Origin of the sequence: Streptosporangium sp. NPDC049078 (assembly GCF_040648855.1) — a bacterium.
Classification (GTDB): Bacteria; Actinomycetota; Actinomycetes; order Streptosporangiales; family Streptosporangiaceae; genus Streptosporangium.
In genome coordinates, this window is sequence record NZ_JBEZEL010000010.1 from 1 (window position 1) to 40,860 (window position 40,860).

The 40,860-nt window shown below is 71.2% G+C and carries 41 protein-coding genes and 1 pseudogene; 23 read left to right on the top strand and 19 right to left on the bottom strand.

The window, feature by feature from the left end:
- Positions 1-92 precede the first annotated feature (92 nt).
- Positions 93-608 (bottom strand): annotated as a pseudogene (locus AB0B90_RS17985) (transposase); the annotation flags it as partial.
- 324 nt (positions 609-932) lie between these two features.
- Between AB0B90_RS17985 and AB0B90_RS17990 the strand changes: the two are divergent.
- From AB0B90_RS17990 to crcB, 4 genes are all read left to right on the top strand, one after another.
- On the top strand, positions 933-2,567 hold the full coding sequence (locus AB0B90_RS17990; protein WP_362923493.1) for an acetyl-CoA acetyltransferase: 1,635 nt from the start codon (positions 933-935) through the stop codon (positions 2,565-2,567).
- Positions 2,568-2,862: 295 nt separating this feature from the next.
- Entirely contained in the window at positions 2,863-3,393 is a 531-nt protein-coding gene (locus tag AB0B90_RS17995) for a CrcB family protein (protein ID WP_362923495.1), read from the top strand.
- On the top strand, positions 3,390-3,731 hold the full coding sequence (locus AB0B90_RS18000; protein WP_362923497.1) for a DUF190 domain-containing protein: 342 nt from the start codon (positions 3,390-3,392) through the stop codon (positions 3,729-3,731). The genes AB0B90_RS17995 and AB0B90_RS18000 overlap by 4 nt, the downstream gene beginning before the upstream one ends.
- Positions 3,728-4,114, top strand: coding sequence for a fluoride efflux transporter CrcB (crcB, locus tag AB0B90_RS18005; protein ID WP_350949389.1), 387 nt, complete (start codon positions 3,728-3,730; stop codon positions 4,112-4,114). Before AB0B90_RS18000 ends, crcB begins: the two co-directional genes overlap by 4 nt.
- Before the next feature lie 66 nt (positions 4,115-4,180).
- On the opposite strand, the gene AB0B90_RS18010 is transcribed toward crcB, so the two are convergent.
- Both AB0B90_RS18010 and AB0B90_RS18015 read right to left on the bottom strand, forming a co-directional pair.
- On the bottom strand, positions 4,181-5,830 hold the full coding sequence (locus AB0B90_RS18010; RefSeq protein ID WP_362923499.1) for a bifunctional NAD(P)/FAD-dependent oxidoreductase/class I SAM-dependent methyltransferase: 1,650 nt from the start codon (positions 5,828-5,830) through the stop codon (positions 4,181-4,183).
- A gap of 189 nt (positions 5,831-6,019) precedes the next feature.
- Positions 6,020-6,847: a nitroreductase/quinone reductase family protein gene (locus tag AB0B90_RS18015; RefSeq protein ID WP_362923501.1), complete on the bottom strand. Its 828-nt coding sequence runs from the start codon at positions 6,845-6,847 to the stop codon at positions 6,020-6,022.
- A 772-nt stretch (positions 6,848-7,619) separates the two neighbouring features.
- Between AB0B90_RS18015 and AB0B90_RS18020 the strand changes: the two genes are divergently transcribed.
- The 3 genes from AB0B90_RS18020 to AB0B90_RS18030 are packed head-to-tail and all read left to right on the top strand — an operon-like array spanning position 7,620 to position 10,148.
- Entirely contained in the window at positions 7,620-8,144 is a 525-nt protein-coding gene (locus tag AB0B90_RS18020; RefSeq protein ID WP_362923503.1) for a PadR family transcriptional regulator, read from the top strand.
- The gene (locus tag AB0B90_RS18025; protein WP_362923505.1) at positions 8,137-8,799 is read left to right on the top strand and encodes an ABC transporter ATP-binding protein; all 663 of its coding nucleotides are present in this window, start codon (positions 8,137-8,139) and stop codon (positions 8,797-8,799) included. Before AB0B90_RS18020 ends, AB0B90_RS18025 begins: the two co-directional genes overlap by 8 nt.
- Positions 8,796-10,148 (top strand): FtsX-like permease family protein, encoded by a 1,353-nt coding sequence (locus AB0B90_RS18030; RefSeq protein ID WP_362923507.1) that lies wholly within the window; start codon positions 8,796-8,798, stop codon positions 10,146-10,148. Before AB0B90_RS18025 ends, AB0B90_RS18030 begins: the two co-directional genes overlap by 4 nt.
- Positions 10,149-10,251: 103 nt before the next feature.
- Here the strand turns inward: AB0B90_RS18030 and AB0B90_RS18035 are convergent, their stop codons facing one another.
- Entirely contained in the window at positions 10,252-10,797 is a 546-nt protein-coding gene (locus tag AB0B90_RS18035; protein WP_362923509.1) for a hypothetical protein, read from the bottom strand.
- Between the two features lie 205 nt (positions 10,798-11,002).
- Positions 11,003-11,287 carry a hypothetical protein gene (locus AB0B90_RS18040; RefSeq protein ID WP_362923511.1) on the bottom strand — a complete coding sequence of 95 codons (285 nt, stop codon included), beginning with the start codon at positions 11,285-11,287 and terminating at the stop codon, positions 11,003-11,005.
- A 274-nt stretch (positions 11,288-11,561) separates the two neighbouring features.
- Here AB0B90_RS18040 and AB0B90_RS18045 point away from each other — a divergent pair, with 274 nt between their 5' ends.
- Positions 11,562-12,278, top strand: a complete 717-nt coding sequence (locus AB0B90_RS18045) for a polyprenol monophosphomannose synthase (RefSeq protein WP_350949382.1) — start codon at positions 11,562-11,564, stop codon at positions 12,276-12,278.
- 292 nt (positions 12,279-12,570) lie between these two features.
- Here AB0B90_RS18045 and AB0B90_RS18050 read toward each other — a convergent pair whose 3' ends face one another.
- From AB0B90_RS18050 to AB0B90_RS18060, 3 genes are read right to left on the bottom strand one after another with little or no spacing between them, the layout of a single operon-like run.
- Positions 12,571-13,182 (bottom strand): class I SAM-dependent methyltransferase, encoded by a 612-nt coding sequence (locus tag AB0B90_RS18050; RefSeq protein ID WP_350949381.1) that lies wholly within the window; start codon positions 13,180-13,182, stop codon positions 12,571-12,573.
- Positions 13,183-13,234: 52 nt separating this feature from the next.
- Entirely contained in the window at positions 13,235-14,074 is an 840-nt protein-coding gene (locus tag AB0B90_RS18055; RefSeq protein ID WP_362923513.1) for a TIGR04282 family arsenosugar biosynthesis glycosyltransferase, read from the bottom strand.
- Positions 14,071-14,736, bottom strand: a complete 666-nt coding sequence (locus tag AB0B90_RS18060; protein ID WP_362923515.1) for a glycosyltransferase family 2 protein — start codon at positions 14,734-14,736, stop codon at positions 14,071-14,073. The genes AB0B90_RS18055 and AB0B90_RS18060 overlap by 4 nt, the downstream gene beginning before the upstream one ends.
- A 92-nt stretch (positions 14,737-14,828) precedes the next feature.
- Between AB0B90_RS18060 and AB0B90_RS18065 the strand changes: the two genes are divergently transcribed.
- A complete protein-coding gene (locus AB0B90_RS18065; RefSeq protein WP_362923517.1) occupies positions 14,829-16,217 on the top strand; it encodes a hypothetical protein in 1,389 nt (462 codons plus the stop codon).
- A gap of 106 nt (positions 16,218-16,323) precedes the next feature.
- Here AB0B90_RS18065 and AB0B90_RS18070 read toward each other — a convergent pair whose 3' ends face one another.
- The 4 genes from AB0B90_RS18070 to AB0B90_RS18085 form a co-directional block, all read right to left on the bottom strand.
- Entirely contained in the window at positions 16,324-17,322 is a 999-nt protein-coding gene (locus AB0B90_RS18070) for an NAD-dependent epimerase/dehydratase family protein (protein WP_350949377.1), read from the bottom strand.
- A gap of 9 nt (positions 17,323-17,331) precedes the next feature.
- Positions 17,332-17,919 (bottom strand): DinB family protein, encoded by a 588-nt coding sequence (locus AB0B90_RS18075; protein WP_362923519.1) that lies wholly within the window; start codon positions 17,917-17,919, stop codon positions 17,332-17,334.
- A gap of 159 nt (positions 17,920-18,078) precedes the next feature.
- Complete coding sequence (locus tag AB0B90_RS18080) at positions 18,079-18,954, bottom strand: hypothetical protein (protein ID WP_362923521.1); 876 nt, start codon at positions 18,952-18,954, stop codon at positions 18,079-18,081.
- Between the two features lie 114 nt (positions 18,955-19,068).
- Entirely contained in the window at positions 19,069-20,715 is a 1,647-nt protein-coding gene (locus AB0B90_RS18085; protein ID WP_362923523.1) for an ATP-binding cassette domain-containing protein, read from the bottom strand.
- A gap of 148 nt (positions 20,716-20,863) precedes the next feature.
- Here AB0B90_RS18085 and AB0B90_RS18090 point away from each other — a divergent pair, with 148 nt between their 5' ends.
- The 7 genes from AB0B90_RS18090 to AB0B90_RS18120 all read left to right on the top strand — a co-directional run bounded on the left by AB0B90_RS18090 (position 20,864) and on the right by AB0B90_RS18120 (position 26,596).
- Positions 20,864-21,574 carry a TetR/AcrR family transcriptional regulator gene (locus AB0B90_RS18090; protein ID WP_362923525.1) on the top strand — a complete coding sequence of 237 codons (711 nt, stop codon included), beginning with the start codon at positions 20,864-20,866 and terminating at the stop codon, positions 21,572-21,574.
- Positions 21,575-21,785: 211 nt separating this feature from the next.
- Positions 21,786-23,108: a hypothetical protein gene (locus AB0B90_RS18095; protein WP_350949872.1), complete on the top strand. Its 1,323-nt coding sequence runs from the start codon at positions 21,786-21,788 to the stop codon at positions 23,106-23,108.
- Between the two features lie 87 nt (positions 23,109-23,195).
- Positions 23,196-23,594 carry a hypothetical protein gene (locus AB0B90_RS18100; protein ID WP_350949873.1) on the top strand — a complete coding sequence of 133 codons (399 nt, stop codon included), beginning with the start codon at positions 23,196-23,198 and terminating at the stop codon, positions 23,592-23,594.
- 188 nt (positions 23,595-23,782) lie between these two features.
- Positions 23,783-24,166 (top strand): metalloregulator ArsR/SmtB family transcription factor, encoded by a 384-nt coding sequence (locus AB0B90_RS18105; RefSeq protein ID WP_350949874.1) that lies wholly within the window; start codon positions 23,783-23,785, stop codon positions 24,164-24,166.
- Positions 24,163-24,807 (top strand): SRPBCC family protein, encoded by a 645-nt coding sequence (locus AB0B90_RS18110; RefSeq protein ID WP_350949875.1) that lies wholly within the window; start codon positions 24,163-24,165, stop codon positions 24,805-24,807. The genes AB0B90_RS18105 and AB0B90_RS18110 overlap by 4 nt, the downstream gene beginning before the upstream one ends.
- A 318-nt stretch (positions 24,808-25,125) precedes the next feature.
- Positions 25,126-25,938 carry an aminoglycoside 3'-phosphotransferase gene (locus tag AB0B90_RS18115; protein WP_362923529.1) on the top strand — a complete coding sequence of 271 codons (813 nt, stop codon included), beginning with the start codon at positions 25,126-25,128 and terminating at the stop codon, positions 25,936-25,938.
- Positions 25,939-26,056: 118 nt separating this feature from the next.
- Positions 26,057-26,596, top strand: a complete 540-nt coding sequence (locus tag AB0B90_RS18120) for a dihydrofolate reductase family protein (RefSeq protein WP_350949877.1) — start codon at positions 26,057-26,059, stop codon at positions 26,594-26,596.
- A 233-nt stretch (positions 26,597-26,829) separates the two neighbouring features.
- Here AB0B90_RS18120 and AB0B90_RS18125 read toward each other — a convergent pair whose 3' ends face one another.
- Both AB0B90_RS18125 and AB0B90_RS18130 read right to left on the bottom strand, forming a co-directional pair.
- Entirely contained in the window at positions 26,830-27,615 is a 786-nt protein-coding gene (locus AB0B90_RS18125) for an SAM-dependent methyltransferase (protein WP_350949878.1), read from the bottom strand.
- The gene (locus AB0B90_RS18130) at positions 27,599-28,495 is read right to left on the bottom strand and encodes a helix-turn-helix transcriptional regulator (RefSeq protein ID WP_350949879.1); all 897 of its coding nucleotides are present in this window, start codon (positions 28,493-28,495) and stop codon (positions 27,599-27,601) included. The genes AB0B90_RS18125 and AB0B90_RS18130 overlap by 17 nt, the downstream gene beginning before the upstream one ends.
- A gap of 440 nt (positions 28,496-28,935) precedes the next feature.
- Between AB0B90_RS18130 and AB0B90_RS18135 the strand changes: the two genes are divergently transcribed.
- Both AB0B90_RS18135 and AB0B90_RS18140 read left to right on the top strand, forming a co-directional pair.
- On the top strand, positions 28,936-29,124 hold the full coding sequence (locus tag AB0B90_RS18135; RefSeq protein ID WP_350949880.1) for a hypothetical protein: 189 nt from the start codon (positions 28,936-28,938) through the stop codon (positions 29,122-29,124).
- A gap of 12 nt (positions 29,125-29,136) precedes the next feature.
- Positions 29,137-30,102, top strand: a complete 966-nt coding sequence (locus AB0B90_RS18140; RefSeq protein WP_362923532.1) for a universal stress protein — start codon at positions 29,137-29,139, stop codon at positions 30,100-30,102.
- 75 nt (positions 30,103-30,177) lie between these two features.
- On the opposite strand, the gene AB0B90_RS18145 is transcribed toward AB0B90_RS18140, so the two are convergent.
- Complete coding sequence (locus tag AB0B90_RS18145; RefSeq protein WP_350949882.1) at positions 30,178-30,534, bottom strand: spore germination protein GerW family protein; 357 nt, start codon at positions 30,532-30,534, stop codon at positions 30,178-30,180.
- Between the two features lie 305 nt (positions 30,535-30,839).
- Between AB0B90_RS18145 and AB0B90_RS18150 the strand changes: the two genes are divergently transcribed.
- The 4 genes from AB0B90_RS18150 to AB0B90_RS18165 all read left to right on the top strand — a co-directional run bounded on the left by AB0B90_RS18150 (position 30,840) and on the right by AB0B90_RS18165 (position 34,671).
- Positions 30,840-31,694 (top strand): universal stress protein, encoded by an 855-nt coding sequence (locus AB0B90_RS18150; RefSeq protein WP_350949883.1) that lies wholly within the window; start codon positions 30,840-30,842, stop codon positions 31,692-31,694.
- Between the two features lie 281 nt (positions 31,695-31,975).
- Positions 31,976-32,923 (top strand): TIGR03557 family F420-dependent LLM class oxidoreductase, encoded by a 948-nt coding sequence (locus tag AB0B90_RS18155; RefSeq protein ID WP_350949884.1) that lies wholly within the window; start codon positions 31,976-31,978, stop codon positions 32,921-32,923.
- Between the two features lie 21 nt (positions 32,924-32,944).
- Positions 32,945-34,126 (top strand): zinc-dependent alcohol dehydrogenase, encoded by a 1,182-nt coding sequence (locus AB0B90_RS18160; RefSeq protein WP_362905981.1) that lies wholly within the window; start codon positions 32,945-32,947, stop codon positions 34,124-34,126.
- A gap of 71 nt (positions 34,127-34,197) precedes the next feature.
- A complete protein-coding gene (locus AB0B90_RS18165; RefSeq protein WP_362905983.1) occupies positions 34,198-34,671 on the top strand; it encodes a hemerythrin domain-containing protein in 474 nt (157 codons plus the stop codon).
- 239 nt (positions 34,672-34,910) lie between these two features.
- On the opposite strand, the gene AB0B90_RS18170 is transcribed toward AB0B90_RS18165, so the two are convergent.
- The 4 genes from AB0B90_RS18170 to AB0B90_RS18185 form a co-directional block, all read right to left on the bottom strand.
- The gene (locus tag AB0B90_RS18170; protein WP_350949887.1) at positions 34,911-35,198 is read right to left on the bottom strand and encodes a Fe-S cluster assembly protein HesB; all 288 of its coding nucleotides are present in this window, start codon (positions 35,196-35,198) and stop codon (positions 34,911-34,913) included.
- 104 nt (positions 35,199-35,302) lie between these two features.
- Positions 35,303-36,670, bottom strand: a complete 1,368-nt coding sequence (locus tag AB0B90_RS18175) for an FAD-dependent oxidoreductase (RefSeq protein ID WP_350949888.1) — start codon at positions 36,668-36,670, stop codon at positions 35,303-35,305.
- A 160-nt stretch (positions 36,671-36,830) separates the two neighbouring features.
- Entirely contained in the window at positions 36,831-38,417 is a 1,587-nt protein-coding gene (locus AB0B90_RS18180) for a multicopper oxidase domain-containing protein (protein WP_362923535.1), read from the bottom strand.
- Positions 38,369-38,782, bottom strand: coding sequence for a hypothetical protein (locus tag AB0B90_RS18185; protein WP_362923537.1), 414 nt, complete (start codon positions 38,780-38,782; stop codon positions 38,369-38,371). The genes AB0B90_RS18180 and AB0B90_RS18185 overlap by 49 nt, the downstream gene beginning before the upstream one ends.
- A 570-nt stretch (positions 38,783-39,352) precedes the next feature.
- On the opposite strand from AB0B90_RS18185, the gene AB0B90_RS18190 reads away from it, so the two are divergent.
- Positions 39,353-40,726 carry an extracellular solute-binding protein gene (locus tag AB0B90_RS18190; RefSeq protein ID WP_362923539.1) on the top strand — a complete coding sequence of 458 codons (1,374 nt, stop codon included), beginning with the start codon at positions 39,353-39,355 and terminating at the stop codon, positions 40,724-40,726.
- The last annotated feature ends 134 nt before the right edge of the window (positions 40,727-40,860 follow it).

Sequence of the window (40,860 nt, forward strand, 5' to 3'; positions counted from 1 at the left end):
GGACTGATCTTGGACACTGATCAGAGGAGTCTCCCTACTTCCCCCTCTCCGGGGGAGACCCCCACTTGCGCAGAGCGACTTCGTGTCGCACCGAAGGAGGCGAAGTACCGGCCCGCCGCATCCTTGATCACCGTCACCGATGATGGTTCCGATGGCAAAGAACGCGACCAGGTAACCGGCACATCGCCGATCTTCGGCAGTCGTAGCTTCCCGCCCGCCGTGATGGCGAATCGGGCGTTCTTGGTGAAGCGGATCGCCTGGCGGTTGTCCTTGCGGGACCGGTACCGGGGCGGGCCGATCCTCGGCCCTTGGCGCCGACCAGACAGGGAGGCGAAGAAGTTGCGGTAGGCGGTGTTCAGATCGGTCAGCGCCTGCTGAAGAACCACGCTGGACACCTCGCCCAACCACGCCCGCTGCGGTGTCGCTTTTGCTGCGGTCAGACGCTTGGACAGCTCCGTATCGGAGACGTAGGCCAGACCCGCCTCACGGGCATCCTGGCGTGCGCGCAGCCCGTCGTTGAACACCACGCGGGCGCATCCAAACGCTCGAGCCAGCGTGATCTGCTGGTCCGGTGTCGGGGAGAGGCGGAAGTTGTAACGAAGCTGCACGGCACCAAAGGTGCCACAGGTTCATGGCAGAGCGTATGAGTGTTCGACAACTCCGAGGCAACCTGTGCCGCCGGATCGACACTGCGCACTTCACCGGCGAACCCACGATCGTGGAGCGGCCCGGGCAACCCCGCCCCGTCTGGTGTCCTGCGCCTTTGGTCACGTGATCACGACTCCAGTGGAGGGAGGAGATACGCTCCATCGTTTAAGGACGATATTTATCTATAAATCATGCCTGTTCGCATCGTCTTTCACAGGTGACCAAGGTGACCATCACTTCGGGGCGGTGACGGACCCTGTCGCCGAACCCGCTGGAGTGTGAAGATGACCTTCGAGGACCTCGACCCCCGCACGCCGGTGCTCGTGGGCGTCGGGCAGTCGTCGGAGCGGATCGGCGAGCGCGACTACCGGCGCCTGTCACCCGTCGAGCTCGCGGCGGCCGCCGTCCGCGAGGCCCTCGCCGACACCCGCGCGAACCCCGCGGACGTCGCCGCCGCCGTCGACACCGTGGCGGGGGTGCGCCAGTTCGAGATCTCCGCGCCCGGCGCCCTCGCACCGCTGGGCAGATCCACCAACTACCCTCGCTCCGTCGCGAACCGGGTGGGTGCGAACCCCGGCCGGGCGATCCTGGAGGTGGCCGGCGGGCAGGCGCCCCAGCGCCTGGTCAACGAGCTCGCCGCGACGATCGCGGCCGGTTCCTCGCGGGTGGCCCTCATCGTCGGATCCGAGGCGATCTCGACGGTCCTGCACCTGGCGGGGGCCGAGGACAGGCCCGATTTCGGCGAGACCGTCGAAGGTGATCTGGAGGACCGCGGCTACGGGCTCAAGGGACTCGTCTCCCGGTTCCTGGCCGCGCACGGGCTGGCGGGCGCGCCGAGTCAGTACGCGCTGTTCGACAACGCGCGCCGGGCCCGCCTCGGGCAGACGAGGCGGGAGTACGCGGCCGGGATGGGGGCGCTGTTCGCCCCGTTCACCAGGGTCGCCGCCGCCAACCCGCACGCCGCCGCGCCCGTCGAACGCGACGCCGGGGAACTGGTCACCCCGACCGAGGACAACCGGCTCATCGCCGAGCCCTACACCCGCTACCTCGTCGCGCGCGAGAAGGTCAACCAGGGGGCGGCCGTCCTGCTGATGTCCGTGGCCGACGCGAGACGTCTCGGCGTCCCCGCGCAGAGGTGGGTCTTCCTGCACGGCCACGCCGATCTGCGCGAGCGCGACCTGCTGGACCGGGCCGACCTCGGTGCGGGACCGGCCTCCGTGACGGCCGCCCGGCACGCCCTGGACCTGGCGGGCATCGGGGTGGACGACCTGCACGCCATCGACCTGTACAGCTGCTTTCCCATCGCCGTCTCCAACATCTGCGACGGCCTCGGCCTGGCCGCCGACGACCCGCGCGGGCTGACGGTCACCGGAGGACTCCCCTTCTTCGGCGGGGCGGGCAACAACTACTCGACGCACGCGATAGCCGAGATCGTCCAGAGGCTCCGCGCCAGGCCCGGCTCGTACGGCATGGTGGGGGCGAACGGCGGGATGCTGAGCAAGTACTCGGTCGGCGTCTACTCGACCGCTCCCACCGGGTGGCGCCAGGATCGCAGCGCCGAGCTTCAGGCCGAGATCGACGCCTGGCCCGCCGTCCCGCAGGCCGTCCGGGCCGACGGGCGGGGCACGATCGAGACCTACACCGTGAGGCACCGGCGTGACGGCACCCGCGTCGGCATCGTGATCGGGAGACTCGAGGCCGACGGCCGCCGCTTCCTGGCGAAGACCGCCGACGGTGACGAGAAGACGCTCGCCCTGCTCGGCGACGGCGAGCCCGTCGGGAGGCGTGTCCACGTCCGCTCCTTCGACGCGGGCAACCGGGTGAGCACGGATGCCGCCGTACTGGACCGGCTCATGACCGGTGGTGACGTCACGGCTCCGCGCGCCGGTCTTGGTGGCGCGACCGCGGAACGGGCGTGAGAAGCGCGATACCGCAGGGCAGCGGGCTCCGCACGCCACGAGATCCCGCCTCGCCCGCCCGGCGGTGTCGCGGCTCCCTCTCCGTGATTTTCCGCGACACAGGCCTCGGGGAGCGGCCGTACGGATGATCGCGGGGCGGCCGCGCTAGGCTGGGCACGAGGAGCCCGCCGATATCCGGCGGGCCTCGCGGCGGTGGGGCCCGCCGCTCCCAACCGCGGCACCCGCCGCCAACGGTCCCTACCCGTGACAGGCGGTGCCCGCGATGCCGGGCATCCCCCCGCGTGTAGGGAGAGGCATGCGTCCGGACCAGGTGAAATTCACGGTGGCGACCGAGCCCGTCGACCCCGGCATCGATCCCGACCTCGATCCACCCGGTGCGCGCGGGGGCGGCGAGTCGCGTCGCTCCCATCACGCCGTCCTGGCGGTGATCGCCGCCGGTGGCGCGATCGGCGCGGGTGCCCGCTACGGAGCCGCCCTGCTGTGGCCGGCCGCGGCCGGTTCCTTCCCCTGGACGACGCTCGGGGTCAACGCCGCCGGTTGCCTGCTGATCGGTGTTCTCATGGTCGTGCTCACCGAGGCGTGGACGGCGCCCACCTGGGCGCGGCCGTTCCTGGCCACCGGGGTGCTGGGCGGCTTCACCACCTTCTCCACCTACTGCCTGGACATCGAGCGCCTGGTCTCCGCCGGCCGGGTCGGCCCGGCGCTCGGCTACCTGGCGGCGACGGTCATCGCGGCCCTGGTCGCGGTGACGGCCGGCGCGTGGACCACCCGCGGGCTCCTGGCGAGGACGGCGAGAGCGACGAGGGCGAGGAGGGGAACGCGATGATTCCAGCCGGCCGGGCACTGAGGTTGACGATCTTCGTCGACGACACGGACACCTGGCGCCACCGACCCCTGTACACCGAGATCGTGCACCGGGCCCACGCCGCCGGGCTGGCGGGGGCGTCCGTCTTCCGCGGCATCGAGGGCTTCGGCGCCACCTCGATGGTGCACACCACCCGGCTGCTGTCGATGGCAGACCACCTGCCGGTGATCGTCACGATCGTCGACACCGAGGAACGGATCCGGGCCTTCCTGCCGAGGCTGGACGACCTCCTCACCGAAGGGCTGGCCACCCTGGACGAGGTCGAGGTCGTCCGCCCCGGGACCGGGGCGACGACGTGAGCGGGCCGCAGAACTGGCTCGCGGTGCTGCTCGGCGGTGCCGTCGGGGCGCCGCTGCGCTACCTGACGGACCGGGCCGTGCAGGCCCGCCACGACACGCTCTTCCCCTGGGGCACCTTCACCGTCAACGTGGTCGGCTCGCTGATCCTGGGAGCCCTGACCGGGGCCGCGCTGTCCGGCGCGGTGGGCCCCGGCGTGCAACTGCTGCTCGGCACCGGTTTCTGCGGGGCGCTGACCACGTACTCGACGTTCTCCTACGAGACGCTGCGGCTCGCCGAGACCGGCGCGGTCCTCTTCGCCGTGGTCAACGTCGTCGCCTCGGTCGCCGCCGGTCTCGGCGCGGTGTTCCTCGGTCTCACCCTCGCCCAGGCGATCGTCGCGTGACCCCGTTCCACGAGACACGGGAGACGCCCGGCCCTGGAATTCACCGTAAGGGGCAGGGGCCGCCGTTCAGCCTTTCAGGCGCCGGACCTTGAGGACGTTGTCCGTGCGGGTGGTGGGCTGTCCTTCGGGGTCGTTCTGGATCCGCTCGTGTTCCTCGCAGAGCAGCACCTCCCACTCTCCTTCCGGGAGCTCCAGGCTTTCCAGTACCTCCTGCGGGGTGGGGAGGTGCACGTCGGGATGGGGGTTGTGCTCCCAGGCGGGGAATCCCGCGTGCCCGACGATGAGGAGCGTCCCGCCGGGCGCGACCGCCGAGGCGGCGGTCCGCAGGATCCTTTCTCGCGGCATGTCGCCGGGGGAGTGCAGGAAGTGGGCGGAGACGAGATCGAAGACGCCCTGCGGGAAGGAGACCCCCAGGTCGTGCCGCTGCCAGTCGACAAGGCCGGTGACGTCCGCCGACGCGGCGTGCCGGGCGGCGCGCTCCAGTGCGACACCGGAGATGTCGGTGGCGGTGACGCGCCATCCTCGCCGCGCGAGCCAGATCGCGTCGGCGCCCTCGCCGCATCCCAGGTCCAGGGCACTGCCCGGCTCCACACCGGTGATCTCGCGGACCAGGACGACGTTGGGGTTCCCGCTCCAGATCCGGTCGCTCTCGCGGTAGCGGAGGTCCCAGAACTCCTCCTCGGGGACGGCACCCTCCCGCGTGTGCTCGTGCCGGCCGGAGTCGCGGCGGGCGGCGACGGCCCGGCGGGTCTCCTCGGCGATCAGGTCGGCGTTGATCGCGGCGGCGGCACGCCCGCCCGCCGCGGCGGCGCCGATCACCTGCTCGGTGAGCGCGGTGACGTTTCCCGCCACCCACACCCCGGGCAGTGCCGTCGCCCCGGACGGGTCGGCGGCGACGTAGCTGCCGAACACGTGCCCGCCCATCTCCTGGTCGGTCGTCTCCAGGCCCAGGCCGGTGAGAAGACCGGAGCGGGCGGTGAAGCGCGGGGTCACCACGAGAGCTTGAACGGGGACCACCCGGCCGTCGGCCAGGCGTACGCCGCTGAGCCGGTCGTCCGCCACCTCCAGCGCCGTCACCGGCCCGTCGACCACGGCGATGTCGCGGGCGGCGAGCTGCTCGTACTCCTCGGCGCCGAACTCGGGCGCGGTGTGCGAGAAGAAGGTCACGTCCCTGCTCCACTGCCGCCACAGCAGGGCCTGGTGAACCGCGAACGGCCCGGTGGCGAGGACGCCGATCGCCTGGTCGCGCACCTCCCAGCCGTGGCAGTACGGGCAGTGCAGGACCTCGCGCCCCCAGCGTTCCCGCAGGCCCGGCACCTCGGGCAGTTCGTCGACGAGGCCGGTGGTCACGAGCAGCCGGTCCGCCGCGACCGAGATCCCGCCGTCGACGGCGACGCGGAAACCTCCGGTGTCCAGGCGCTCGGCTGCCACGACGTCACCTTGCATGATCTCGCCGCCGTAGCGGGTCACCTCCGCGCGTCCCGCGGCCACCAGCTCCGAGGGGGGCATGCCGTCGCGCGTCAGGTAGGAGTGGACGTGGGAGGCCGGAGCGTTGCGCGGCCGGCCCGCGTCGATCACCAGCACCGAGCGCCGCGCACGGGCCAGGGTCAGCGCCCCGCTCAGCCCGGCGGCGCCACCGCCGACGACCACGACGTCGTAGCGCCGCTCCTCACCCGCGGGGGTGGACGTCACGGCCTGTTCCGCTTGTACGGTCATGTGTGTAGTACCTCCGTTCGCCGTGAATACTCCGCCTCCACCCCCGAATCCGGCAAACTTAGTTGCCGAACCGGCAAACAGAGGGGGCGGGCCCGAGGACGGCCGGACACGGGCGCACGACGCGTCCTCAGGCGCGTGACCCGCGCACCGGCCGACGGCGAACGTCACCGGTACGCGGGCGGCGGGGTGCTACGCGCCGAGGATCGGGAGCAGCTGCTCCTCCTCGTAGGCCAGGTGCCTTTCCAGCTCGTCCGTGAGCCGCTCGACCTCGGGGAGCACCGGCAGCGGATCCGCGCCCTCGGCGGAGATGACGTCCCGCAACTCCTCCACGAGAGCCGCGATCTTCTCGTGTTCCCGGCTCAGCCGCTCCAGGGTCGGGGCGAGCTCGGGGTGGCTCCCGGCGAGGAAGGGGAACAGTGCGATGTCCTCACCGGTGTGGTGGTTGTGCAGCCCCTGGCAGAGGGTGAGGCAGTTCACCCGCAGCTGGGCGCCGAGTCCGGGACCCGACTCGGTGACCTCCTTGCGGATCAGGGCGAGCTCTCGCCGGAACGCTTCGTGGACCATTCTGAGGGTCGCGCCCGCCGACGCCCCCTTCGGCGGCCCGCCGCCGACCTGCTGGAGGGCGACCACCGGGATGACACGCGTCGTCTTGGCCTGGTAGTCGGCCCATCCGGGATCGGCCTCGGCCGCGCGGGCGAAGACGCGGTCGCGTTCGGCGCCCTCCAGGACGACGGCCCGCGCCTGGTAGGTGAAGATGCCGTCCTCGACCGTGACGAGAGGGTCGGCCACCAGGTTGTGGAACCAGGCGGGGTGGTTCGGCGCGCCCCCGGCCGAGGCGATGACCAGGACCCGGGCGCCACCGTCGGGAAGGTAGCCGAGCGGGGTCGTGTGCCGGGCGCCGGACCGCGCCCCGACGGTGGTGAGCAGGAGCAGCCGGGCCCCCTCGAAGGGGCCGCCGACCCGCCCGCCGTTGGCGCGGAACTCCTCGATGATCTGCTGGTTGAATTCGTTGGGCATTCTTTGTTTTCTTCTCCGGAATCGATGGTCCCGCGACTGTTCGCGGGCATGACGAAGGACCGTCCGATGGGCAGGACGAAATCACCACGGGGCGACCGCGACCGTGGTGCGGGAAATCAGGAAGGCGCGCCGTGTGCCCGGCCCGGTCGGCGATTCATCGCCGGGGCCGGTTCACGAACGGCGCGAAACCCGCGGTGACCGGTGCCGCGAGAGCAGGTGGGCGTCACGCGGGACGTGGAAGCCACCGGACCATGGAAAACCGGTGGGAATCACACGCGCGGGCTACATGAGACGTGGAGACCGCGAAGGAGGGATCCAGGTCGCGTCCACGGAGAAACGTCGCGCTGAGAGCGCGGGAGGAAAAGGGGAGGGCCTCTGGCCCGCCCGGGGCTCACGCCTCGGCCGGGTGCCCTACTCGCTGTTGGCCCAAGGCCGACCCGGCAGTCACAAGGTCAACCGTAATGCCACAAACGCATCGGAGCAACGCCGCGTTTCCCGGTCACCGCGAGCGAGAACTCCCCGCGGGTACGGGAGGCCACCGGGAAACGCGGCGTGTACCTTCCGTGACCGGGTGCGCCTTCCGCGACCGGGGGCCGAGCACGCGCACGCCTTCCGCGTGACGCCGCAGGACCCGCCGACATGACGACCGGCGTCGCGGATTCACCTGTTACCGAGGTCTGTTCCAACGACGCCGGCGCTCGTCTTCCCCGGCGCAAGACGATCGGCCTTTGTCTATTCGCTCAGTGTATGTATTGAATGTATAGTCCCGATCATGTCTACAGGACACGTGATGCTCGGGCTGCTCGCGGAGCGGCCCAAGCACGGGTACGAACTCAAACGCGAGCACGACCAGCGCCTGCCGGGCGCCAGGCCGCTCGCGTACGGGCAGGTCTACGCGACATTGCAGCGCCTGCAGAGGGACGGCTTCGCCGAGGTGGCGGAGACCGTGCGGGAGAGCGGTCCCGAGCGCACGGTGTACGCGCTCACCGAGGAGGGGCTGGCAGAGCTGACCCGGTGGCTGGAGCAGGTGGAGACACCCGCGCCGCACGTTTCCAGCACGCTCGTCTCGCGCGTGGTGGTGGCGATCGTGGCCGGAGGCGCCGCCGACGGCTACCTGGTCAGGCAGCGCGCGGCCCACCTGGCGCGGATGCGCGAACTCACCGCGGAGCGGACCTCTGGGTCCCCCGCGCAGGCGCTCGCCGCCGACTACGCCCTTCAGCACCTCGACGCCGACCTGCGCTGGATCGAGACGGCCATGGAACGACTCGCGGATCTCAAGGAGGAGATCGATGCTTGAGGCACGTGCGTTACGCAAGACCTTCGGCAGGACCGTCGCACTGGACGGCGTGTCCCTGGAGATCGGCGACGGGGAGATCGTCGCGATCACCGGCCCGAGTGGCTCCGGCAAGTCGACCCTGCTGCACTGCCTGGCCGGGATCATCCGTCCCGAGTCGGGGGAGGTCCATTTCGACGGGCGGCGCGTCGACACCCTCGACGACGCCGACCGGACGACGCTGCGCAGGCAGAGCTTCGGTGTCGTCTTCCAGTCAGGCGGGCTCGTCCCCGAGCTGACCGCCGAGGAGAACGTGGCGCTGCCGCTGCTGTTCAACCGGCACGGACGCCAGGAGTCGCTGCTGGCCGCCCGGTCGCGGCTGGAGCGGCTGGAGGTGGCCGACTGCGCGGCTCGGCGCCCCGGCGAGCTGTCCGGCGGACAGCTGCAGCGGGTCGCCGTGGCCCGCGCCCTGGTCACCGGTCCACGGGTGGTCTTCGCCGACGAGCCGACCGGCGCGCTCGACTCGCTGGCCGGTGAACGGGTGATGGACGAGCTCGTCGGCACGGCACGCGCGGACGGCACCACCCTGGTGATCGTCACCCACGACAACCGGGTGGCCGCCTACGCCGACCGGGAGATCGTGCTGCGCGACGGCAGGACGGCCGGGGTGACCGTGTGATCACCGTGATGCGGATGCTCGCCAGGGGCGGGTCGCGGCGCGAGCGGGTGCGGGGGCGTCTCATGGTCGCGGGGGCGGCGCTCGCGACCTTCCTGCTGTGCGTGGCGGCGAACCTGCTGGCGTTCGGACTCGGCTTCTCGCGCCACCCCGAGGGGTTTCTCGTCGAGAGGCGGATCGAGTATCTCGGCTTCTTCTCCGGCAGGGAGGCGCGGCTCGTCACCGCGCTGACGCTGGCCCTGCTGGTCGTGCCCACCATGGCCTTCGTCCATCAGGTGAGCCGGCTGGCCACCGCGACGAGGGAGCGCAGGCTCGCCGCGCTCCGGCTGGCCGGGGCCACGCCGCGCGAGGTGCGCCTGCTCGGGGCGTACGAGAGCGGGTGGCGGACCCTGCTGGGCGGGGTGTCCGGCGTCGCGCTGTACCTGGTGGCGCACCTGGTGTCGGCGTGGTCACTGGAGGGTGCGGTGCCCCGTGTCCCACCGGCGCAGATCCTGGCGATCCTCGCGGTGGTGCTGCTCGCCGGGACGCTGTCCGGGCTGAGGGCGGGACGGCACGTGGTGACCTCCCCGCTGGGCGTGGTCCGGCGGACGCCCCCGGCCGGTCCCAGGGCGTCCGACCTGGCGCTGGCCGCGGCGGGTGCCGCGATGTTCGTCGCCGGACTCAAGAACAAGATCCCCTTCGTGCCGTACGGGGCGGCGCTGTCCATGGCCGCCGGCATGGTGCTCCTGCTGTTCGGCCTGGTCCTCGCCGCCTCGTGGTTGATCAGGGCCGCCGCCCGGCGGATCGGCGACCGCACCGGGTCGGCCGAGACCCTGCTGGCCGCCCGGATTGTCGGGGCCGACCCCCGGGGGTGGGCCCGCGCGCTGGCGGTGGTGGGGCTGACCGTGTTCTTCGGTTCCGCGGTCGGTGCCCAGCAGGGGCAGATCCTTCTCCGGGGCGGCATCAATCACTCCTGGGGTGTGGCCTATCTGCTCGTCGACCTCGCCCTGCTGATCGCGCTGGTCACCTCGGCCGCCGCCCTCGTGGTGCACCAGGCGGAGGACCTGCTGGATCACCGGCGCTCGTTCGCCGCCCTGGCCGCCTCGGGCGCGCCCGGCTTCGCGCTGGGCCGGGTCCTCACCCGGCAGGCGCTCATCGCGGCGCTGCCGGTGTGCGTCGTGGCCGCCGTCGCGGGGGTGGCAGTGGTCGTCCTGCCGCTGGCGGACATCTACCTGCCGGCGGCGCTCTCCGTCGCCGCCGCCCGGGCGATGCTCATGGTGGGGATCGGCGTGCTGGCCGCGGTGCTGGTGGCGCGGGCCGCCCGGCCGATCCTGCGCCGGACGCTGCGGCCGGAGGGGCTGCGGGAGGAATGAGAAGGGCCGCCGTCCCGGACTCGTCGCCAAGGCCGGTCAGTTCTTTTTCTCGCGGCCTGGCCTTGGCGCCGGACGGCGGCCTGTTCCGCGAGACGTCCGCTGCTCAGCGGGTCGCGGACTCCGAGCTCTCGGCGCGGAGAGATCGCGCGGTCCGGGTGGGGCGGGTCAGGGTGGTGTCGGCCGACCTGGCCGCCCAGAGCGCGATGGCGATGTACACGACCTGTTGCGGGACCCTGAGCCACAGGGGCGTCGCCTCGTCGCCGTTGAAGGGGACGTCGGCGACGGCCGCGTAGACGTTGGCGGGAAGCAGCAGCACGTAGAGAGCGGCCAGGCCGATCCCGGCGGCCCGGCGTGTCGCGGCGACCACGAGTCCTGCGGCGCCGAGGAGTTCCAGTACGCCGGTCGCGTAGACCACGGCGCCGGGGAACGGCACGACGGGCGGCACCATGCGCACCAGGTCGGCGTGGTTGGGCATGAAGGTCACCTCGGCCGGGACGAAGTGCGCGGTGGCGGTGACGACGAGCATGGCGGCCATCCCGTGTGCCGCGCTCACCGGCCAGGTGGCGAAGCGGCGGGCGCCGAGCGCGCCCAGCGCTCGGAAGCCGAGGGTGGCGGCCACGAGAACGATTTCAACCACGAATGCGGACATCGACGCACCTCTTACTCGGATAGTTGAACTATCCAATAGTAGATACTATCGCTATCCAGTAATGCAACCTGGTCGCACGCCGGGGGAGCCACCCGGGCCTTGCGGACGGGTCCCGGGGGCGGGCTCCAGCAGGGACCGGCTCCGCTCGTCTCCCCAGACCGAGAACGAATCCACGTGCGGCCGCAGCAGAGCGGTGAGCTCCGCGTCACCCCGGCCGTTGAGCTCGCCCGACGCTGTCTTCCGCGCCGTTCCGGTACCTCGCCGGCCTGTTCTTCTCGCGGAGCAGAAGATCGGCCTTGTATTCCACCGCTGGAGAGGGCGCCATTTTTTGTATCTCCCGAATGCGGCCGGCCGCCGACTCGACGTCCAGGCACAGGCCGGCGTGCGTGAAAACATCGGTGTTCTCCCCGATGAGATTCTCACCCTCCGGACCGGACTCGTCACAGGCGATTTCCGGGGGTTGGCCGGCCGACATGGATTCGGCCCGCATAATGTCCCCGCGATAATCGGTCGCCGCCCGGTTCCATTATGAATGGATGATCCTTTAGAATACGTCGACCTGATGTGAGCGCAATGGGTTTTTCCTGCTCGTACTCATGGCGACACGACGTGCGGTGACCTTCGGTCGGGAGGGGAACGGCGCGGCCGCTAGCATTGGGTTGATCTTCGTCCCTTCCGGTGTCGGACATCACCGGAAGGCGGCGCCACGTCGTTCGCGGCGAAGAACATCCGACCATCGATCCCGGAAGGCCCTGACCCCGACCATGGCCACCGTCACCGTCGTGATCCCGACGTTCAACGAGGCGGACAACCTTCCGTCGATCGCGGAGGCCCTGCTCGCGTTGCCGCTCGACGGCCTGCGAATCCTGGTGGTCGACGACGACTCCCCGGACGGTACGGGCCAGGTGGCCGACCGACTGGCCGCCGCGCACCCCGGCCGGGTCGACGTGGTGCACCGGCAGGTCAGGGAAGGGCTCGGGCGCGCCTACGTCGACGGCATGGAGACCGCGCTCTCTGCGGGGGCGGAGTTCGTGGTGCAGATGGACGCCGACTTCTCGCACCCCGTCGACGCCGTTCCGCGTCTGCTGGAGACCGCGCGGGCGACGGGGGCGGCGTGCGTGATCGGCAGCCGGTACGTGCCGGGCGGGACGCTGGCCGCCGAGTGGAGCCTGTGGCGGCGGGCCCTGTCGAGGTGGGCGAACTTCTACGTCCGCACCATCCTGCGCCTCGGGCTGCGGGACGTGACCGCCGGGTTCAAGATCTGGCGGGCGGAAAGCCTCACCGCCCTGGACCTCGGCACGATCTCCTCGGGGGGTTACAGCTTCCAGGTGGAGATGCACTATCGGGCGATCAGGGCCGGAATGACGATCGTCGAGATCCCCATCCATTTCTCCGACCGCCGGGCGGGTGACTCGAAGATGAGCCTCCGGGTGCAGTGGGAATCGGCCCTGATGCCGTGGCGGCTTGTCTTCAGGCGCTAAGGGATCCGCACGACACGAGAGTTCCCCGGACATGGGGATCGATTCTCCTCCGCAGGGCAGCGCTCCGGGAGACGGGATGCCCCGTTCGCCGTCGGCTCACCCCCGGTGAGCCTTTGTCGATAATCGACGAATTCGATCCGCCGCTGTCCATCGGCATGTCATATGGCGAGCGTCGTCGCCGACCTGTGATGCCGGAAGGCGCGGTGCGTCACCTCCCGACGCGTTCGAACGGCACAACGCCGAGGAAAAGAACGACGCCCTCCGAGCGTGGCGTTCCGGTGGACCTTCCCCGTCAGCGCAGGCTCGCGAACCACCTTCCGGCCTCCTTCCACGAGTCCACCCGGGAGAAACCGTTACGCCCGGCGAGGGTTCCCAGGTCGGAGACGGACACGGTGGCCCAGCCGAACCACGGGCCGGCGAGCTCGCGGCCGCGCAGCCGCAGATGCTCGACGCGGCCCGATGCGCTCGGTGGCTGCACCTCGGCGATGACCTCGCCCCCGGGCCGTACCAGCTCGCGGACCCTGCGCAGCAGGGCGTCCGGGGCGCCGCCGATCCCGATGTTGCCGTCGGCGAGCAGCACGGTGGCCCAGCGGCCGTGGCCGGGCAGGTGGTCGAAGACGTCGCGGCAGATCGCCCGGCCTCCCGCGCGCCGGGTGAGCCGGACGGCGTAGGGGGCGATGTCGACGCCCAGGGCGGGAACGCCTCGCCGCGCGAGTGCGACGGTGAGGCGGCCGGGACCGGACCCGACGTCCAGGGTGGGGGCCGCGCACCGCGACAGCATGGCCTCGTCCCCGTCGATCGGGGCGAGCCAGCGGGCCGCGTCGAGGGGCGCGGTCCTGCCGTCGGCGTACTCCATCTCGACGGTGGCGCCCGCCAGGGACTTCTCGTAGAGCTGCCCGATCACCGGATCACCCGTGCCCTCCGGGCGGCGGGCGGCGCGTCGTACGGTCGCCCGGTCACCGGATCGCCCTCGTCCCGAGCGCGGCGAGGACGGTCGCGAAGCAGGACGCGGGCGCCTGGGCCGCGACCGCCGCGGCGTCGTCGGCGGTGTCCACGTCCCGCAGGAGGGGCAGCATGCCCACCGACAGGCCCGCCGCACGCAGCCGCAGCAGCTGGGCGGCGCCGGTCGTGGGCCGCGACATCGGCACCCCGAGCAGGAGCGCGGGGTCGGGCCGGCGCAGGCCGAGCAGCCAGAAGCCGCCGTCGGCGGCGGGGCCGAACACCGCGTCGCGGGTGGCGAGCCCGGCCATCGCGTCGGTCAGGAGCGCCGGGGTGACCTGCGGGGTGTCCATGCCGATCAGAACCATGGGCAGGGGGCGGGAGTGGTACGCGTCCTCGAAGGCGGCGGCGAGCCGCTCGTCCAGCCCGGCACCCCGCTGCGGCAGGACGGTGAAACCCGGCGGCAGCCAGGGGCCGATGTCGCCGCGCAGCGCCAGCACCCGGTGGCGTGCCGGAGCGTCGGCCACCGCGCTCAGGGTGTCGGCCAGTGCGGCGGTGGCCAGGGTCGCGGCCTCCTCGGGGCTGAACGGCGGGGTGAGCCTGGTCTTGACCTCGCCCGCCACCGGCTCCTTGGCGATGACGACGATCTGGCCGTCGCCCGCCTGGACGGCCTGACCTCCGCCTGCTCGGCCGCCCTGCCCGGCGCCGACCACGTCACGCCGCTCGCCGTCCCGGGGGCTGGCGGTTCGCCGTGTCGTGTTCGGGACGCCGTCCTTGAAGGGCGCGCTCTGTCGCGTCGTGTTCCGGGCGTCGCGGGTGTGCGGGTCCCGCCGCGGCGCGTTCCGGTCGCCGGTCATCGCGCGCCGCCCGGTTCGCTCATGACCTTGCGCATGTCACCGATCGCGCGCAGCGTGCCGCGTACGGTGCCGGTGACCTTGGACCGCCCGGCGCGAGGCAGGTAGTCCACCCCGGTCTCGGCGATCCGCCAGCCCTGGTCGGCCGCGCGCAGCACCATCTCCAACGGGTAGCCGAAACGCCGGTCGGTCAGGTTCAGGGCGAGGAGGTCCGCGCGGCGGCAGGCGCGCATCGGGCCGATGTCGCGGAGCCTGGTGCCGGTACGCCCGGCCAGCCGCCGGCCGAGAAAGGCGTTGCCCAGCCGCGCGTGCAGCGGCCAGGCCGCTCCCGGCACGGGAACCCGCCTGCCGAGCATCAGGTCGGCGCGACCTGAGACGACCGGCTCGGTCACCCGAGGGAGCTGGCCCGGGTCCAGGGACGCGTCGGCGTCCATGAAGCACACCACCTCGCCGGTCGAGGCGAGCAGTCCCGCGTGACAGGCGGCACCGAACCCGCGTCTGGGCTCACTCACCACCAGCGCTCCCAGCTCGGCCGCGATCCGCGCCGATCCGTCCGTGGAACCGTTGTCCACCACGATCGGCCGGTAACCGTCGGGCATGCGCTCCAGCACCCACGGCAGAGCCGTCTCCTCGTCCAGGCACGGGAGCACAACATCGATCTTCATGTTTGAGAACGCTAAGGTCGACAAGGCCCGTCAACTCTTACGGAGTAGTGACGTGTCAGGGAAAGAAAGCGGCCCGTACCTAGTGTGGGAGGGTGATCAAACTCTCCCGCAGGCAGGTCGAGGGTCCGCGTGCGGCCGTTGCTCCCTCCGCTCCCGATGACCCCGGCGGCCGCCGGAGCGGGCGGGCGCTCGCCGTCTGGGTCTCGCTCGTCGTCGCGGCGTTCGCCGCCGGGGCCGTCCTGCACGCGCTGGGCATGCTGCCCATCGATCACCTGCCACCCTTGCACGGACACTTCCGCACGCCGTCGGTCTCGCTTCTGCCGCCTCTGCTCCTCGGCGCCCTCGCGGTCGCCGTACTGCCCGTCCTGACCGCGCGGTCGCGCTTCGGCGCCGCCCTGCTCCTCGCCTACGGCACGGCCCTGGCCTGGACGGTGCTGCTCGCCGTCTCCGGCGAGGGACTGGCCAGGCCGTTCACCGGCCCTCACGAGTATCCGGCCGTGCTGCCCGCGGTGGGAGACGACCCGCTGGGCTGGCTGGGCTCCTTCACCGAGCGGCTTCCCGGCTATCCCACCCATGTGCGAGGACATCCGCCGTTGCCCGTGCTGGTGCTCTGGGCCCTGGCGAGGGTGGGACTGCCCGGTCCGTTCTGGGCGGCGGTACTGGTCGTGCTGGTCGGCTGCTCGACGGTCGTGGCGGTCGCGGTCGCCGTCCGGAGCGTCGCGGGGGAGGAGGCGGCCAGGCGCGCGCTGCCGTACCTCGCGCTGAGCCCCGCCGCGGTCTGGATCGCCACGAGCATGGACGCCTTCTTCGCGGGGGTGGGCGCCTGGGGGGTGGCACTGCTGGTGTCCGGGGGCGCGGGCAGGACGCGCCTCCTTTCCGGGGTGGCGGCCGGAGTACTGCTGGGGGCGTTGCCGTACCTCAGCTACGGTCTCGTGCCCTACCTGCTGATCCCGGTGGTCGCCGCCGTCGTCGCCCGGATCTCCCGCGCGAGCGCGGTCGCCTGCCTGGCGGGGGTGGCGGCGGTTACGGCCGCCTTCGCCGCGGGAGGCTTCCTCTGGCCGGCCGGAGTGCTCGCCACCCACGCGGAGTGGACCGCCGACCCCGGCGCGGCGCGGCCCTACCTCTACTTCCTCGTCGCCAACCTGGCCGTGCTCGCCCTGCTGACCGGCCCGGCGACCGCCGCGGGCCTGGCGCGGATGGCGCCAGGCGGCGCGCGTGCCCCGCTGGGGACGGTGCCCCGCGGCGTGCCCGCTCTGCTGCGGGCGGTGTCCGGTGACGCGCGTGCCCTGGTCGCGGCGGCGATCGTGGCCGTGCTCGCCCTCGACGTCAGCGGGGTGACCAGGGGAGAGGTCGAGCGCATCTGGGTGCCCTACGCCACCTGGATCGTCCTGGCGGCGGCCTGGTCCCCGAGCCGCCGCTGGCTCGCCGCCCAGGCCCTGACGGGGCTCCTGCTGCAGGGACTCGTCATCTCCCCCTGGTGACCGGTCCGCCTTCGGGGCTCGACATCGGTCCAGCCGCAGAAAGCGCTCACTCACCGGCGGCTGTCAGGCGTCGAGTCCGCCCGATCAGCCGACCCGGTGACTCCCGTCAGCCGAGCGGGGCGCCGGCGAACTCCTTCATCCCGTCCGCGAACGGGATGGTGGCGCGAAAGCCCAGCTCGGCCCGCGCGCGTTCCGGGCTGGCGACGATGTGCCGTACGTCGCCCAGCCGGTACTCGCCGGTGGTCACGGGCACCGGGCCGCCGCGCTCGTCCGCGAGCGCCGCGGCCATCTCCCCGACCGTGTGCGGCTCCCCGCTCGCGATGTTGTAGGCGGTGAGCGTTCCCCCGGCCGACGAGCCGAGCGCGCAGAGCGCCGCGAGGTTGGCCGCCGCCACATCGCGCACATGCACGAAGTCCCGGAGCTGGCGGCCGTCCTCGAACACGCGAGGGGCCCGGCCCGCCTCCAGCGCCGACCGGAAGATCGCCGCCACCCCCGCGTACGGGGTGTCGCGCGGCATCCGGGGCCCGTACACGTTGTGGTAGCGCAACGCGACGGCGGCGCCGCGCGTCTCGCGCGCCCAGTTCGCCGCCAGATGCTCCTGGGCGAGCTTGGTCGTGGCGTAGGCGTTGCGCGGGTCGGCCGGGGCGTCCTCACCGATGACGGCGCACGTCACGGAGAGTCCGCAGCTCGGGCACCGGGGTTCGAACTCCCCCCGGACGAGGTCGTCGCGGGTCCTGGGGCCGGGCCGTACCCTGCCGTGGGTCGCGCAGTCGTAGGCGCCCTCGCCGTACACCACCATCGACGAGGCCAGCACCAGCCGCTCGACGCCGTGCCGCGCCATCGCGGCCAGCAGCGTGGCGGTGCCCAGCACGTTCACCGAGGCGTAGTCCGGCAGGTCGGACACATCCACTCCGAGCCCCACCTTCGCCGCCTGGTGCACCACGGCGTCGACACCGCCCAGCACGCGGTCCAGCGCCGCGTCGTCGCGCACATCCCCGCCACCGGCCCGTATGTCGAGACCGACGACCTCGTGCCCGGCCTCCTCAAGGGCCTCGATCACATGACTTCCGATGAACCCGGCGGAACCGGTGACAAGTGTCCTCATGCGGCGACGCTATCCCCGCCCCGGCTCGTGGGAGGGGGACACCGCGACGACGTTCGCATCTCGTAAGGACGGGCCCAGTGCTTGGTGAAGGTGGCGGACGAGGCCGATCTCGGAGACGTTCTTGGTCAGCTCGACGGTGACCCAGCCCGCTATGTCGACCAGCCGCTGATCCTGCCCCCACGGCAGTCCGGCGGTCCTGTCGGACGAGTCGAGGTCGGCGTCGGTGAGCGGCAGCAGCGCCGCCCGCCAGTCGTCCTTCAGAGCGCGCAGCCAGTCGGCCGCGGCCGTGGCGGTGCCCGGCCAGGTGATCTCCTCGCGCTCGGGCGCCCCGGATCCGAAACAGTGCCCGAGGGTGGTCGTCCACCAGAAACCGATGTGCCAGGTCAGCCACCCGATCGAGACGACCGGCGCTGGATCGGGCTCGGGCACCTCCCAGTCGGCCGTCCAGCGGGCCCGGTCGTCGGGCCGGACGGTCCAGCAGCCGGGCGCGGGTTCCCAGAGGCAGGCCGGGTCGTCGAGGTCCTTCAGGTGATACTCGAACAGCGCCCATGCGATGTCGAGTTGCCGGATGAGCAGATCAACGCGAGGTACGGTCATCCGGGAACCCTGGCACCGCTCCCCGCCGCCCCGCCACAGGTTTTCACCTACCTGGCCCACACCGGCGGCGACGCGGTCCTGCTCGCTCTGCCCTTACCACCGCGACCGCGGTGGTAAGGGTTCCACGCGCGCCGACGGCCGGGTTTCTGTGGCGGATTCTCAGCTCGACGGCACCCTCCCGTAGGCGCCGAGCACCTGGAGGGCACGCAGGGTCTCCACCCCCCGGTACTCCAGGGTGGCGGCCGCGCCGGGAGGCTCCCAGGTGATGGCCCACCCTCCGTCGGGCCGCTGGTCGGCGGCGAGCCGGTCGAGGTGGCCTTCGATCACGTCGTTGGAGAACAACCGGCGCCAGCGGCTGTCAGGGTGGGGAGCCAGATGCAGAGGGCTGACCCCGTACTCCGGGTCGGCGGGGTCGCTCCGATACCACTTCAGCTGCGGGAGCCACTCGCCCACCCGCTCGGCGAGGCGTTCGGCCCGGTCGCGGTCCGGAACGTGTTCGAGGAACACGAGCGTCTCGGACATGGCGTGCGCGTCGTCGGGAAATCCCTTCTCCAGCGCCGACCAGCACCAGTCGGTGGCCCGGGTGAGCCACGGGTGCTCCACGCCCATCCCGTGCAGCAGCCCGGCCAGCCCGGCGGTGGGGTTCAGCCCCGGCGCGTAGGTCCAGTCCGACCAGTGCGCGGCCCTGGGGTAGGCCTCCATGACCGGCAGGGAGAGGGGGACCGCTCCATCGGGTGCGGCGACCGTCGCGAGCCAGTCGCACGCGTGCGACACCATCGGGTCGGTCCCGGGCACACCGGCCGTCGACAACGTCTGGAACGCGACCTCCACGTCGATGGGCAGGCTCTCGGGGCAGCGCTTGTCGGGTTCGAGGCCGTGACCGAAGCCGCCGTCCTCGTTCCGGTAGCCGCGCAGGGCGTCCACCACTCCGGTGACGGGCGCCGCCTGGAAAAGTGTGGCGAACAGGCGGCGTTCGAGCAGGCGTCCCTCGCGGAGGATGAAGGCCGAAGCGGTGTCAAGGATGCTGTCACTCATGCCATCCGATGATGGCGGGTATTCGCCGGGGCTGTCTTGTACGAATCGGACGCGGCCCCGCCTGGGCGAGGCCGGTGGCATGTTCGCCGACGACTTCGACCGCTTCCCGGCCCGTCATCGTGCGCGGCGGCCGCGGTCCGGCTGCCAGAGGGGTTCGCCGGACTCCCGGACCTCCCCGTCGGCGCCGAAGATCAGAAAGCGGTCGAAGTCGTCGGCGAACCATCGGTCGTGGGTGACGGCGAGCACGGTGCCGGAGAAGGAGGCGAGGCCGTCCTGGAGTGCCTGCGCGCCGGCCAGGTCGAGGTTGTCGGTCGGCTCGTCGAGCAGCAGCAGGGTGGCTCCCGACAGTTCGAGCAGCAGGATCTGCAGGCGCGCCTGCTGCCCGCCGGAGAGGGTCTCGAAGAGCTGCCGACCGGCGGGGGCGAGCTCGTAGCGGGCGAGGGAGGCCATGGCGTCGTTGAGTGTGAGCGACCCGGCGGCCGTGACGATGTCGGCGGGAGTCCTTCCGGCCAGGTCGGGGCGGGCGTGCGTCTGGACGAAGTAGCCGGGTACGACCCTGGCCCCGAGTTCCACGACGCCCCGGTGGCGTACCGGGTCCGGCGGCGTGGACGCGGGGGAGAGCGCGCCACCTCCCGATTCGGCGAGCAGCCGCAGGAAGTGGGACTTGCCGGAGCCGTTCGGGCCGAGGATCGCGACCCGCTCTCCGTAGTGGATCTCGACGTCGAACGGCTCGGTCAGGCCGGTGAGCTCCAGGCGGGTGCAGGTGAGCGCGCGCTTGCCGGTACGGCCCCCGCTCAGGCGCATCCGGACGTTCTGCTCCTTGGGCGCGCTCTCGGGCGGGCCCGCCTCCTCGAACCTGCCCAGCCGGGTCTGGGCGGCCCGGTAGGCGGAGGCGACGGCGTCGTTGTTGGCCGCCTTCTGGCGCAGGGTGTGGACCAGTTTCCTGAGGCGGGCGTGCTCCTCGTCCCAGCGGCGGCGGCGTTCGTGCAGGCGCCCGTTGCGGTCGAGGCGGGCCTGGGCGTAGGTGGCGAAGCCGCCGCCGTGGGTCCACACCCCGCGTGACTCCACGGTGATGACGCGGGTCGCGGTGTTGGCGATCAGCCTGCGGTCGTGGGAGACGAGCAGGACGGTTTTCCTGGTGGCCCCCAGCTGCTCCTCCAGCCACTGCTTGCCGGAGACGTCCAGGTAGTTGTCCGGCTCGTCGAGCAGCAGGACCTGGTCGGGGCCGCGCAGGAGAGCCTCCAGCGCGAGCCTTTTCTGCTCCCCGCCCGACAGTGTGCCGACGTCGCGGTCCGCGACGTGCTCGTAGTCGGCACCCATCGCCGAGGTGGTGCAGGCGCTCCAGGTGACCTCGATGTCGTAGCCGCCGGCGTCGGCGTAGTCGCCGAGGGCGCGGGCGTAGGCGAGCTGGGTCTCCTCCAGGTCGCGCTCGCCCATCGCGCGCTCGGCCCGCTCCAACTCGGCGGTCGCGGCGCGCACGCGCTGCGGGGCCACCGACAGCAGCAGCTCGCGTACCGTCCGACCTCCGCGGATGCCCCCGATGAACTGGCGCATCACACCGAGCCCGCCGGAGGCGATGATCCGCCCGGAAGAGGGGTGGAGGTCGCCGGCGATCAGTCGTATCAGGGTGGTCTTTCCCGCTCCGTTGGGGCCGATCAGTGCCGCGGTGACGCCGTCGCCCACGCGAAAGGACACCTCGTTGAGCAGCAGCCGTCCGTCCGGCAGCACGTAGGTGAGCTCGTCGGCCTCGACATGTCCCACGGTGGCGTCTCCTCGAAGGTGGCGGTTCTCGGCGCGTTGTACGGGCGAAACCGCAGTTAGAACATTGGTCATACACTATGAACATTGATCGGGCCGCTTCTCAAGCCATTAAGATCCTCAGAGTGGGAGAGTCGGGGAGCGGAGGGTCGTGAGCGCTACGCCGGGCAGGAGAACGCGGCGCCGGAGCGGTGAGGCGGCGCCCGGGGTGTGGCTGCGCCCCCCGCGCGCGGGCAGGGCCGAGCCGGTCGTCACCCTCGGGCGGATCGTGGGGGCGGCAGTGGAGCTGCTGGACGAGGAGGGGGCCGATCGGCTGACCATGCGCCGCCTCGCCGAGCGGCTGGGGACCGCCGCCACCACGCTCTACCTTCATGTGGAGACCAAGGACGACGTGCTGGACCTCGCACTCGACGCCGTGTTCGGCGAGGTGCCCGTCCCGTCGGCGTCGCGGGGGGCGTGGCGCGACGACGTCACCGCTCTGATCACCGAGTGGCGCGCCACGATGCTGCGCCACCCGTGGTCGGTGGCGGTGCTCGACCGTCCTCTGCTGGGCCCCAATGTGCTGGCCCGCACCGAATACCTGCACGCCGCGCTCGCGGGGGCGGGTTTCACCGGTCCCGGCCTCACCGCCGCCGCCTACGCCCTGGCCAACTACGTCATCGGTTCCGCGACGATGCAGGTCGCCGGTGCCGCGTACGGCGAGGCCGGGTGGAGGCGGGCCGCCGAGCTGCGGGTGCGGGCCGGCGGGGAGCTGTATCCGACTCTCGCCGCGCACGGGGCCCCGATCGGCAATGACTGGGACCAGGTGTTCGGCACCGGGCTGGACTACCTGCTGGACGGCGTCGAGTCGCGGATCCGGTGAGTCGGCGGCCTCGACGCGAGAAACTCTCCGTCGCGAGGACCGACGGTTGTTGATCTACAATGTAAAGGCGCCCGTGCGGAGTCGTGAACAGACGAAAATCAAGATCACCTTCCTTCCCTGGCGATCTTGGTCCACCTGACGATCGACCCGCGGCGCGCGGCCGATACGCTCGCGCCCGGGAAGGGCCGTAAGGGAGCGGGAAGGGAGGCCGATGCTTTTCGCCGTCGCGACCGTGTTCGGGCTCACCTGGTGGCTCGGGTGTTACGTGATCGCCAGGGACCCCCGCGAGCGCGGACCGAGGCGGGCCGGCCTGGGACTGCTGGCCTACGCCGCCGCGCTGGCGATCGCCCAGGTGCTCACCGCCGTACCGGACAACGCGGTGAAGGTGCTGGGCGCGGTCGAGACCACGCTGGTCTGCCTGCCGGCGCTGCTCTGGACGGGCGCCGTGCTGACCCTCGTTCCCGGTGGTGAGCGGCTGGACCGGGTCTGGTCCAGAGGGCTCGTCCCGCTCACGCTCGTGGTGTTCGCGTGGCTGCTGGTGGCCGGCCTGGGGGAGGGGGTGAGCCTCGCGGCGCGGGTGGTGGCCGGGGTGCTGCTGCTGGGACCGCTGGCCGGGGTGCTGGTGCTGCTCGTGCGGGCCAGGCCGCCGCGGGCCGGGTGGCTGGTGGTGGTCGCCACGCTCTTCTTCTGGCTGGGGGCGGCGCTGCTCGTGTTCCCGCTGTTCGGCCCGCCCGGTCTGCTCTCCATCGTCGCCATCGACGTGGACATGGTCCTGCTGGGCGTGGCCATCGCGATGTCCAGCGCGTTCCAGGCGGGGGAGGCGCTCTGGCGCGACATGCTGCGGTCCCTGCTGGGGGCGACGGCCGTGGCCGTCGCCTCCGGCGGCCAGGTCGCCCTGGCCGTCGCGCTCGGTGAGTCCACGCCCGCCCTCTCGGCGCTGTTGTTCGGCGTGATCGCGGTGGCCGTCGCCGCACAGACGCTGGCCGTTCCTGTGCATCGGGCGCTGGACCGGATCGCCTTTCCCGGCGACCCGGAGATCCGCCGCGAGCGGGCCGAACTGCGCGAGACGTCCGAGGCGCTGCCGCGCCGCGAGCAGGGTCCGCCGCCGCCGGACGAGACCGAGTTCGTCCGGCTGACGCGGCGCGCCCTGGCCAACTACGGCGATCTGGGCAAACTCGCCAGCAGCCCGCTCGCGAACCTGCCGGTGATCGACGCGCGGATCACCGGTGACATTCCCCTGGAGCGGGCGGCCGAGTTGAAGCACCTGCTGCTGGAGAGCATTCAGCGGCTCAAGCCCCGCGACGGCGAGTTCGGCACCAGTGAGGAGTGGCGCTTCTACAACGTGCTGTACTTCCCGTACGTTCGAGGGTTGCGTCCCTACCGGCGCGGGGCCGATCGAGGTGGGCTCGCCGCCGCCGAGCGGCAGGCGTTCGACTGGTTCGTCCGCGAGGTTCCCGAACGTACGCTCTACAACTGGCAGAACGCGGCGGCCAAGCTCGTCGCTGATGATCTTCGTCGTGAGAATCGGCAGTGAATGGCAGTGCCGTGTCTGCAGATGGCAGCGGGTGGGGCGGTGTGCTGGGCGTGTCGAAACCCGACACCCTCAGCGAAGGAGACATCGATGACCACGACCGCCCCCACCGCTCGCCGCACCTCCCTGCTGACCCGCGTGCTGAGGACGGACGCCGTCCTCACCGGAGGGTTCGCGCTCCTGCTGGCCGTCGCGGCGACCCCGCTCGCCGGTCTGCTCGCCCTCCCCGAGCCGTTGATCCGCTGGGCCGGGATCGGGCTGCTGCCGTTCACGGCGTTCGTCGCTTATCTGGCCACCCGCCCGGTTCCGCCCAGGGCGGGCGTCTGGACGCTGATCGTCGTCAACGTGCTGTGGGCCGTGGACAGTGTCCTGTTGCTGTTCACGGGCTGGGTGGACCCGAACCCGCTGGGTGTCGCCTTCGTCGTCGCCCAGGCTCTGCTGGTCGGCGCCTTCGCCGAACTCCAGTACGTCGGGTTGCGCCGCGCCTGACCCCGGGCCGCCGAGAGGCCCCGTCGCGCCCGGCATGGGCGGCGGGACCTTCGGCGATCCTGGAGGTGTCGACCTCCGGCAGGGGCTCGGGCCCTGGGGGCGGTGGTGTTGTGGCCGAAGGCGGGTGAGTCCCGCCGCCCATATAGCAGTGTTGACTTATATAAGTGAATGCTGAAACAATGTGTCCTGTGCAGGCCTTCGATGTTCTCGGTGATCCGGTCCGGCGCCGGATCCTGGAGTTGCTCGCCGACGGTGAGCGGAGCTCCGGTGCGATCACCGCGGTCATCCGGGAGGAGTTCGAACTCTCCCCCTCGGCGGTTTCGCAGCATCTGCGGGTGCTGAGGGAGAACGGGTTCGCGAAAGTCCGGGCCGAAGGCGTCCGCCGCCTGTACGCCATGGACTCCGCCCCCCTTCGGGAGATCGACCTGTGGCTGGAACGCTTCCGCCGGTTCTGGAGTCGGCACCTGGACGTGCTGGCCACCGAACTCACCCGCGGCGAACGCCACCCGACCGACGATCCGGGCGCGGCGGCCGACGGTCGCCCCCCTGCCAAGGAGAAGAAAAATCCATGATCGACATCATCGCCCAGATCAACGCCATCAACCGTGAGGTCGGCAACCGGTCGACCGCCGACGGCGAGGCCGTCGGCGTCCTGCTGCGACGCCGCTACGAGGCGCCGATCCATGACGTGTGGGAGGCGCTGACCGACCCCGACCGGATGAAGCGCTGGTTCCTGCCGATCAGCGGTGATCTGCGGGTCGGCGGCGACTTCCAGTTGGAGGGCAACGCGGGCGGCCGGATCCTGCGCTGCGAGCCTCCCAGCCTGCTGAAGGTGACGTTCGGCGGCGAGAGCAGCCTGGTCGAGTTGCGCCTGTCCCCCGACGGGGAGGAGGCGACCACCCTCGAACTCGAGCACACCGTCCCCCTGGAGATGGCCGGCAGCGGCGCGGGCGCGCTCTATGTCGGGCCAGGATGGGACGGCGCCCTCATGGCGCTGGGCCTGTTCGTCGCAGGGGAGGTGAGTGACGACCCGGTCGCGGCGGCGAACTCGCCGGAGGGCCAGGAGTTCTGCCGGCAGTCGGTCCACGCGTGGGTCGCGGCGATCGAGGCCTCGGGCACCGCCGACCCCGCCGAGATCGCCGCCGCGACCGAGGTCTCGCTGGCGCAGTTCGCCCCGGACGTCGGCTCCCCCGTGGAGAAGGGGAACGCCTGATCGAACGGCGATCGGCCGCACGCGCACCGCGACGGGTGCCCGCGGTGGATCAGGCGATGCCTGCCGCGGGCACCGGAGCACGGGCCGGGCACCTTACGGGGAGCCGTCGGTCAAGGTTCGTGTCGGCGCGCGCGGCCTGCCGAACCGTCCCGGGGTTGGTGTCCCAGTACCCCGGTCCCGTCACGGCCCGGTAGGGCGCCCCGCCTCGGCCGTGCGACCAGGACGCGTCGTCTTTTCCTGCTCGTCCGCGCGGCGGGTCCTCTCCGGCGGGAAAACCGTTTGCCGCCGGCGCCGCGCCTATGAAGGATGGGGGTTCTCATGAGCCGTCCCGTCATCTCCGAGATCCCGACCGGCCCCGTCACCGTGCCCGGCGTCGTCACGGCGCTCGCCGCCGGTGACACCGTCACCCCGGTGTGGCGCAACGAGCTCGGCGGGCTGACGTTCCGCCTCGAAGACGGACGCGGCGGCATCAGATACGCCAAGTGGGTCGCCGCCGGCACCCCGGAGATCGACCTTCAGGCGGAGGCGGAGCGCCTGATCTGGGCACGGAGATGGGTGACCGTCCCGCGGGTCCTCGAGCACGGTACGGACGCCGACGGCGCGTGGCTGGTCACGGTGGCGGTTCCGGGCCTCTCGGCGGTGGATCCCCGCTGGAGCGACGCCCCGGCGACCGCGGCGGCCGCGATCGGCCGGGGACTGCGCCTGCTCCACGACACCCTGCCCGTGGAGCGGTGCCCGTACGAATGGAGTGTCGAGCGGCGGCTCGCGCGTGCCGACGAACGCGTCGCCGACGGCGAGGGACCCGCAGACTGGTTCCCCGAGCACCGGCACCTGGGAATCGCGGAGGCACGGGCCCGCATCGGGAATCCCCCCGCCGTCGATCGCCTCGTCGTCTGCCACGGGGACGCGTGTGCCCCCAACACCCTGCTGCACGAGGACGGCACGTTCGCCGCGCACGTCGACCTGGGCTCGCTCGGGGTGGCCGACCGGTGGGCGGACCTCGCGGTCGCGGCGTGGAGCATGGACTGGAACCACGGCCCCGGCTACGACGGCGTCGTGTACGAGGCGTACGGAATCGTCCCCGACCCCGAGCGCCTCGCCTACTACCGCCTGCTGTGGGACCTGGCCTGACCGGCCGCGGCCGCCTGCCCGGCGAGAACCCGTAAACAATCCGTAAACGGGTTCCGCCACGCTGAAGGCACATCGAAAACAGCGGGCCGGAAGGCCGGCCACCCTTGAGGAGCAGGACATGAGCAAGGTCGTCGCAGTCATCTACATCTCGATGGACGGCGTCGTGGAGGAGCCCGCCTGGACCGGCCCGTACTGGAACGACGAGCACGCCAGGTTCCAGAGCGGCCAGCTGCACGCCAGCCGGGCGCTGCTGCTGGGACGCAAGACCTACGACGGCATGTCGCAGGCCTGGCCGAAGATGGAGGGCACGCCGGGGGCGGAGCAGATGAACGGCCTGCCGAAGTACGTCGCCTCGACCACCCTGCGGGATCCGGAGTGGAACGCCACCGTGATCAAGGGGGACGTCGCCGAGGAGGTCGCGAGGCTCAGGGCCGAGAAGGGCCAGGACCTGCTGATCTACGGCAGCGGCGAGCTGGTCGCCTACCTGATCGAGCACGGGCTCGTCGACGAGCTCAAGCTCTTCCTCCACCCGGTCGTGGTCGGCTCCGGCAAGCGCCTGTTCCCCGACGGTGTCGCCACCTCCTCCTGGAGGCTGGCCGGCACCGCGACCTTCAGCTCCGGTGCCATCGTGCTGGACTACCGTCCGGCCGCCGAGTAGCGTCGGCCCGCCGCCGAAGCCGCCGTGCGGGCCCACCTCCCGGGCGTGGCGGCTTCGGTGTCAGGTTGTGTCGCCGGACGATCCGGTCGGTGTGGCGCCCTCGACCGGCCGGCCGCCGCCGACGTATGCCGGCCATCGTTCGATCCACTGGACCTGGGGTGATCACCCGCCGTACCGGACCGGACGGAGCCGCCGGCCCGCGACGAACGGTCCGGCGGACGGAGCGCCGTCGCTCAGCGCGGTGGGATCCTGCCGAGGCCGGCGACGACCTCGAAGGCGTGCTCGGGGTAGGGATCGCCGTCGGCGGGGCGCCAGTCCGCAGCCAGGACGAGTCCGGGGTCGAGGAGTTCGAACCCCTCGAACAGTTCGCCGACCTCGCGCATGGTGCGAAGGTGTACCGGGTTGCGGGTCTGCCCGTACACCGCGAGCCCTGCGGACGCCTCGTCCTCCGGCATCGTGTCGGAGCAGGCGTGGGTCAGCCCCAGGTAGCTGCCCGGCGCGAGGGCGTCACGCAACTGTGCCATGAGGTCGTGCGCGGTGTCCCCGACGACGAAGTGCCACACCGCGACCGTGAACACGCCGATCGGCCTGGTGAAGTCGAGCGTGGCCCGCACCCGGGGATGGTCGAGGATCTCCTGTGGCCGGCGCAGGTCGCCGTGAATCGTCAGCACGCCGGAGTGGTCCACCGTCGACTGGTTGTGCGTGACGACCGTCAGGTCGTTGTCGACGTACACGACGCGGGCGTCCGGGTGGATCCCGCGCACGACCTGGTGGAGATTCGGGGGAGTGGGCAGGCCGCAGCCGATGTCCAGGAACTGGTCGACGCCGGCTTCCGCCATCGCCCTGGCGGATCGCAGCAGGAAGCCGCGGTTGGCCCGGCAGGCGTCGGGGACCGTCGGGAAATGAGCCACCAGCATTCTGACGGCCTCCCGATCCGCCGCGAAGTTCTCCTCGCCGCCGAGCATGACATCGTACATACGGGCCGCACTCGCCTGCGACGCGTCACTGGGATGGGTCACCTGATGCCTTTCCGAGAGGGGAACGGTCGTCCATTACGTGAATGCGGTCACAGATCCTCATGAGGAGCGCCGTCGTGTCGCCACGGTCGCGGGCCGCGAGCGAGAGCCGGTCGAAGGTGACGGCGTGCTCCTCCCGGAGGGACCGCTCGGCGACCTCGTCCCGCTGGCCGTGCATCGCGATCATCTGGGGCCGGCCGTGACCACTGCGAAAGATGGTGAAAGGCCCGTATCCGGGGATGAAGCGTGAGCCCATCGGATTCACCTGGATGCTGATGCCCTTCATCTGGGCGGAGGCGGTCAGCGCGATGAGCTGGCGGATGTGCGCGTCGATCCCCGCGATCGGCCGCCACAGCACGGGCTCTTCGATCACGGCCCACAGCACGGGCCGATCGTCGCCCGCGAGCACCTTCTGGCGGCGCAGCAGCTGTTCCACGTTCCTCTCGACGCGCGGGGCCGGGTCCGGGTATCGGCTCATCCGGTGGACCGCCGCCGCGTATTCCGGGGTCTGCAGGAGCGGTGGGACGACGAACGGCTGGTAGGTGCGGATGAGGTCCGAGGTCTGTTCCAGGCGCATCACCACCGCCGTGTCCAGCGGGAGTTCCTTGCTGTCCCACCAGCCGGGTTTGCGCTCGCCGAACGCCACCGACAGCAGCATCTCCTGCTGGTACGGGTCGACGACCCCGTACAGGGTGAACAGGTCACGCAGGTCGTCGCGGCGGAAGCCTCGCTGCCCGGTCTCCATACGGCTGATCTTCGACTCGCTGGCGCGGATGGCCTTGCCGGCTTCGGCGGCGGTCAGGTTGCACTGGAGCCGTAGCTGCCGGAGCCGGGCGCCGACGATCTGGCGCGCTATGTCGCCTGCGTCTGTGTGAGCGTTCACATCACCTCCGAGCGTCTCCGCCTGCCGGACCTGGACCGTCAGTGGGAACCAATGTCTTTTCCGTGAACTGCCATGTTTCTTGACTTGCCATGGCAAGATCGTCCAGAAGGCGAAATTGAGGCTATTGCTTATTTTCTCTCACTGCCTATGGATTTCAGGTAGTGTTCCATGAAATTTCAAGATCACAAAACTTGCGGAAGGCGCGTCCGGTCAAGGGCCACCCCGCAGGACGGCCCTTCTTCCTGAGCACGTCCGCGACGGCCAGGCCCGCCGATGAGCGCCCCCGTCCCCCGTCTGGGCCGCCCACCTGCCCGGAAGACGTCGTTCGACGGCGGGCGAGACCGGCGCGCGGGACGGAAGTCCCGGCCGGACGGGCCGTTCGGCCGCTGTGCGAACACCGCTGTGGCGATGGGATGGAGACACCCCCCGAGGAGGTCGACATGGCTGCGTATGTGGTGGTGAGTACGGTCTCGGCCCTCGCCGACAGGGCTCTCGCCGACAGAGTTGTCGGCGTCGTCGGCGTCGTCGGCGAGGTGTGGCGCGGCCTGAGGATCGTCGGCGTGCGCGAGCCGCGGACCCACGACATCCCGGCGCGCGTCCCGCCGTCCGGGTCTCGCCGGGGCGACTGAGGAGGGGGCGCCGTGCCGTTCTCATCGTTCGCCTCTTTCGACGTCTCCGCCGGGGAGAGGCCGTCACACCAGGACGGGTGGTCGTCGGCGAGGAGGGAGATCGTCGTCGGGTTCGACGGATCGCCGCAGAGCCGCGCCGCCGTCGAGTGGGCGGCGCGCGAGTGCCGCACACGGTGGATGGAGCTGACCGTCTGCCACGTCTGGGACGGCCCCCACGCCGAACGTGAGGCCGCCGTCACCGGACAGCGCCGCGCGTTCGCGGGCGGCATCCTGACCGACGGCGTGGAGCTGGCCGAACGGCTGCTGCCAGGCCGAACCGTGCGGTCGATCCTGGCGCGCGGCGCCGCCGGGCCGGAACTGGTCTCACTCGGCCGGACGGCGCGGATGCTCGTGGTCGGACGCCGGGGACTCGGCGGGGTCTCCGGCGTGCTGCTCGGTTCGGTGAGTGCCCATGTCGCCGCGTACGCGCCCTGTCCCGTGCTCGCCGTCCAGCGGCCGGACGTGACACCGCGGCCGGGTTCGGGGCAGGGACCCGTCGTGGTGGGGGTGGACGGATCCGCCTGCTCGCTCGCGGCCCTGGGGTTCGCCCTCTCCCACGGCCGGGCTCACCGGCTGCCGGTGCACGTGATCCACGCGTGCGCGGACACCCCGCACCGGACGGGGAGATTCGCGCGCTCAGCGGCCGGAGAGGACGTTCGGCGATGGGTGGAGGAGGTGGCGAGCGCGTTGGAAGGCGATCGCCGCGGCATGGTCGTCACCGCCACCGTCTCCGGTGAACCGCCGCTCGCGGCACTGCTGTCGCACGGCCATCGGGCGTCACTGCTGGTCGTCGGCTCTCGCGGGCTGGGGCCCCTCAGAGCGCGGCTCCTCGGGTCGGTGAGCCGAGGACTGCTGCACCACGCGTCCTGGCCGGTGGCCGTGGTGAGGTCCCACGGCCCGCACGGCCGTGGCCGGGAGCTCTCCTTCAGGGAACTTTGAGCCTGTCCGGCCTCTCCTGATCGGGGACCTTCGCCACGGGACCTGGAGCCCGGCCGGTTCGCGCGGGCTCGCGCGTCACCGCCTCCTCGCCGCCCTGGCACGCGCACGCACGATGGAGCGCACCGTCAGCAGGGCGGCGACGAGGACGATCTGACCGCCGAGGATGATGCGGTTGACGTCCACCGCGGGTTGCCAGCGGACCTCGGAGTCCTTGACGACGAACACCCCGGCGGCGGTGACGTCGAAACCGAACCCGCCCCCCGACCCTTCCGCGGCCTGCTCGCCCCCTTCCTTTCCGCCGCCCCCACCACCGCCACCGATCACCCTGGCCACGGGAATGATCGTCACACCGTCCTGGACGATGGGCTCGCCGAAGACCCGCCTGATCGAGACGGTGTCCTTCGCCTGTTCGAGAATCTCCGTGATTTTCATGGTGCCTTTTCCTTTCGACGGCCGATGTCCCCTCCATGATCGTGCGGAACACGGTGCCGGGGAAAGGGGCGAAGGTCCGCCCCCGAGGGGAGGCCGCTCCCCGGGGAGGGCGAAGGCCCCGGTCCTCGGGGAGGGCGAAGGCCCTGGTCCTCGGGGAGGACAAAAGCCCTGGTCCTCGGAGAGGACAAAAGCCCTGGTCCTCGGAGAGGACAAAAGACTCTGTCCACGCGCACCGAAGTCGGGACCTGTGGCCCTGGGGCCGGGCCGCCCGGCGCGGCTCTGATGGGAGGGAAGGGAGAACAGCCATGTCCGCTCTGATCATCGCCGGAACCGACGGCTCCATCGGCGCGACCGCCGCGGTCGGATGGGCCGCCGACGACGCCGCCCGTACCGGCCTGCCGCTGCGCATCGTCACCGCCGTGCATCGTCGGCCGAACGACATCTCCAGATTCCCCGTCCTCGACGGGGAGGAGGACGCGATGACCCGGGGCGCACGCGAGGTGCTGGACGAGGCGGAGGCGACGGCACGCACCCGGCAGCCCACCGCGGAGGTGAGCACCACGTTGGCCGAGGGCCCGCCCTCGTTGGTCCTGCGCGATCTGGCACGGGACGCGGCGGAGATCGTCATCGGAAGCCGTGGTCTCGGCGGCTTCGCCGGAGCCGTCATCGGTTCGGTCAGCATGCACGTCGCCGGGCACGCGCACTGCCCGGTCGTCGTGGTCCAACCGGGCCAGGTGCCGGCGTACGGCGAGATCACGGTCGGTGTCGACGACTCCGACGCCTGCGAGCCCGCCCTCGCCTACGCCTTCGAACAGGCCAGGCATCGCGAATGCACGCTGCGCGCCCTGTACGCCTGGCAACTGCCCGTGCGCGTCTTCGCCCCGGAGATCGCCTACGACATGGACGAGGTCCGCATCGCCCAGTACGCCGCTATGGCCGACCGGCTCGCCTCCTGGCGGCAGAAGTATCCCGAGGTGAGCCTCATCGAGGACGTTCGGTGCGCGCACCCGGTCGAGGCACTCGCCGAGGCCTCCAAAAAGGGGGACCTGCTCATCGTCGGCTCCCACGGCCGAGGCACCCTGGGCTCGCTGCTGCTGGGGTCGGTCAGCCGGGGTGTCCTGCACCACGCGCACTGCGCCGTCGCGGTCGTTCGCTCGTGACGACGTTCACGGCCACCGTGGCGGCCACTGTGGCGGCCACCGTGGCGACCGTGTGCCCCGTGCGAGCGCTCGAGGCATCTGTGGAAACGACCTGAGCCCTTCCCGCCCGCGAGTGCGGCGAGAGGCCGGCCGGGACCCCTTTCTCCCAGGAGATCTCACTTCGGGAGGGCCCGGAGGAGGTCAGGCCCGCGCCGGGCACCCGTACGGCGCGGCCCTCCGTTTGCCCCGCACGGACGGGGTAGGGGGGACATCGCCGCAGCTCAGGCCATCCGGGAGGGGAAATGACCAAGTTCGGATACTTCTTGTCGAGCGAGGAACACGGTCCGGCGGAACTCGTACGGCAGGCCAAACTCGCCGAGCGGGCGGGCTTCGAAGGGCTGTGGATTTCCGACCACTTTCACCCATGGCTGGACGTGCAGGGGGAGAGCCCGTTCGTCTGGTCGGTGATCGGGGCGGTGGCCGAGGCGACCTCGCTGCCCATCACCACCGCCGTCACCTGCCCGCTGATCCGCACCCACCCGGCGATCATCGCGCAGGCCGCCGCCACCAGCGCGGCGCTGTCCGGCGGCCGGTTCCAGCTCGGTGTCGGCACCGGTGAGGCGCTCAACGAGCACATCCTCGACTCACGCTGGCCCCCGGCCTCCGAGCGGCTGGAGATGCTGGAGGAGGCGGTCGAGCTCATGAGGGAGTTGTGGAGCGGGAAGCTGGTGACCCATCGGGGCACCCACTACAAGGTCGACACCGCCCGCCTGTACACCCTTCCCGACGAGCCGCCGCCCGTCTACATGTCCGCCTTCGGGGACAAGGCCGTGCAGCTGGCCGGGCGCATCGCCGACGGCTACATCTGTACCTCCCCGAGTGCCGAACTGGTGGAGAAGTTCCACAAGGCCGGTGGCGCGGGCAAGCCATCCCAGGGCGGGCTGAAGGTCTGTCACGCCGCCGACGAGGCCACGGGCCGCAGGACCGCGCACCAGCTCTGGCCCACCCAGGGCATCAAGGGGGAGGCATCGCAGCTGCTGCCACTGCCCCGCCACTTCGAGGATCTCGCCGAGGCGGTCACCGAGGACGAGATCTCCGCCCCCTGTGGCCCCGACCCCGAGGTGCACGTCAAGGCGATCAAGGAGTACGTGGACGCGGGCTTCGACGAGATCTACATCAGCCAGATCGGCAAGGAGCAGGACGCCTTCTTCGACTTCTACGCCAAAGAGGTCCTGCCCCGGCTGCGCTGACATCCATCCGAGGAGGAGAACATGAAAGCTCTCACCTGGCACGGCAGACGCGACGTACGGGTCGAGGAGGTTGCCGACCCGATACTCAAGGAGCCGAACGACGCGATCATCAAGGTGACCACCAGTGCGATCTGCGGATCGGACCTGCACCTGTACGAGGTCCTGGGCCCCTTCATGGGCGAGGGCGACATCCTGGGCCACGAGCCGATGGGCATCGTGGAGGAGGTCGGCTCCGAGGTCACCTCGATCAAGCCGGGGGACAGGGTGGTCATCCCGTTCAACATCTCCTGCGGCCACTGCCACATGTGCGGCCTGAACCTCTTCGCCCAGTGCGAGACCACCCAGGTCCGTGACCAGGGCATGGGCGCGGCCCTGTTCGGCTACACCAGGCTGTACGGCGAGGTTCCCGGCGGGCAGGCCGAGTACCTGCGGGTCCCCGAGGCGCAGTTCGGCCCGATCAAGGTTCCCGAGGGGCCGCCGGACGAGCGGTTCGTCTACCTGTCCGATGTGCTGCCCACCTCCTGGCAGGCGGTGGAGTACGCCGACATCCCCGACGGCGGGAGCGTCACCGTCTTCGGGCTCGGCCCGATCGGGCAGATGACCTGCAGGATCGCCAAACATCTGGGCTACCGGGTCATCGGCGTCGACGGGGTGCCCGAGCGGCTCGCGATGGCGCGCCGTCACGGCGCCGAGGTCCTCGACGCCTCCGCGACCGCCGACATTCCCGGCGCGGTCAGGGAGCTCACCGGAGGGCGCGGCACCGACTCGGTGATCGACGCGGTCGGTATGGAGGCGCACGGCTCCCCGGTCGCCAAGTTCGCCCAGACCGTCACCGGCCTGCTGCCCGACGCGATCGCCGCCCCGCTGATGTCCAGCGCGGGCGTCGACCGGCTGCGCGCGCTCAACCAGGCCGTCGACACGGTGCGGCGCGGCGGCACGATCTCCGTCGTCGGCGTCTACGGCGGCATGGCCGACCCGATGCCGATGCTGAGGATGTTCGACAAGGGCGTCACCCTGCGGATGGGCCAGGCCCACGTCAAGCGCTGGATCGACGACCTGATGCCGCTGGTGACCGACGACTCCGACCCTCTGGGGGTGATGGACCTGGCCACCCACAGGCTCCCTCTCGACCAGGCGCCGCACGGTTACGAGATCTTCCAGAAGAAGCGGGACGGGGCGATCAAGGTTCTTCTCAACCCCTGACGCACCGGACAGGTCGCGAGAAGAACCACGAAGAACGTCACCGGAAGAACACGAAGGGGAAAAGGAGAGGAATGGACGCGATCGTTCTGCTGAAGGACGACCACAAGACCGTCGAGAAGCTGTTCAAGGAGTTCGAGAGCGCGGGGGAGCGGGCGTACAAGAAGAAGCGGGAGCTCGTCGACCAGATCATCGAGGAGCTCACCGTCCACGCTCACATCGAGGAGCAGATCTTCTACCCGGCCGCCCGTGAGGGCGCTCCCGAGACCTCCGACCACGTCCTGGAGAGCGTCGAGGAGCACCACGTGGTGGTCTGGATGCTCTCCGAGCTGGCCGGGCTCGACCCCGAGGACGAGCGGTTCGACGCCAAGGTCACGGTGTTGATCGAGAACGTCCGCCATCACGTCAAGGAAGAGGAGGAGGAGTGGTTCCCGGAGGTGCGGGAGGCGATGGGGCGCAAGAGACTCCAGGAGATCGGTGAGGAGATGGAGAAGGCCAAGGCCGGGGCTCCCAGGGACCCGCTCGCCCTGAGCAGCGCCCGCGCCTGACCCTCTTCGCGCACCTGTACGAACCCCGCAAAGGCATGACCCCTCCGAAGTCGGATCCCGGAGGGGGCATGCCTTTGCGGGCACAGGTCCCGGAGGGGTACCGCGCCTTGGCGGGAGATCTCTTCCCGCCGGCTCGGTGACGGCCTTTGGGAAGGGCCGGGCGGGAGCCCCGCGACACGCACGGGCCCCGGCCCCCCGATGGGGGCCGGGGCCCGCGTGCGCCGGGGTCCGTTCCGGCGTCAGGGAAGCTGTTCGGTGACGAGAAACGCGACGCCGCCCCCCTCGTCGACGTCGGCGTCCAGCGACTTGTCGTCGAGCATGTCCACGACCTGCGGGTCGAGGAAGATCCGTGCTCCTTCCGACTCCACCACCCTGTCGGCGGACTCGGGGTGTTCCGCGATCGAGAGCACGAGCGATCCGGTTCCGTCGCTCTGGGATGAGATGCGCACCCCGGTATCGGGGGAGTCTGTCATCTGCGAGCTGAGATCCCGGATTACCTGGGCTGCCGTGTCCGTCAATGTGAGCATTGCTACTCCTTGTCGGTATCGGGACTTGGATTCTTCGCCCTTGCCCGCTCTCATCCGCCCCAACCATCCCCCCGGATTTTCTCGCGGCGACCACGATCGGCCGATCATGCGGGATGCCGGTCAAGGCGCTCTGCCGCCTTGCGCGCGGCGATCAGGACCGGGTCCCACACCGGGGCGAACGGGGGAGCGTACGACAGGTCGAGCCCCGTCATCTCCTCCACCGTCATCTCGTGCCACAGGGCGACGGCCAGGGCGTCGATGCGCTTGGCCGCGCCCTCCTGGCCGACGATCTGGGCCCCCAGCAGGCGGCCCGTCCCCCGGTCGGCGATCACCTTGATCTTCATCGTCCGGGCGCCGGGAAAATACCCGGCGCGCGTGGTGGACTCCACGATCTCGCCGACCGGTTCGAACCCGGCCTCCAGCGCCTGCGCGGTCGTCAGGCCGGTGCGCGCCACCTCGTACTGGCAGATCTTGGAGACCGCGGTGCCCACGACACCGGGAAAGGAGGCGTACCCGCCGCCGATGTTGATGCCCGCGACGCGTCCCTGCTTGTTGGCGTGGGTGCCCAGCGCGATCGCGACCGGCCGCCGGGAGACCCGGTGGAAGGTCTCGACGCAGTCACCGGCGGCCCAGACACCCTCCACCGGGGTCCGCATCCGCCGGTTCGTCCTGATCCCCGAGGTCTCGCCGACCGGGATGCCCGCGGCCTCGGCCAGCGCGCTGTTCGGCCGGGTGCCCAGCCCCAGGACGATCAGGTCCGCGGGCAGGGCCCGGCTGCCGGTGCGTGCCGCGCGGACCCGCCCCCCTGATTCCTCGAAGCACTCGATGCGTTCGCCGAGGTGCACCTGGACCCCCAGATCGCGCAGGGCGTCGGTGATGAGGGCGCCCATGTCCGGGTCGAGCGTGCTCATCGGCTGCTCGCCGCCGTCGACGAGCGAGACCTCCAGTCCACGCCGCACCATCGCCTCGGCCATCTCCAGGCCGATGTAGCCCGCGCCGACCACCACGGCCCTGCGCGGCCCGCGCTCCAGGGCCTCCAGCAGCGCGATGCCGTCGTCCAGGGTCTGCACCCCGTACACGCCCCTGGCGTCGGCGCCGGGCAGGTCGGGCCTGGCCGGTACGGCGCCGGGGGCGATCACGAGCTGGTCGAAGGGCTCCAGGCCACGGCGGCCCTCCTCGTCGCGCACGGTCACCACGCGCCGGTCCAGGTCGATCTCGACGACCTCGCTGCGCAGCCGCAGGTCGATGGCGAACTCGTCGCGGAACACCTCGGGACGACGGCTGATCAGCGACTCCACGTCGGCGACCTCCCCGCCCACCAGGTAGGGGATGCCGCAGGCCGAGTAGGAGGCGTGCGCTCCCTTCTCGAAGGCGACGATTCGCAGGTCCTCGGGCCCGCGCCGGCGCCTGGCCTGGGAGGCCGCGCTCATCCCCGCGGCGTCGCCGCCGATCACCACCAGTCGTTCCGTCATCGCCTCATCCCTCGTGTGGACCGCCGATGCTACGGCTTCCTCCCCGGGACACGCTCAAACGGGTACGCCGCCACGCCGTGCGCCTGAGGCGGGTCCTCGGCTTCCTCTTCGGGACACGCTCAACGGGCGCCCCGCCACGCCGTACGCCTCCGGCGGGCCCTCAGACCACCTCGAAGTCGGCCATCATCGCCATGTCCTCGTGTTCGAGATTGTGGCAGTGCAGCATGTAGCGCCCGCGGAAGCCTTCGAAGCGCACCAGGACCTCCACCACCTCGTACGGGCGCAGGTCGACGGTGTCCTTCCAGCCGCCGTCCGTCGCCGCCGGGGCCCTGCCGTTGCGTGACAGCACCAGGAAGTGGGCCAGGTGCACATGCACGGGGTGGTGGAAGTCGCTGGTGAGGCGCCAGATCTCGGTGGTGCCGAGCCGGGGGCGGGCCAGCGGGACACCGGGCCGGAAGGGCAGGCCGTTGATCGTCCAGGCGGCGTCGGGGCCCACCCCGGTCCTGCGGAAGTCGAAGAGACGCGAAGCGGCGGCGGACGACCTGAGGGCCGGTTCGACCGCGGCCAGGCGATCGGGCACCGCGCTGTCCTCCCGGGCCCGGCGCGCGACACGAAAGCGCATCACGTCGCGTGTCCGGCCGGTGCCGAGGGTGTTGACCATCGTCACCTCGCTGCCGACCGGGTAGGCGGAGAAGTCGACGACCACGTCGAACCGTTCGGCGGGGGCCATCGTGATCGCCTCGTGCGCGACGGGGGCGGCCAGCAGCCCGGCGTCGCTGCCGACCTGGACGAACCGGCCGCCGGGGGTGAGCTGCAGCCGGTAGCGGCGGGCGTTGGAGGCGTTGAGCAGCCGCAGCCGGTATCGGGTGGCCGAGACCTCGAGCACCGGCCAGGGAGCGCCGTTGACCAGGATCACGTCACCCTCGACGCCCTGCATGTAGGCGGCCTCGACCCCGGCGCTCACCAGCAGGCTGGGATCGGTCGCCGGGTAGCGGAACGAGCCGTCGGCTTCGAACGCGCGGTCGCAGATCATCAGGGGGACGTCCCGCTCGCCCCTGGGCAGCGGCAGCGCGTCGTCCTCGTCATCCCCGACGATCATGAACCCGGCGAGTCCCCGCCAGACCTGCGGGGCGGTGAAGTCCATTCGATGGTCGTGGTACCAGAGCGTGGCGGCCCGCTGGTCCAGCGGGTACGCGTAGTCCCTCGCCCCGGCGTGCAAGGTCCACTGGGAGGGGTCCACGAGCATGCCGTGGTGGGAGTGGCCGCCGGGCGGGGGCCGGAAGCCGCGTCCGGCGGCCACCACCAGGTCGGTGGGGTAGCCGTCCGAGCCGGACGGGGTGACGCCGCCGTGCAGGTGCGTGGAGGTCGGCACGGGCAGCTCGTTGCGCACCCGGATCGTGACGGGGCTCGCGCGCCTCACCGCGAAGGTGGGGCCGGGGAAGGTGCCGTCGAATCCCCACACCTCGGTCGTGGTCCCCGGGATGATCTCCACCTTCGCGGGACGCTGGACCACCTCGTAGTGTCCCGGCCCGGTGGGGCGCGCCACGGCGGGGATCGGCAGCGGGACGGTGAACGGCCTGGGCAGCGGCAGCGCGCTGGACAGGACCCGGCCGGAGACCTCGGCCGACACCGAACCGCAGCCCGCCGCGGCCAGGCCCGCCGCGCCGAGCGCGCCGCCCAGGAAAAGCCTTCTGGAGATCACGCCGCGCCCCTCCGCTGCCCCCGCCAGGTCCAGGCGGTCATCCACACGGCGAGACCGAAGATCACCATCGCGAGCGGGATGTGCGGGGCGACCAGGCGCTCCATGCCCAGCAGGGTCTGGACGTTCAGCAGCACCGCCTGCAGGACGCTCACCCACAGCGGCCACACCGGGCCGCGCGCGGGGCGCCACAGCGCGATCGCGGCGATGAGCTGCAGGCCGACCAGCACCGTGGTCACGGTGGCGTTGAGGCTGTGGTGGGCGAGCAGGTCCACCTCGCCGGTGACGAACATCCCGGCGATGATCGCCTGCCCCAGCACGGTCGCCAGGTGCAGGGTGGCGGTGGCCCGCAGGGACCAGACGATCCAGGCGGGCACGCGGGCCCGGCAGGTCGAGGCGGGCGGGGAAATCATGGACACCTCCGTCGGATTGTGGTGTCCAGGCTCTCGGCCACGGGCTCGGGCGTCGTCACCCCGAGGGCGGGGCTTGGCCGTACTCCCGGTGGCGTACGAGCGTGCGACCGCGCCCCGGGGTGTACGGCCAGGGGAGTATGCGGGGCCGCCGCGCCGCCGGGACGCGTCGGACCCGCTCACGGGGCGTCATCCCTGCGAAGGGATGTCGCCTTTCCGGTACGTGATGCAAATATTTGCGAAAAATGTAATCCACTTTCATGTGCGGCACCGATCGATGCCGAGGCTCTGTCGAGGGCGAGCCGTCGTCCGGTCCCGAATCGGCAGTCCTGTGCCTCCATCGCCCCTCTGGCGGAGGTCTGGGTCCATATCGGGCTGACCGTTCCGTGTCACCGATTCCTCCTGCCGCCGTCGGTCGCGCGGACGGGGAGGGGGCCCGCTGAGGGCCAAGAAGTTACAGGGGGATGGCGGGCCGATCACTGTCACTTTTTTGCATCTGAATAGGTGGACTCTTGCTGCACTCTGCACGCCTCTATATCTTTCTCGTAACCGACCCGCCAAGGAGTGCCTCGGATGAAATCCCCCAAGCTCGCGATGCTGCTCGCCGCGGCCATCGCGCTCACCGCCGCAGGGTGCGGCAATGACGACAGCGGATCCCCGGCCGCGGACAGCACGCCGGGTGCCGCCGGGGCCGAGGCTCCGGTCACGATTTCCGTCGGCTGTCAGCCGCCGAAGAGCAACCCGCTGGAGCGGACCGCCTGGGACGAGGACGTGGCGGCGTTCAAGAAGCTGCACCCGAACATCACGATCGAGAGCAAGGACGCCTTCCCCTGCATCAACCCCGACACCTTCCAGGCGAAGCTGGCCGGTGGGTCGATGGAGGACGTCTTCTACGTCTACTACACCGATGTCAAGAAGATCATCAGTGCGGGCCAGGCCGCCGACATCACCCCGTACGCCGGCGGCGTCACCAAGCTGAACGACCTGCGCCCCGACGTCCTCGGCATCTTCAAGGAGGGCGAGAAGCTCTACGGCCTGCCCAGGAACAACTACTCGATGGGCCTGGTCTACAACCGCAAACTCTTCACCCAGGCCGGCCTCGACCCCGACGCGCCGCCCAAGACCTGGGCCGAGGTGCGCGACGCCGCCAAGAAGATCAGCGACCTCGGCCCGGGATACGTCGGTTTCGGTGAGTACAGCGCCGGCAACACCGGCGGCTGGCACTTCGCGGCCTCCCTCTACGGGCGCGGCGGCGAGATGGTCACCCCCGACGGCAGGGCCGCGGCCTTCAACAGCCCCGAGGGCAAGGCCGTCCTGGAGAACCTCAAGACCATGCGCTGGACCGACAACAGCATGGGCGCCAAGCAGCTCCTGCAGTGGGAGGACCTGATGCGGATGATGGGCGGCGGCAAGCTCGGCATGATGATCGGCGCCCCCGACGTCGTCCAGGCGGTGAACAACGACTTCAAGGGCAAGTTCGAGGACTACGGGGTCACCGCGCTGCCGGAGGCCAAGGCCTCGCTCAACGGCGGCGACGGCTACATGATCCACCCCAAGGCCACCCCCGAGAAGATCAAGGCCGCCCTGCTGTGGCTGGAGTTCCACGAGCTCACCCCCGGCCAGGGCCAGTTCGACTACGCGCGCAGCAAGCAGCAGGGCCGACCCGTCGGCCTGCCGATCCCCGACCTGTACGGCGACACCGCGCCCGGCAAGGAGATCACCGAGCTGCGCAAGGCGAACGCCACCGTGCCCGTGGAGAACTTCACCCCCTTCGTGGACGGTTCCGCGGCCATCCAGAACAAGCTTGAGCCGCCGAAGTCCCAGGAGCTCTACGCGATCCTCGACGTGCCCATGTCGGCGGTGCTGACCAGGCAGGACGCCGACATCGACAAGCTGTTGGCCGACGCCGAGGCCAAGGCGAACAAGGTGCTGGCGAAGTCGAGCTGACCCGCTGATGCCGGGGTGGGGGGGGGGGGGGGGGCGCCCCCCCCCCCCGGGCGGTATAGGGGGGGGGGCCCGCACCAACCAGAAACCGGGAATTGGGGCGCAGGGGGGACCGCGGGCGGGGGGGGGGGGAGTTC

Coding starts and splice junctions, on each gene's coding strand:
- AB0B90_RS17990 (WP_362923493.1), top strand. CDS start 933: ATGACCTTCGAGGACCTCGACCCCCGCACGCCGGTGCTCGTGGGCGTC.
- AB0B90_RS17995 (WP_362923495.1), top strand. CDS start 2,863: ATGCGTCCGGACCAGGTGAAATTCACGGTGGCGACCGAGCCCGTCGAC.
- AB0B90_RS18000 (WP_362923497.1), top strand. CDS start 3,390: ATGATTCCAGCCGGCCGGGCACTGAGGTTGACGATCTTCGTCGACGAC.
- AB0B90_RS18010 (WP_362923499.1), bottom strand. CDS start 5,830: ATGACCGTACAAGCGGAACAGGCCGTGACGTCCACCCCCGCGGGTGAG.
- AB0B90_RS18015 (WP_362923501.1), bottom strand. CDS start 6,847: ATGCCCAACGAATTCAACCAGCAGATCATCGAGGAGTTCCGCGCCAAC.
- AB0B90_RS18020 (WP_362923503.1), top strand. CDS start 7,620: ATGTCTACAGGACACGTGATGCTCGGGCTGCTCGCGGAGCGGCCCAAG.
- AB0B90_RS18025 (WP_362923505.1), top strand. CDS start 8,137: ATGCTTGAGGCACGTGCGTTACGCAAGACCTTCGGCAGGACCGTCGCA.
- AB0B90_RS18035 (WP_362923509.1), bottom strand. CDS start 10,797: ATGTCCGCATTCGTGGTTGAAATCGTTCTCGTGGCCGCCACCCTCGGC.
- AB0B90_RS18040 (WP_362923511.1), bottom strand. CDS start 11,287: ATGCGGGCCGAATCCATGTCGGCCGGCCAACCCCCGGAAATCGCCTGT.
- AB0B90_RS18045 (WP_350949382.1), top strand. CDS start 11,562: ATGGCCACCGTCACCGTCGTGATCCCGACGTTCAACGAGGCGGACAAC.
- AB0B90_RS18055 (WP_362923513.1), bottom strand. CDS start 14,074: ATGACCGGCGACCGGAACGCGCCGCGGCGGGACCCGCACACCCGCGAC.
- AB0B90_RS18060 (WP_362923515.1), bottom strand. CDS start 14,736: ATGAAGATCGATGTTGTGCTCCCGTGCCTGGACGAGGAGACGGCTCTG.
- AB0B90_RS18070 (WP_350949377.1), bottom strand. CDS start 17,322: ATGAGGACACTTGTCACCGGTTCCGCCGGGTTCATCGGAAGTCATGTG.
- AB0B90_RS18075 (WP_362923519.1), bottom strand. CDS start 17,919: ATGACCGTACCTCGCGTTGATCTGCTCATCCGGCAACTCGACATCGCA.
- AB0B90_RS18080 (WP_362923521.1), bottom strand. CDS start 18,954: ATGAGTGACAGCATCCTTGACACCGCTTCGGCCTTCATCCTCCGCGAG.
- AB0B90_RS18095 (WP_350949872.1), top strand. CDS start 21,786: ATGCTTTTCGCCGTCGCGACCGTGTTCGGGCTCACCTGGTGGCTCGGG.
- AB0B90_RS18100 (WP_350949873.1), top strand. CDS start 23,196: ATGACCACGACCGCCCCCACCGCTCGCCGCACCTCCCTGCTGACCCGC.
- AB0B90_RS18110 (WP_350949875.1), top strand. CDS start 24,163: ATGATCGACATCATCGCCCAGATCAACGCCATCAACCGTGAGGTCGGC.
- AB0B90_RS18115 (WP_362923529.1), top strand. CDS start 25,126: ATGAGCCGTCCCGTCATCTCCGAGATCCCGACCGGCCCCGTCACCGTG.
- AB0B90_RS18120 (WP_350949877.1), top strand. CDS start 26,057: ATGAGCAAGGTCGTCGCAGTCATCTACATCTCGATGGACGGCGTCGTG.
- AB0B90_RS18135 (WP_350949880.1), top strand. CDS start 28,936: ATGGCTGCGTATGTGGTGGTGAGTACGGTCTCGGCCCTCGCCGACAGG.
- AB0B90_RS18145 (WP_350949882.1), bottom strand. CDS start 30,534: ATGAAAATCACGGAGATTCTCGAACAGGCGAAGGACACCGTCTCGATC.
- AB0B90_RS18150 (WP_350949883.1), top strand. CDS start 30,840: ATGTCCGCTCTGATCATCGCCGGAACCGACGGCTCCATCGGCGCGACC.
- AB0B90_RS18155 (WP_350949884.1), top strand. CDS start 31,976: ATGACCAAGTTCGGATACTTCTTGTCGAGCGAGGAACACGGTCCGGCG.
- AB0B90_RS18160 (WP_362905981.1), top strand. CDS start 32,945: ATGAAAGCTCTCACCTGGCACGGCAGACGCGACGTACGGGTCGAGGAG.
- AB0B90_RS18165 (WP_362905983.1), top strand. CDS start 34,198: ATGGACGCGATCGTTCTGCTGAAGGACGACCACAAGACCGTCGAGAAG.
- AB0B90_RS18170 (WP_350949887.1), bottom strand. CDS start 35,198: ATGCTCACATTGACGGACACGGCAGCCCAGGTAATCCGGGATCTCAGC.
- AB0B90_RS18175 (WP_350949888.1), bottom strand. CDS start 36,670: ATGACGGAACGACTGGTGGTGATCGGCGGCGACGCCGCGGGGATGAGC.
- AB0B90_RS18185 (WP_362923537.1), bottom strand. CDS start 38,782: ATGATTTCCCCGCCCGCCTCGACCTGCCGGGCCCGCGTGCCCGCCTGG.
- AB0B90_RS18190 (WP_362923539.1), top strand. CDS start 39,353: ATGAAATCCCCCAAGCTCGCGATGCTGCTCGCCGCGGCCATCGCGCTC.